Annotated in this window: 66 protein-coding genes (1 of these 66 running past the window's edge); 24 read left to right on the top strand and 42 right to left on the bottom strand. The window is 70.7% G+C overall.

The annotated features are described in order from the left end of the window. Positions 1–139 precede the first annotated feature (139 nt). Both ABZS69_RS46705 and ABZS69_RS46710 read right to left on the bottom strand, forming a co-directional pair. The gene (locus ABZS69_RS46705) at positions 140–559 is read right to left on the bottom strand and encodes a VOC family protein (protein ID WP_355384955.1); all 420 of its coding nucleotides are present in this window, start codon (positions 557–559) and stop codon (positions 140–142) included. A 5-nt stretch (positions 560–564) separates the two neighbouring features. Beyond that, positions 565–945, bottom strand: a complete 381-nt coding sequence (locus tag ABZS69_RS46710) for a helix-turn-helix transcriptional regulator (RefSeq protein WP_355385418.1) — start codon at positions 943–945, stop codon at positions 565–567. Positions 946–1,159: 214 nt separating this feature from the next. Between ABZS69_RS46710 and ABZS69_RS46715 the strand changes: the two genes are divergently transcribed. The 5 genes from ABZS69_RS46715 to ABZS69_RS46735 all read left to right on the top strand — a co-directional run bounded on the left by ABZS69_RS46715 (position 1,160) and on the right by ABZS69_RS46735 (position 7,449). Then, complete coding sequence (locus ABZS69_RS46715; protein WP_355384958.1) at positions 1,160–1,516, top strand: VOC family protein; 357 nt, start codon at positions 1,160–1,162, stop codon at positions 1,514–1,516. A 150-nt stretch (positions 1,517–1,666) separates the two neighbouring features. Then, positions 1,667–4,057 (top strand): excinuclease ABC subunit UvrA, encoded by a 2,391-nt coding sequence (locus tag ABZS69_RS46720; protein WP_355384961.1) that lies wholly within the window; start codon positions 1,667–1,669, stop codon positions 4,055–4,057. A 66-nt stretch (positions 4,058–4,123) separates the two neighbouring features. Next, entirely contained in the window at positions 4,124–5,554 is a 1,431-nt protein-coding gene (purB, locus tag ABZS69_RS46725; protein ID WP_355384964.1) for an adenylosuccinate lyase, read from the top strand. Between the two features lie 6 nt (positions 5,555–5,560). Then, positions 5,561–6,295 carry a GNAT family N-acetyltransferase gene (locus tag ABZS69_RS46730; RefSeq protein WP_355384967.1) on the top strand — a complete coding sequence of 245 codons (735 nt, stop codon included), beginning with the start codon at positions 5,561–5,563 and terminating at the stop codon, positions 6,293–6,295. Between the two features lie 86 nt (positions 6,296–6,381). Further along, positions 6,382–7,449: a DUF4037 domain-containing protein gene (locus tag ABZS69_RS46735; RefSeq protein WP_355384970.1), complete on the top strand. Its 1,068-nt coding sequence runs from the start codon at positions 6,382–6,384 to the stop codon at positions 7,447–7,449. Between the two features lie 52 nt (positions 7,450–7,501). On the opposite strand, the gene ABZS69_RS46740 is transcribed toward ABZS69_RS46735, so the two are convergent. After that, positions 7,502–8,302, bottom strand: a complete 801-nt coding sequence (locus ABZS69_RS46740; protein ID WP_355384973.1) for an SRPBCC domain-containing protein — start codon at positions 8,300–8,302, stop codon at positions 7,502–7,504. Next, on the bottom strand, positions 8,299–8,610 hold the full coding sequence (locus tag ABZS69_RS46745; protein WP_355384976.1) for a metalloregulator ArsR/SmtB family transcription factor: 312 nt from the start codon (positions 8,608–8,610) through the stop codon (positions 8,299–8,301). Before ABZS69_RS46745 ends, ABZS69_RS46740 begins: the two co-directional genes overlap by 4 nt. Before the next feature lie 79 nt (positions 8,611–8,689). Here ABZS69_RS46745 and ABZS69_RS46750 point away from each other — a divergent pair, with 79 nt between their 5' ends. The 5 genes from ABZS69_RS46750 to ABZS69_RS46770 all read left to right on the top strand — a co-directional run bounded on the left by ABZS69_RS46750 (position 8,690) and on the right by ABZS69_RS46770 (position 11,892). Continuing rightward, complete coding sequence (locus tag ABZS69_RS46750; RefSeq protein WP_355384979.1) at positions 8,690–9,481, top strand: MerR family transcriptional regulator; 792 nt, start codon at positions 8,690–8,692, stop codon at positions 9,479–9,481. After that, on the top strand, positions 9,478–10,008 hold the full coding sequence (locus ABZS69_RS46755; protein ID WP_355384982.1) for a hypothetical protein: 531 nt from the start codon (positions 9,478–9,480) through the stop codon (positions 10,006–10,008). Before ABZS69_RS46750 ends, ABZS69_RS46755 begins: the two co-directional genes overlap by 4 nt. Positions 10,009–10,085: 77 nt before the next feature. After that, complete coding sequence (locus ABZS69_RS46760) at positions 10,086–11,189, top strand: hypothetical protein (protein ID WP_355384985.1); 1,104 nt, start codon at positions 10,086–10,088, stop codon at positions 11,187–11,189. 128 nt (positions 11,190–11,317) lie between these two features. Then, entirely contained in the window at positions 11,318–11,503 is a 186-nt protein-coding gene (locus tag ABZS69_RS46765; RefSeq protein ID WP_355384988.1) for a DUF5999 family protein, read from the top strand. Beyond that, the gene (locus tag ABZS69_RS46770) at positions 11,500–11,892 is read left to right on the top strand and encodes an ATP-binding protein (protein WP_355384990.1); all 393 of its coding nucleotides are present in this window, start codon (positions 11,500–11,502) and stop codon (positions 11,890–11,892) included. Before ABZS69_RS46765 ends, ABZS69_RS46770 begins: the two co-directional genes overlap by 4 nt. A gap of 16 nt (positions 11,893–11,908) precedes the next feature. Here ABZS69_RS46770 and ABZS69_RS46775 read toward each other — a convergent pair whose 3' ends face one another. Next, complete coding sequence (locus tag ABZS69_RS46775) at positions 11,909–12,475, bottom strand: hypothetical protein (RefSeq protein WP_355384993.1); 567 nt, start codon at positions 12,473–12,475, stop codon at positions 11,909–11,911. Positions 12,476–12,680: 205 nt separating this feature from the next. On the opposite strand from ABZS69_RS46775, the gene ABZS69_RS46780 reads away from it, so the two are divergent. Beyond that, positions 12,681–15,008, top strand: coding sequence for a LuxR C-terminal-related transcriptional regulator (locus ABZS69_RS46780; RefSeq protein ID WP_355384996.1), 2,328 nt, complete (start codon positions 12,681–12,683; stop codon positions 15,006–15,008). A gap of 282 nt (positions 15,009–15,290) precedes the next feature. Here ABZS69_RS46780 and ABZS69_RS46785 read toward each other — a convergent pair whose 3' ends face one another. The 3 genes from ABZS69_RS46785 to ABZS69_RS46795 all read right to left on the bottom strand — a co-directional run bounded on the left by ABZS69_RS46785 (position 15,291) and on the right by ABZS69_RS46795 (position 16,559). Beyond that, positions 15,291–15,806, bottom strand: coding sequence for a hypothetical protein (locus ABZS69_RS46785; RefSeq protein ID WP_355384999.1), 516 nt, complete (start codon positions 15,804–15,806; stop codon positions 15,291–15,293). Positions 15,807–15,962: 156 nt separating this feature from the next. Then, the gene (locus ABZS69_RS46790; RefSeq protein WP_355385002.1) at positions 15,963–16,295 is read right to left on the bottom strand and encodes a YnfA family protein; all 333 of its coding nucleotides are present in this window, start codon (positions 16,293–16,295) and stop codon (positions 15,963–15,965) included. A 48-nt stretch (positions 16,296–16,343) separates the two neighbouring features. Further along, positions 16,344–16,559 (bottom strand): hypothetical protein, encoded by a 216-nt coding sequence (locus ABZS69_RS46795; RefSeq protein ID WP_355385005.1) that lies wholly within the window; start codon positions 16,557–16,559, stop codon positions 16,344–16,346. 56 nt (positions 16,560–16,615) lie between these two features. Between ABZS69_RS46795 and ABZS69_RS46800 the strand changes: the two genes are divergently transcribed. Further along, on the top strand, positions 16,616–17,266 hold the full coding sequence (locus ABZS69_RS46800) for a DUF402 domain-containing protein (protein WP_355385008.1): 651 nt from the start codon (positions 16,616–16,618) through the stop codon (positions 17,264–17,266). Here ABZS69_RS46800 and ABZS69_RS46805 read toward each other — a convergent pair. After that, entirely contained in the window at positions 17,263–17,568 is a 306-nt protein-coding gene (locus ABZS69_RS46805; RefSeq protein WP_355385012.1) for a metalloregulator ArsR/SmtB family transcription factor, read from the bottom strand. The two genes, ABZS69_RS46800 and ABZS69_RS46805, sit on opposite strands and share 4 nt — an antisense overlap. A gap of 101 nt (positions 17,569–17,669) precedes the next feature. Between ABZS69_RS46805 and ABZS69_RS46810 the strand changes: the two genes are divergently transcribed. From ABZS69_RS46810 to ABZS69_RS46820, 3 genes are all read left to right on the top strand, one after another. Beyond that, positions 17,670–18,449, top strand: coding sequence for an SDR family oxidoreductase (locus ABZS69_RS46810; protein WP_355385015.1), 780 nt, complete (start codon positions 17,670–17,672; stop codon positions 18,447–18,449). 100 nt (positions 18,450–18,549) lie between these two features. Continuing rightward, positions 18,550–18,855 carry a hypothetical protein gene (locus ABZS69_RS46815; RefSeq protein WP_355385018.1) on the top strand — a complete coding sequence of 102 codons (306 nt, stop codon included), beginning with the start codon at positions 18,550–18,552 and terminating at the stop codon, positions 18,853–18,855. Further along, positions 18,852–19,991: an NlpC/P60 family protein gene (locus tag ABZS69_RS46820; RefSeq protein ID WP_355385021.1), complete on the top strand. Its 1,140-nt coding sequence runs from the start codon at positions 18,852–18,854 to the stop codon at positions 19,989–19,991. Before ABZS69_RS46815 ends, ABZS69_RS46820 begins: the two co-directional genes overlap by 4 nt. A gap of 186 nt (positions 19,992–20,177) precedes the next feature. Here ABZS69_RS46820 and ABZS69_RS46825 read toward each other — a convergent pair whose 3' ends face one another. From ABZS69_RS46825 to ABZS69_RS46835, 3 genes are all read right to left on the bottom strand, one after another. Beyond that, the gene (locus tag ABZS69_RS46825; RefSeq protein WP_355385024.1) at positions 20,178–20,663 is read right to left on the bottom strand and encodes a carboxymuconolactone decarboxylase family protein; all 486 of its coding nucleotides are present in this window, start codon (positions 20,661–20,663) and stop codon (positions 20,178–20,180) included. Positions 20,664–20,971: 308 nt separating this feature from the next. Continuing rightward, positions 20,972–21,559: an HD domain-containing protein gene (locus tag ABZS69_RS46830; RefSeq protein ID WP_355385027.1), complete on the bottom strand. Its 588-nt coding sequence runs from the start codon at positions 21,557–21,559 to the stop codon at positions 20,972–20,974. A gap of 340 nt (positions 21,560–21,899) precedes the next feature. Beyond that, positions 21,900–22,814 carry a helix-turn-helix domain-containing protein gene (locus ABZS69_RS46835; protein WP_355385030.1) on the bottom strand — a complete coding sequence of 305 codons (915 nt, stop codon included), beginning with the start codon at positions 22,812–22,814 and terminating at the stop codon, positions 21,900–21,902. Between the two features lie 144 nt (positions 22,815–22,958). Between ABZS69_RS46835 and ABZS69_RS46840 the strand changes: the two genes are divergently transcribed. Both ABZS69_RS46840 and ABZS69_RS46845 read left to right on the top strand, forming a co-directional pair. Beyond that, a complete protein-coding gene (locus ABZS69_RS46840; protein ID WP_355385033.1) occupies positions 22,959–23,231 on the top strand; it encodes a hypothetical protein in 273 nt (90 codons plus the stop codon). A 45-nt stretch (positions 23,232–23,276) separates the two neighbouring features. Further along, positions 23,277–23,927: an NAD(P)H-binding protein gene (locus tag ABZS69_RS46845; protein ID WP_355385036.1), complete on the top strand. Its 651-nt coding sequence runs from the start codon at positions 23,277–23,279 to the stop codon at positions 23,925–23,927. Between the two features lie 169 nt (positions 23,928–24,096). Here ABZS69_RS46845 and ABZS69_RS46850 read toward each other — a convergent pair whose 3' ends face one another. From ABZS69_RS46850 to ABZS69_RS46865, 4 genes are all read right to left on the bottom strand, one after another. After that, a complete protein-coding gene (locus tag ABZS69_RS46850) occupies positions 24,097–24,345 on the bottom strand; it encodes a hypothetical protein (RefSeq protein ID WP_355385039.1) in 249 nt (82 codons plus the stop codon). Between the two features lie 5 nt (positions 24,346–24,350). Next, positions 24,351–24,521, bottom strand: a complete 171-nt coding sequence (locus ABZS69_RS46855) for a hypothetical protein (protein ID WP_355385042.1) — start codon at positions 24,519–24,521, stop codon at positions 24,351–24,353. 37 nt (positions 24,522–24,558) lie between these two features. Then, on the bottom strand, positions 24,559–25,416 hold the full coding sequence (locus ABZS69_RS46860) for an NmrA family NAD(P)-binding protein (RefSeq protein ID WP_355385045.1): 858 nt from the start codon (positions 25,414–25,416) through the stop codon (positions 24,559–24,561). Positions 25,417–25,503: 87 nt separating this feature from the next. Further along, positions 25,504–25,719, bottom strand: a complete 216-nt coding sequence (locus ABZS69_RS46865; protein ID WP_355385048.1) for a hypothetical protein — start codon at positions 25,717–25,719, stop codon at positions 25,504–25,506. A gap of 25 nt (positions 25,720–25,744) precedes the next feature. On the opposite strand from ABZS69_RS46865, the gene ABZS69_RS46870 reads away from it, so the two are divergent. From ABZS69_RS46870 to ABZS69_RS46885, 4 genes are all read left to right on the top strand, one after another. Next, entirely contained in the window at positions 25,745–26,014 is a 270-nt protein-coding gene (locus tag ABZS69_RS46870; RefSeq protein WP_355385051.1) for a hypothetical protein, read from the top strand. Positions 26,015–26,106: 92 nt separating this feature from the next. Continuing rightward, positions 26,107–27,138 carry a helix-turn-helix domain-containing protein gene (locus ABZS69_RS46875; protein WP_355385054.1) on the top strand — a complete coding sequence of 344 codons (1,032 nt, stop codon included), beginning with the start codon at positions 26,107–26,109 and terminating at the stop codon, positions 27,136–27,138. Positions 27,139–27,214: 76 nt separating this feature from the next. Continuing rightward, complete coding sequence (locus ABZS69_RS46880; protein ID WP_355385057.1) at positions 27,215–27,421, top strand: hypothetical protein; 207 nt, start codon at positions 27,215–27,217, stop codon at positions 27,419–27,421. Positions 27,422–27,477: 56 nt separating this feature from the next. Next, positions 27,478–27,669, top strand: coding sequence for a hypothetical protein (locus tag ABZS69_RS46885; RefSeq protein ID WP_355385060.1), 192 nt, complete (start codon positions 27,478–27,480; stop codon positions 27,667–27,669). 17 nt (positions 27,670–27,686) lie between these two features. Here ABZS69_RS46885 and ABZS69_RS46890 read toward each other — a convergent pair whose 3' ends face one another. The 5 genes from ABZS69_RS46890 to ABZS69_RS46910 all read right to left on the bottom strand — a co-directional run bounded on the left by ABZS69_RS46890 (position 27,687) and on the right by ABZS69_RS46910 (position 33,066). Further along, positions 27,687–27,938 carry a helix-turn-helix transcriptional regulator gene (locus ABZS69_RS46890; RefSeq protein WP_355385063.1) on the bottom strand — a complete coding sequence of 84 codons (252 nt, stop codon included), beginning with the start codon at positions 27,936–27,938 and terminating at the stop codon, positions 27,687–27,689. Between the two features lie 66 nt (positions 27,939–28,004). Next, the gene (locus ABZS69_RS46895; RefSeq protein WP_355385066.1) at positions 28,005–29,009 is read right to left on the bottom strand and encodes a tyrosine-type recombinase/integrase; all 1,005 of its coding nucleotides are present in this window, start codon (positions 29,007–29,009) and stop codon (positions 28,005–28,007) included. 113 nt (positions 29,010–29,122) lie between these two features. Continuing rightward, positions 29,123–30,652 (bottom strand): UDP-N-acetylglucosamine 1-carboxyvinyltransferase, encoded by a 1,530-nt coding sequence (locus ABZS69_RS46900; protein ID WP_355385069.1) that lies wholly within the window; start codon positions 30,650–30,652, stop codon positions 29,123–29,125. 16 nt (positions 30,653–30,668) lie between these two features. After that, a complete protein-coding gene (locus tag ABZS69_RS46905) occupies positions 30,669–32,372 on the bottom strand; it encodes an enoyl-CoA hydratase-related protein (protein WP_355385072.1) in 1,704 nt (567 codons plus the stop codon). Between the two features lie 487 nt (positions 32,373–32,859). After that, on the bottom strand, positions 32,860–33,066 hold the full coding sequence (locus ABZS69_RS46910) for a hypothetical protein (RefSeq protein ID WP_355385075.1): 207 nt from the start codon (positions 33,064–33,066) through the stop codon (positions 32,860–32,862). 429 nt (positions 33,067–33,495) lie between these two features. Here ABZS69_RS46910 and ABZS69_RS46915 point away from each other — a divergent pair, with 429 nt between their 5' ends. Continuing rightward, positions 33,496–33,708, top strand: coding sequence for a hypothetical protein (locus ABZS69_RS46915; RefSeq protein ID WP_355385078.1), 213 nt, complete (start codon positions 33,496–33,498; stop codon positions 33,706–33,708). 78 nt (positions 33,709–33,786) lie between these two features. Here the strand turns inward: ABZS69_RS46915 and ABZS69_RS46920 are convergent, their stop codons facing one another. The 5 genes from ABZS69_RS46920 to ABZS69_RS46940 form a co-directional block, all read right to left on the bottom strand. Continuing rightward, complete coding sequence (locus tag ABZS69_RS46920; RefSeq protein WP_355385081.1) at positions 33,787–34,161, bottom strand: nuclear transport factor 2 family protein; 375 nt, start codon at positions 34,159–34,161, stop codon at positions 33,787–33,789. Positions 34,162–34,295: 134 nt separating this feature from the next. Continuing rightward, the gene (locus ABZS69_RS46925) at positions 34,296–34,592 is read right to left on the bottom strand and encodes a DUF952 domain-containing protein (RefSeq protein WP_355385084.1); all 297 of its coding nucleotides are present in this window, start codon (positions 34,590–34,592) and stop codon (positions 34,296–34,298) included. Further along, the gene (locus ABZS69_RS46930) at positions 34,589–35,143 is read right to left on the bottom strand and encodes a GNAT family N-acetyltransferase (protein WP_355385087.1); all 555 of its coding nucleotides are present in this window, start codon (positions 35,141–35,143) and stop codon (positions 34,589–34,591) included. Before ABZS69_RS46930 ends, ABZS69_RS46925 begins: the two co-directional genes overlap by 4 nt. 20 nt (positions 35,144–35,163) lie before the next feature. Beyond that, a complete protein-coding gene (locus tag ABZS69_RS46935) occupies positions 35,164–35,796 on the bottom strand; it encodes a TetR family transcriptional regulator (RefSeq protein ID WP_355385090.1) in 633 nt (210 codons plus the stop codon). Next, entirely contained in the window at positions 35,793–36,116 is a 324-nt protein-coding gene (locus ABZS69_RS46940; RefSeq protein ID WP_355385093.1) for a multidrug efflux SMR transporter, read from the bottom strand. The genes ABZS69_RS46935 and ABZS69_RS46940 overlap by 4 nt, the downstream gene beginning before the upstream one ends. 107 nt (positions 36,117–36,223) lie before the next feature. On the opposite strand from ABZS69_RS46940, the gene ABZS69_RS46945 reads away from it, so the two are divergent. Together ABZS69_RS46945 and ABZS69_RS46950 are read left to right on the top strand one after the other, a co-directional pair. Continuing rightward, positions 36,224–37,201: a radical SAM protein gene (locus tag ABZS69_RS46945; protein WP_355385096.1), complete on the top strand. Its 978-nt coding sequence runs from the start codon at positions 36,224–36,226 to the stop codon at positions 37,199–37,201. Positions 37,202–37,246: 45 nt separating this feature from the next. After that, the gene (locus ABZS69_RS46950; protein WP_355385099.1) at positions 37,247–37,624 is read left to right on the top strand and encodes a DUF1801 domain-containing protein; all 378 of its coding nucleotides are present in this window, start codon (positions 37,247–37,249) and stop codon (positions 37,622–37,624) included. A 4-nt stretch (positions 37,625–37,628) separates the two neighbouring features. On the opposite strand, the gene ABZS69_RS46955 is transcribed toward ABZS69_RS46950, so the two are convergent. The 16 genes from ABZS69_RS46955 to ABZS69_RS47030 all read right to left on the bottom strand — a co-directional run. Beyond that, entirely contained in the window at positions 37,629–38,150 is a 522-nt protein-coding gene (locus tag ABZS69_RS46955; RefSeq protein WP_355385101.1) for a GNAT family N-acetyltransferase, read from the bottom strand. 2 nt (positions 38,151–38,152) lie between these two features. After that, positions 38,153–39,358 (bottom strand): Ig-like domain-containing protein, encoded by a 1,206-nt coding sequence (locus ABZS69_RS46960; RefSeq protein ID WP_355385104.1) that lies wholly within the window; start codon positions 39,356–39,358, stop codon positions 38,153–38,155. A 124-nt stretch (positions 39,359–39,482) separates the two neighbouring features. Next, positions 39,483–41,687 carry an ATP-dependent RecD-like DNA helicase gene (locus tag ABZS69_RS46965; protein WP_355385107.1) on the bottom strand — a complete coding sequence of 735 codons (2,205 nt, stop codon included), beginning with the start codon at positions 41,685–41,687 and terminating at the stop codon, positions 39,483–39,485. Positions 41,688–41,898: 211 nt separating this feature from the next. Next, the gene (locus ABZS69_RS46970; RefSeq protein ID WP_355385110.1) at positions 41,899–43,353 is read right to left on the bottom strand and encodes an MFS transporter; all 1,455 of its coding nucleotides are present in this window, start codon (positions 43,351–43,353) and stop codon (positions 41,899–41,901) included. 106 nt (positions 43,354–43,459) lie between these two features. After that, on the bottom strand, positions 43,460–44,446 hold the full coding sequence (locus ABZS69_RS46975) for an NAD-dependent epimerase/dehydratase family protein (RefSeq protein ID WP_355385113.1): 987 nt from the start codon (positions 44,444–44,446) through the stop codon (positions 43,460–43,462). Positions 44,447–44,583: 137 nt separating this feature from the next. Then, a complete protein-coding gene (locus tag ABZS69_RS46980) occupies positions 44,584–45,093 on the bottom strand; it encodes an N-acetyltransferase (RefSeq protein WP_355385421.1) in 510 nt (169 codons plus the stop codon). Between the two features lie 59 nt (positions 45,094–45,152). Then, the gene (rsgA, locus tag ABZS69_RS46985; protein WP_355385116.1) at positions 45,153–46,235 is read right to left on the bottom strand and encodes a ribosome small subunit-dependent GTPase A; all 1,083 of its coding nucleotides are present in this window, start codon (positions 46,233–46,235) and stop codon (positions 45,153–45,155) included. A 232-nt stretch (positions 46,236–46,467) separates the two neighbouring features. Beyond that, positions 46,468–47,025, bottom strand: a complete 558-nt coding sequence (locus ABZS69_RS46990) for a helix-turn-helix domain-containing protein (protein WP_355385119.1) — start codon at positions 47,023–47,025, stop codon at positions 46,468–46,470. Positions 47,026–47,073: 48 nt separating this feature from the next. Then, a complete protein-coding gene (locus tag ABZS69_RS46995) occupies positions 47,074–47,583 on the bottom strand; it encodes an Ohr family peroxiredoxin (protein WP_355385122.1) in 510 nt (169 codons plus the stop codon). 31 nt (positions 47,584–47,614) lie between these two features. Continuing rightward, positions 47,615–48,313, bottom strand: coding sequence for a nuclear transport factor 2 family protein (locus tag ABZS69_RS47000; protein ID WP_355385125.1), 699 nt, complete (start codon positions 48,311–48,313; stop codon positions 47,615–47,617). 201 nt (positions 48,314–48,514) lie between these two features. Further along, a complete protein-coding gene (locus ABZS69_RS47005; RefSeq protein WP_355385128.1) occupies positions 48,515–49,399 on the bottom strand; it encodes an RNA polymerase sigma-70 factor in 885 nt (294 codons plus the stop codon). Between the two features lie 124 nt (positions 49,400–49,523). Then, positions 49,524–51,278 carry a ferritin-like domain-containing protein gene (locus ABZS69_RS47010; protein ID WP_355385131.1) on the bottom strand — a complete coding sequence of 585 codons (1,755 nt, stop codon included), beginning with the start codon at positions 51,276–51,278 and terminating at the stop codon, positions 49,524–49,526. 12 nt (positions 51,279–51,290) lie between these two features. Continuing rightward, positions 51,291–51,539 (bottom strand): hypothetical protein, encoded by a 249-nt coding sequence (locus tag ABZS69_RS47015; RefSeq protein WP_355385134.1) that lies wholly within the window; start codon positions 51,537–51,539, stop codon positions 51,291–51,293. After that, the gene (locus ABZS69_RS47020) at positions 51,536–52,327 is read right to left on the bottom strand and encodes a methyltransferase domain-containing protein (RefSeq protein ID WP_355385137.1); all 792 of its coding nucleotides are present in this window, start codon (positions 52,325–52,327) and stop codon (positions 51,536–51,538) included. The genes ABZS69_RS47015 and ABZS69_RS47020 overlap by 4 nt, the downstream gene beginning before the upstream one ends. Before the next feature lie 155 nt (positions 52,328–52,482). Beyond that, positions 52,483–53,235, bottom strand: a complete 753-nt coding sequence (locus ABZS69_RS47025; protein WP_355385140.1) for an SDR family oxidoreductase — start codon at positions 53,233–53,235, stop codon at positions 52,483–52,485. A 236-nt stretch (positions 53,236–53,471) separates the two neighbouring features. After that, positions 53,472–53,747 carry the final stretch of an FAD-dependent oxidoreductase gene (locus ABZS69_RS47030; RefSeq protein WP_355385143.1) on the bottom strand. The gene runs 1,479 nt beyond the window's last position, so the window shows 276 of its 1,755 coding nt (coding positions 1,480–1,755); the start codon falls outside the window, past its right edge; the stop codon is at positions 53,472–53,474.

Below are 53,747 nucleotides of genomic sequence, written 5' to 3' on the forward strand. Positions count from 1 at the left end.
CCATGATTTCGGCGACGTCGGCGAGCGACCGAGCAGGATTTTCCCACATGTGCCACGCCCCGAAGGGGCCCGCTGAGTCTACTTTGTAAAGGGCGTGGGGCTGCTTCGCTCAACCTCCCGAGCGGAAACGATCAAACCCTCACCTGTCGAGGGGCTGGGTGAAGCGCAGCAGGTTGCCGGCCGGGTCGCGGAAGGCGCAGTCGCGAACGCCGTAGAACTGGTCCATCGGCTCCTGCAGCACGTCGCCGCCCGCGGAGCTGATGCGTTCGAAGGTGGCGTCGCAGTCGTCCGTCGTGAAGATGATGCCGCGGAGCATGCCTTTGGCCATCAGCTCGGCCATGGCCTGTTTGTCGGCCGGTGAGGCGTTCGGGTCGGCGAGGGGTGGTTCGAGGACGATGTTCACGTCCGGTTGCGAGGGTGATCCGACGGTCACCCAGCGCATTCCCTCGAATCCGACGTCGTTGCGTACCTCAAGGCCGAGTACGTCGCGGTAGAAGGCGATCGCCTTGTCGTGGTCGTCGACGGCGATGAAGCATTGGGAGAGCTTGAGGTGGTCCATGCCGTTCACATTACGGGGGGCGTGGTGGGGCTCGCTTCTCCGTTCCTGACGGGTCGCGTGTGGATCTTGGCTATGCAGGCCGGGATGGCGGCGCCGTCGTCGTGGTCGCGGGCGCGGTAGGTGCTGGGGCTCTCGCCGACGAGCTGGGTGAAGCGGGTGCTGAACGAGCCCAGTGACGTACAGCCGACCGCGAAGCAGACCTCGGTCACCGAGAGGTCGCCGCGTCGCAGCAGTGCTTTGGCCCGCTCGATGCGGCGGGTCATCAGGTAGCTGTAGGGGGTTTCGCCGAAGGCGGCGCGGAAGCTGCGGGAGAAGTGGCCCGGCGACATCAGGGCGTCACGCGCGAGGGCGGGGACGTCGAGCGGCTCGGCGTAGTCGCGGTCCATCCGGTCGCGGGCCCGCCGCAGCCGGACGAGGTCGTCGAGGTCCTGCCGTCTCACCTGACCAGTTTCGCACAGCGCCTGAAGTGGGCCGGAACGGTCAGGATCGGAGAAGCGCGGGTCGGCGGGTCGCGGCTAGCGTGGGTGTGACCGGCATCGACGTCGTGTGTGCGACGGTGACCGGCCTCGACAATCACCATTCGCGATTTCAGGAGTGATCATGAGCGGTTCTTCCACGCAGGGGATCAAGACCGTGCTGCATCCGGTGTCCGATCTGGCCGCCGCCAAGGCGGTGTACGCCGCGTTGCTCGGCGTCGAGCCGCAGGCGGACGGGCCGTACTACGTCGGCTTCGAGGCCGAGGGCCAGCACATCGGGCTGGTGCCGGGCGGCGGGCCGCAGGGCATGACCGGGCCGGTGGCGTACTGGCACGTCGCGGACATCGAGGCGAAGCTGGCCGAGGTGACCGCTGCCGGTGCGACGGTGAAGGACCCGGTGCGCGACGTGGGGGGCGGGCGCCTGGTGGCCACGGTGACCGACCCCGATGGCAACGTTCTCGGGCTGCTTCAGGACCGGTGAGGGGCGATCCCCGTCCGGTGGTGGGCGGGGATCGTGCCGGCCTTGCCGACGGCAACGGGCGGCTAAGGCGGAAAAAACCGACATAATGCACAAAACTGGTCAGATCGCGCCAGGCGGCGCAGGCGGCCCCACCCGACAGATGGAGACACGATGAGCCAGGCCACGCCGACGGACCCGCAGTCGCCGGCGCCGCACGCTGCCGACAGCCACGATCTGATCCGCGTGCACGGCGCCCGCGAGAACAACCTCAAAGACGTCAGCATCGAGATCCCCAAGCGCCGGCTGACGGTGTTCACCGGGGTCTCCGGCTCGGGCAAGAGCTCGCTGGTGTTCAACACGATCGCCGCGGAGTCGCAGCGGATGATCAACGAGACGTACAGCACGTTCGTGCAGGGCTTCATGCCGACGCTGGCGCGGCCCGAGGTGGACGTGCTCGACGGGCTGACGACCGCGATCATCGTCGACCAGCAGCGGCTGGGCGCCGATCCGCGCTCGACCGTCGGCACCGCCACCGACGCCAACGCGATGCTGCGCATCCTGTTCAGCCGGCTCGGGCAGCCGCACATCGGCTCGCCCAACGCCTACTCCTTCAACGTCCCCTCGGTCCGGGCCAGCGGGGCGATCACCGTCGAGCGCGGCGCCAAGAAGACGCAGGTGCAGACCTTCACCCGCACGGGCGGCATGTGCACGCGCTGCGAGGGCCGGGGCGCGGTCTCCGACATCGACCTCACCCAGCTCTACGACGACTCCAAGGCGCTGGCCGAGGGCGCATTCACCATCCCGGGCTGGAAGTCCGACAGCTTCTTCACCGTACGGGTCTACGCCGAGTCGGGCTTCCTCGACCCGCACAAGCCGATCCGCGACTTCACCAGGAAGGAGATGCAGGACTTCCTGTACCGGGAGCCGACCAAGGTCAAGGTCGAGGGCGTGAACCTCACCTACGAGGGGCTGATCCCCAAGTTCCAGAAGTCGTTCCTGTCCAAGGACCGGGAGGCGATGCAGCCGCACATCCGGGAGTTCGTGGACCGGGCGGTCACCTTCACCGCCTGCCCCGAGTGCGGCGGCACCCGGCTCAGCGAGGCGGCGCGCTCGTCGCGGATCAAGGGCGTCAACATCGCCGAGGCGTGCGCGATGCAGATCAGCGACCTGGCCGAATGGGTCCGCGGCCTGGACGAGCCGTCGGTGGCGCCGCTGCTGGCCACGCTGTTGCGGACGCTGGAGTCGTTCGTGGAGATCGGGCTGGGCTACCTGTCGCTGGAGCGGCCGTCGGGCACGCTGTCGGGCGGCGAGGCGCAGCGGGTCAAGATGATCCGCCATCTCGGCTCCTCGCTGACCGACACCACCTACGTCTTCGACGAGCCCACCATCGGCCTGCACCCCCATGACATCCAGCGGATGAACACCCTGCTGCGGCGGCTGCGGGACAAGGGCAACACGGTGCTGGTGGTGGAGCACAAGCCGGAGATGATCGCGATCGCCGACCACGTCGTCGACCTCGGGCCGGGGGCCGGTACGGCGGGCGGCAGCGTCTGCTTCGAGGGCACCGTCGAGGGGCTGCGGGCCAGCGGCACCGTCACCGGCCGCCATCTCGACGACCGGGCGGCACTAAAGAAGGCGGTCCGCACGCCCACCGGCAGGCTGGAGATCCGCGGCGCCACGGCGAACAACCTGTGCGACGTCGACGTCGACGTCCCCCTGGGGGTGCTGACGGTGGTCACCGGCGTCGCCGGCTCGGGCAAGAGCTCGCTGGTGCACGGGTCGATCCCCGCGGGCGCGGGGGTGGTCTCGATCGACCAGGGCGGGATCCGCGGCTCGCGCCGGAGCAACCCGGCGACCTACACCGGGCTGCTCGAGCCGATCCGCAAGGCGTTCGCGAAGGCCAACGGGGTCAAGCCGGCGCTGTTCAGCGCCAACTCCGAGGGCGCCTGCCCCACCTGCAACGGCGCCGGCGTCATCTACACCGACCTGGCGATGATGGCCGGTGTGTCCGCCCCGTGCGAGGAGTGCGACGGCAAGCGGTTCCAGGCCTCGGTGCTGGAGCACCGCTTCGGCGGCCGCGACATCAGCGAGGTGCTGGCGATGCCGGTGTCGGAGGCGGCGGAGTTCTTCGGCGCCGGCGAGGCGCGCACGCCGGCCGCGCACGCCATCCTCGGCCGGCTCGCCGACGTCGGGCTCGGCTATCTCAGCCTGGGCCAGCCGCTCACGACGCTGTCCGGCGGCGAGCGGCAGCGGCTCAAGCTGGCCACCCGCATGGCCGACAAGGGCGGCGTCTACGTCCTGGACGAGCCGACGACCGGCCTGCACCTGGCGGACGTGGAGCAGTTGCTCGGCCTGCTCGACCGGCTGGTCGACTCCGGCAAGTCGGTCATCGTGATCGAGCATCACCAGGCGGTCATGGCGCACGCCGACTGGATCATCGACCTCGGTCCCGGGGCGGGTCACGACGGCGGGCGGGTCGTCTTCGAGGGCACCCCGGCCGATCTGGTGGCCGCGCGCTCGACTCTCACCGGTGAGCATCTGGCGGGCTACGTGGGCGCCTGAGGCGGGCGGTTGAGGGGTGTGGCCTGGTGCCGTGCGGGTGCGGGCGGGTGAATAGACTTGTCCGACGTGACGTCCAAGCCGCGTATCCCGAATGTCCTGGCCTCCCGTTATGCCTCGCCGGAGCTGGCCCGCCTGTGGTCCCCCGAATACAAGATCATCGCTGAGCGGCGGTTGTGGCTGGCGGTGCTGCGGGCGCAGGCCGAGCTGGGGGTGGCGGTCCCGCAGGGCGCGGTCGACGACTATGAGAAGGTGGTCGAGCAGGTCGACGTCGACTCGATCGCGGCGCGTGAGCGGGTGACGCGTCACGACGTGAAGGCGCGCATCGAGGAGTTCAACGCGCTGGCCGGGCACGAGCAGGTGCACAAGGGGATGACCTCGCGCGACCTGACCGAGAACGTCGAGCAGCTGCAGATCCGCGACAGCCTGCTGCTGGTGCGCGACCGGGTGGTGGCGCTGCTGGCGCGTCTGGCGAGCCTGGCCGAGGAGCACGAGGCCACGGTGGTCTCCGGGCGTTCGCACAACGTGGCGGCGCAGGCGACCACGCTGGGCAAGCGGTTCGCGTCGGCGGCCGATGAGCTGCTGGTGGCCTACGGGCGGCTGGAGGAGCTGATCGGCCGTTACCCGCTGCGCGGGATCAAGGGCCCGGTGGGCACGGCGCAGGACATGCTCGACCTGCTGGGCGGCGATCGGGGCAAGCTGGCGGAGCTGGAGGAGCGGGTGGCCGGGCACCTGGGGTTCGCGCACCGCTTCACGAGCGTGGGGCAGGTCTATCCGCGTTCGCTGGACTTCGAGGTGGTGACGGCGCTGGTGCAGCTGGCGGCGGCGCCGTCGTCGCTGGCCAAGACGATCCGGCTGATGGCCGGGCACGAGCTGGTCACCGAGGGGTTCAAGGAGGGGCAGGTCGGCTCGTCGGCGATGCCGCACAAGATGAACACCCGTTCCTGCGAGCGCGTCAACGGCCTGGCCGTGGTGCTGCGCGGTTACGCCTCGATGGCGGGCGAGCTGGCGGGCGACCAGTGGAACGAGGGCGACGTGTCGTGCTCGGTGGTGCGGCGGGTGGCGCTGCCGGACGCGTTCTTCGCCTTCGACGGGCTGGTGGAGACGATGTTGACGGTGCTGGACGAGTTCGGCGCCTTCCCGGCGGTGATCGCGGCCGAGCTGGATCGCTACCTGCCGTTCCTGGCCACGACGAAGATGCTGATGGCGGCGGTGCGGGCCGGGGTGGGCCGGGAGACGGCGCATGAGGTGATCAAGGAGCACGCGGTGGGTGCGGCGCTGGCGATGCGCTCGCGTGGCGCCGGAAACGAGCTGCTCGACCTGCTGGCGGCCGACACCCGCTTCCCGCTGGATCGCGCCCACCTGGAGGCGCTGCTGGCCGACCGGGTCTCGTTCACCGGGGCGGCGGCCGAGCAGGTGGAGGCGGTCTCGCGGCGGGTGGGCGAGGTCGTGGCGGCGCATCCGGAGGCGGCGGCGTACCGGCCCGGCGCGATCCTGTAACGGGCTGTGACGATCCGGGAGTTACGCGACGACGCCGAGGTGCGTGCCGCGTGCGGGGACGACGACCTGCCGGTGTGGGCGGCGCAGGGGCTGCGCGGCGGCGCGCGGGCGTGGGCGCTGGGCGGGGCGGTGGTGGCCGCCGGTCCGGGGGTCTCGCGCCGGGACCGGCTGGGCGTGTGGGGCGAGCCCGCCGACGCCGTCGAGCTGGTCCGGTACGCGCTGGCCGAGCTGGGGCCCTCCTACCGGCCGTTCGGAGAGCGGGAGCTGATGCGCCAGGTGACGGCCAAGCTCGAGGTCCTGCGGGAGTCCGGGACGTTCTCCTGGATGAGCCTGCCGGTGCTGGACGGCCCGGCCGGCGACGGGGTGGGCTGGCTGGCTCCGGAGGCCGAGAGCGAGGTCGCGGCGCTGCTGGCGGTTGCCGCGCCCGACTCGTACGCGGTGCCCGGCCTGGCCGGGGTGCGTCGGTGGGCCGGGTTACGCGTCGGCGGCGAGCTGGCGGCGGTGGCGGCCGACGCCTGGTCGGCGCCCAGCGTGGGGCTGCTGGCCGGGGTGGCCACCAGGGCGGCCCTGCGGGGGCGGGGCCTGGCCGATCGGGTGTGCCGGTGGGCCTCGCGGGAGCTGCTGGCCGGCCACGGGCGGGCGGCGCTGATGGTGGACGACGCCAACGTGGCGGCGGTCACGGTCTACGAGCGGATCGGCTACCGGCGCCGGCGGGTGCTGGCCGCGCGCGTGGCCGGGTGAGGCGCCGGCCGAGGCGGGCACGCCATCCTGGCCGGCGGAAAATTCGGGTGAGGTTCGGGCGGCGCTGGGGCAGAGTTGACGGCGTGATGTCCGATTTTGTACCTGGTATTGAGTTGTCCCGCGCCTTCTACGGCGAGGTGGTGGCGCCTTTGGTGTCCGGGGTCGCGCACAGTGCCGCGTTGATCGGGCCGGGGTCGGAGGTGCTGGAGTTCGACACGGCCCGCTCGGCCGACCATGACTGGGGGCCGCGGGTGCTGGTGTTCGTGGCGGCCGGGACCGCGCCCGAGGTGGTGGCCGAGGTGCGGGCGAAGGTGGAGGCGGGCCTGCCGGAGCGTTTCGGCGGTTTTCCGACCGTGTTCGGCTACCACGGCAGCGTGCAGCCCGGGGTGGCGGTGACGGAGCTGGGGTCGTGGCTGGTGGGCCGGCTGGGGTTCGATCCGCGTGCGGGGGTGTCGCTGCTGGACTGGTTGTCGGCGCCGTGGCAGAGCCTGGCCGAGGTGACACGGGGCGAGGTGTTCCACGACGGGCTGGAGGCCGCCGTTCCCGGGGGCGGGCTGGAGACGGCCCGGGCGGCGTTGCGCTGGTATCCGGAGGATGTGTGGCGGTATGTGCTGGCGTGTCAGTGGCGGCGGATCGCCCAGGAGGAGCCGTTTCCTGGCCGGTGCGGCGAGGTGGGCGATGAGCTGGGCTCTGCGGTGGTGGGGGCGCGGCTGGCGCGGGAGGTGATGCGGCTGGCATTGCTGTTGCGGCGCCGCTACCCGCCGTACGCGAAATGGCTGGGCAGCGCGCTGGCGCGCATGCCGGGTTCGACGGAGCTGGGGGAGTTCCTGGGGACGGCGCTGGCGGCGCGCTCCTGGCGGGAGCGGCAGGAGGGGCTGTCGGGGGCGTACGCGCGGGTGGCGGCGCTGCAGAACCGGATGGGGCTGGCCGAACGGCTGGACGAGCGGGTGCGGGGGTTCTTCGACCGGCCGTTCGAGGTGATCGGCGGGGACCGGTTCGTGCAGGCGTTGCTGGAGTCGGTGTCGGATCCGGTGATCAAGGGGTTGCCGGTGGTGGGGTGCGTGGATCAGCTGTCGGATTCGACGGACCTGCTGATGGTGCCGGGGCGGGCGCGGGCGCTGACGGCGGCGACCCTCGGACTCGAAGCTTATTGATCTACGTTGTAAAGGGCGAGGGTGGTTACAAGATCATTTTCACACTCGACAATCACAAACCGACAAGGGAGATGACCAGCTCCTCCACGCGGATGCGCCAGGCGTCGAGGGTGGTGGTGTCGCCGGTGTGGGTGACGATGAGCCGGGCTCCTTGGCCGGTGCCCTGGGTGAGCTCCCAGCGGACGGGGCCGGTGGGTGTGTCGTATTCGAGGAGTTTGGCGGTTTCGGCGCGGGTGACCGGGCCGGGCTGGAGGCCGGGTGCGGTGAAGGGGGTGGGCGGGGGGTCGCCGATGGTGGCGTCCTGGCCGCCCAGGAGGTGCCAGGCGTCTTCGGCGGGGCGGGTGAGCTGGCGTTCGACGCGTGTGTCGCCGTTGTGGGCAGTGGCGGGGACGAGGCCGAGGATGGCGACGTAGTCCTCGTGGAGGCGGGCGAGTTCGGCGGGTTGTGTGTCGTTGGGGTGCTGGACGGGGCGTTGGTCGAGGATGTTGAGCAGGGCCATGAGGCAGATGTGCCAGCCGGAGGCGAAGCTGGCGGCGCCGTGGTGGTCGGTGAAGGTGTGGGTCAAGGTGAGGATGCTGGCGTGGGGGCCGTCGGGGTGGATTTCCCAGCGGAGTTCGTCGGCGCCCCAGGTGTGGGCGTAGAGGTGGGGTGGGTTGTTCTCGGTGATGTGGCCGTCGGGTCCGAAGCCGTAGCTGATGTGGTCGCCGTCGATGGTGATGTCGGCGGGGAACCAGTGGGCGAGGTGTTCGGGCCGGGTGATGGCGCGCCAGACTTTTTCGGGTGGGTGGGGGAGGCGGCGTTGCATGCGCAGGGTGGTGCGGCCGTCGGGGTGGATGGTGAGGTTTTCGTTCATCGCTCGTCGTCTTCCATGGTGTCGAGGTGGTGTTCGAGGCGGTCGAGGCTGTGGTTCCAGAGTTTGCGGTAGGGGGTGAGCCAGGCGTCGATTTCGGCGAGGGGGGCGGGGCGGAGTTCGTACCAGCGGCGTTGGGCGTCTTTGCGGACGGTGACGAGGCCGGCTTCGCGGAGGACTCGCAGGTGTTTGGAGGTGCCGGGTTGGGTGAGGCCGAGATGGGTGGTGAGTTCGCTGACGAGGCGGGGGCGTTGGAGGAGGAGGTCGAGGATGTGGCGGCGGGCGGGTTCTGCCAGCACGTCGAAGCGCATGGTTCGTTAACATACCCGCTCAGCTATATACCCGCAAGGGCATGTATGGGGGGTGGACTCTCCCTCGGTGGGAGGGTCCATGCTGGTGGGCGTGGACGAGGAGTTGCTGCCGATAGGGCAGTTCGCCCGGTTGGGGCGGTTGAGTGTGAAGCAGTTGCGTCACTATGACGAGCTGGGGTTGTTGCCGCCGGCGTATGTGGATGCGGTGACGGGTTATCGCTATTACCGGGCGTCGCAGGCTCGGGTGGCGTTGTCGATCGGGTTGTTGCGGTCGCTGGATGTGCCGCTGGCGGTGGTGGGTGAGGTGTTGTCGGGCGGGGCGCGGGCGCTGGAGGGGGTTCGGGAGGAGCTGGAGGCGGAGTTGGCGCGGCGGCGTCGGACGCTGGCGTCGCTGGAGCGGGTGATGGCGCAGGGGTTGCCGTCGGCGCCGGTGCGGGTGGTGGAGGAGCCGGCGGTGCGGGTGGCGGTGGTGGCCGAGCGGGCGGCGGGTTCTGAGGATGTGGGGCGGGCGACGTCGCTGGCGGTGTCGCGGCTGGTGGGGCTGGTGGGTGGTGGTCCTGTTCGGTTGATCGGGTTGTTCCCGGTGGACTTCGGTGAGGTGTTCGATGTGGAGGCCGCCGCGGTGCTGGGGGAGGGGGAGTCGGGTGGGGGTGCGCAGGTGCGGGTGCTGCCGGGGGGCAGGTTCGCGTGTGCGACGCATGTGGGGCCTTATGACCAGATTTCGCTGACGGCGCATGCGGTGCTGGCCTGGTGTGCCGAGCGGCGGTGTTCGGTGCGGGGGCCGATGCGGGAGGTGTATGTGTCGGATCCGGCGGTGACCTCGCCTGAGCTTCTTGTCACGCATCTGATGATCTGTTTGGAGGAGTCATGAATCCTGAGCTGGCTACGTACGGTCCGGTGACCTGCCTGAACGTGACGGGCATGGGCGAGCCGGGCGGCGGTGAGCACCTGTCGGCCATCGGCGCGCTGTATGCGGTGGCGGCGGGGATGGGTGGTGCGGCGGGGCCGTTGGAGGGGTTGTGGTGGGCGGAGGATGAGCGGCCGGGGTTGGAGGTGCCGCGGGAGTTGTGGCGCTGGCATCTGCTGCTGCCGTTGGCGGGGGTGCCGGAGGCGGGGCTGGTGGAGCGGGCGCGGGAGGCGGCCCGGCCGGCGGTGAGGTCGTCGGGGGCGGCGGTGGATCGGGTGCGGGTGGCGACGTTCACGGAGGGGGAGTGTGTGGAGGTGCTGCATGTGGGTCCCTACAGTGAGGAGCATCGGTCGCTGGCGGTGTTGGAGGCGTTCATGGCCGAGCGGGGGTTGGTGGCCAATGGGCCGCATCATGAGGTGTATCTGACGCCGTTCGATGATCCGCGGCCGCGTACGGTGCTGCGGCAGCCGGTGCGTCGGGGGGCTGTCTGAGCTGTGGTGGGCTGGTGGGCCGGGGTTGGCATGGCGGTGGCGGCCGTTCGGGCGCGGTTGGGGCGCGGGAGATGTTCATGACCAGGCAGGCGGATTTCAAGCGGCGGGTGCGTGCCCGGATGGCCAGGACCGGTGAGTCGTACGCGGTGGCGCGGCAGCGGCTGCTGGGTGGGCAGGGTGCCCCGGCTGAGGAGTGGATGGCGCAGGCCCTGCACATCAGCAACGGTGACAGCACCGATCTGGCGGGGACGGGGCTGGCCCGGCGGGTGGTGTATTGGCGGGACGTGCTGCATGAGGGGCCGGTGCCGGCGGTGGGGCCTGCGGAGTTGCGGCAGGTGCGGGCGGCGTTCCTGGCGGGGGCGGGTGCGGCTGAGCGTGCGGAGGGGTTGCGCATGTTCGTGGAGCGTGACGCCGCCGTGGAGGCCAACCGGGATGGGGAGTACGTGCTGTGGTTCGAGGCCGACCTGTATGACCAGTTGCAGATCGTGGAGGTTCTGGCCCGGCTGGCCGGGTTGGGGGTGCCGGCTGAGCGGGTCACGTTGATCTGTATCGGGGAGCATCCTGGGATCGCCCGGTTCGGTGGGCTGGGGCAGTTGCGTGCCGAGCAGTTGCGGGAGTTGCCGGCGACGCGGGCGTGTGCGCGGCTCACGCCGGCGGCGCTGGAGTTGGCGACGCGGGCGTGGGCGGCTTTCCGGGCGCCGACGCCGCGGGGGTTACCTGCTGTGGCGGCGGCGCGTTCGGGTGAGTTGCGTTTTGTGGGGGAGGCTTTCGAGCGGTTGTGCCGGGAGTATCCGTCGACGCGTGATGGGTTGTCGCTGACCGAGCGGCGGGTGCTGGCCGCGGTGGCGGCTGCGGGGTCGGAGGAGGAGGCGGGTGCCGGGGAGGTGTTCGTGCGGGCTTCGGCCCGTGAGGCGCGCCCGTTTCTGGGGGATACGTGGTGTTTTTCGGTGATGGAGCGGCTGGCGCGGGCGGAGTGCCCGCTGCTGGAGGTGCGGCCCGCGGATGGCCGGGTGGGGCGGGGCACGGTGCTGCGGCTGACGGGTGCGGGTGCGCGGGTGCTGGCGGGGCAGGAGGATCATGTGCGGTTGAACGGGGTCGACCGCTGGATCGGCGGGGTGCGGTTGAGCGGGCGGGATGTGCGGTGGCGGTGGGATGAGGGGCGGGAGGCTTTGACGGTCTGAGGACTACCCGCGTACCGGACATAGGTACCTATATAGGTATTTTTCACCTCTTCTTGGGGGTGTGATGTGCGGCACGTTGGAAGCGTACGGAAAAGCAGCTGGATGCCAGGAATGGAGGAACCAGCACCATGTGCACACATCAGCCTCCCTGTCCTCCTGCGGACTCCCCCGCCCACCAGGCCGCACGCCTGATCGCCTACCACCCCGAACAGGGATGGGGACTGCTGTGCAACGGGGTCGTCTTCTTCGACGACACGGGCGAACTCCTGCCCGACGGCCGCAGCGTCGTACCCGCCCTGGAACGCGCGGCATGAGCGCCGTCCTGGCGTCGTGGACGTTCACGCCCCAGGAACGCTCGGTGGGCCGGGCCCGGCGCGCGGCGCGCGCCCAGCTCGCCGAGTGGGGGCTGCAGCCCGCCTGCGACTTCGCCGAACTGCTGATCAGCGAGCTGGTCACCAACGCGGTCCGGCACGCGCGCGGCCTGGTGCGCATGAGCCTGTCGGCCGCCGACGGGCTGCTGCGCTGCGAGGTCGAGGACGACAGCCCGATGCCGCCCCGGGCGCGGGCCGCCCGCCGCGACGAGGAGGGCTCGCGCGGGCTGCTGCTGGTGGAGGTCCTGTCGTCCGGCTGGGGCAGCGTCCCCACCGGCACGGGCAAGGTCGTGTGGTTCGAGCTGCCCGTGCCGGCCCTGGTCCATGCGTGAACACCGGCCGGCGCGGCTACCGCGGCGCGTACAGCCACGGGTCGCGCAGCTCGAAGAAGTCCGGGTCCCCGGCCAACAGCTCACCGATCGCGGGCGGCCGCGCCGCCTCCGCGCTGGTGAAGTACACGGTCTCCAGGTAGCCGCCGTCCCCGTACAGCGCGGCGGTGCCGCCGATGAGGTCCGGCCGCAAGGCCGCCAGCCCATCCTGCCTGCGCCGGACGAGCTCGCGCACCCGCCCGGGCTCGCGCAGCCTGCCCTGCGTCACCTGGACGAACCCCGCCGCGTCCGACCCTCCGCCCAGGTATTCGAACACCTCGTCGCAGTCGAGGAAGCTCACCTCTCCGGCGAACAGCTTCGCGGTCTCGATCCACCACTGCCCCTGCTCGGGCCGGTCGCTGTTGCGGCGGGCCGCCGACCGGGTGGCGAAGCGGGCGACGCCGACGAACAGGCCGTCGCCGGTGACGCCTGCCGTGGTGCCCAGCCAGCCCTCGGCCCGGGGCGAAAGCTCGCGCGCCCACCACTCCAACGCCTCGCGCACGTCGCCGGCGCCGATCGCCCGGCCCTGGATGACCTGGATGAACATGGCTCGCCCCTCTCCTTCCCTCCACGCTAGGAGCGCCCGCCCGTCAAGGTCGAGACGCCGTTGCACCATGCGATGGCCAAAACTTGTTGTGGGTTCTTGACCGTGCTCGTCTGGGATAACGGCCGGGACATAACCTGGGGGCGACGACGTGGGATGCGGGCCGACGGCAGCGCCGGCCGCGTCGCGGAAGGCGCCAATGACAGCGGTGACTGCCAGCACCTACGGAGGGCGGCCCAACGGCGGGCTGCCGGCCGAGGTGACGAGTTTCGTGGGGCGTCGGCACGAGGTGGCCGAGGTCAAACGGCTGCTGTCCGCCTCCAGGGCGGTCACGTTGACCGGCATGGGCGGCGTCGGCAAGACCCGCCTGGCGATCCGGGTCGGCCAGGACGTGCGGCGGGCCTTTCGCGACGGGGTGTGGCTGGTGGAGCTGGCCGACCTGGACGGCCCCGCCCTGCTGGCCCAGACCGTGGCCGAGGCGCTGGAGATCCGCGACCACACCGGCGACACCCCGATGGGGGTGCTGACCTGCCACCTGCGCGACAAGCAGGCGCTGCTGATCCTGGACAACTGCGAGCACATGATCGCCGAGTGCGCCGTGCTGAGCGAGGCGCTGCTGCGGGCGGCGCCCGATCTGCGGGTGCTGGCCACCAGCCGGCAGGCGATGGGCATCGCCGGCGAGCAGGCGGTGCCCGTGGCGCCGCTGCCGCTGCCGGACCTGGAGGTGCCGCTGGAGACGCTGGTGCGCCAGGACGCGGTGCGGCTGTTCGCCGAACGCGCCCGCGCGGTCCTGCCGTCCTTCACCGTCGCGCAGGACAACCGGGAGGTCGTCACCCGCATCGTGCGCCTGCTGGACGGGCTGCCGCTGGCGATCGAGCTGGCGGCGGTGCGCTTGCGGGCCCTGTCGGCCGGGCAGCTGCTCGACCGGCTCGACGACCGGTTCCGCCTGCTGACCGGCGGGTCCAGGGCGGTGCTGCCCCGCCATCAGACGCTGCGGGCCCTGATCGATTGGAGTTACGCGCTATGTTCGCACGAAGAACGCCTGCTGTGGGAGCGGGCCTCGGTGTTCGCGGGGGGCCTGGACCTGGAGGCGGCCGAGGCGGTGTGCGGCCAGGACGGGATCGACCCGCAGGACGTGGTCGACCTGGTGATCGGCCTGGTGGACAAGTCCGTGCTGATTCGAGAAGACCATCCGGGCGGCGTGCGCTACCGGATGCTGGAGACGCTGCGGCAGTACGGTCGCGAACGGCTCACGGACTCCGGCTGCGAGTCCGGCCTGCAGCGACGGCACCGCAGTTATTACCGCGACCTTGCGGCGCGGGCCAGGGCGGAGCTGTTCGGGCCCGGCCAGGTGGCCTGGTTCGCCCGGCTCAAGCGCGAGCATGCCAACCTGCGGGCCGCCCTGGACAGCTGGCTGAGCACCCCGGGCGAGGCCCGCGAGGGGCTGAGCATGGCCGGCGACCTGCTGTATCACTGGATCACCAGTTATTACCTGGCTGAGGGCCGCGGCTGGCTGGAGCAGGCGCTGGCCGCCGACACCGAGCCCAGCCAGGTACGGGCCCGCGCGCTGTGGGCCGGCAGCTGGCTGGCGATCATCCAGGCCGACATCCCGGCCGCCACGGCTCTGCTGGAGGACAGCCGGCGGCTCGGCGACAAACTCGACGACGAGCCGGTCCTGGCCTACGTGGCCCTGTTCTGCGGAATGGTGGCCATGTACGAGGGGCGAACGGAAGCCGCGATCGAGCTATACAGGGACGCCCTTGCCCGCCACCGCCGTACCGGCGACCCGGTCGGGATCGCGCTGTCGCTCATCCGGCTGACGCTCGCCCACTCGTTCCTGGGTGACTCCTCGGCCGCCGTCGCGGCGGGCGAGGAGTGCCTGGCCGAGTGCGAGGCCAGCGGGGAGGGCTGGCACAAGGCGTACACGATGATGGCGCTGGGCGTGCAGGTGTGGCGGCAGGGGGACCTGGAGCGGGCCACCGAGTTGGAGAAGCAGAGCCTGGGCTTCAACCGGGCGCTGGGCGATCCGCTGGGTTCCGGCGTCAACATCGAGGTGCTGGCCTGGATCGCGGCCAGTCAGGGCCGCCACCAGCGGGCCGCGCGTCTGCTGGGCGTTCTGGAGACCATGTGGAGCTGCGCCGGGGCGCCGCTGTCGGGGTTCGGGCATCTGGCCCGCTATCACCGGGAGTGTGAGGCGGCGATGCGCGAGGCGCTGGGGGAGGCGGCGTTCGAGTCGGCCGTGCGGCGTGGGGCCCGCCTGTCGCCGGAGGAGGCTCTGGCCTACGCGCTGGAGGAGGACAAGCCCGAGCAGGCGGCCAAGCAGCGGGGGCAGGCGGCGCCGCTGACGCGCCGGGAGAGGGAGATCGCCGAGCTGGTCGCCCAGGGGATGACGAACAAGGAGATCGCGGCGTCCTTGGTGATCGCGCAGCGGACCGCAGAGGGGCACATCGAGCACATCCTGGCCAAGCTGGGGTTCAACTCGCGGGCGCAGATCGCGGTGTGGGTGGGGGAGCGGGCGCGCGCCGACGGGCACTGAGGGGGTACTGGGGGGCCGGAACCGGCTTCAGGGGCCAGGCCGGTTCGCGGCCGTCTTGTGTGGTGTCAGTACGGCAGGGGCCGCCCTGACGGGGTCCGCAGGTCCACACCCTGAGCGGGGCGGCGGGTGGGCCGCTTGGAGACGCGGATCCTTGTCTGGCGCACGATGCGTCATTCCTTTCCGTCGACGACGTACGGGCTTTGCGGTGGCCACGGCCTTTTCGGGGTGGCTGTGGCCTTGCGGCGGTGCGGTGCTGCGGCTTTCGGGCGGCGCTCGCCTCGGTCAGGCGTGCTGCTCGCAGGAGCGTTCGCCGGTGACGAGCTCGAACCACACGACCTTGCCGGCGACCCCCCAGCAGCAGGCCAGCCGGGCCAGCACCGGGTCATGCCCCGCGCGCTGCGCGGCCGCGAGGCAGCGGGCGACGGCGGCCGGCACCGGGCTGTCGTCCTCGACCTCGCAGCGCAGCAGCCCGTCCTCGACCCACAGCGAGAGCCTGATCCGGGTGCCCGCGTTCCGCAGGGCGTTGGCGACCAGTGCGCCGACCAGCAGATCGGCGGTCTCGGCCTGCTCGTGCAGCCCCCAGGCGGCCAGCCGGACGGCGGTCATGCGCCGCGCTCCCGGCACCGCCGAAGGGCGCGCCGACAGCAGCCACGACACGGCGCGGTCCTGTCCCGCCCACCCGGCGCGGACGGCCAGGCCGTCCCCCATGGCCAGGAGCCCGTTCCAGGACAGCAGCCGCAGTACGGGCTGCTGGTCGGTGGCGCCGTGCTCGGTGCGCGGCTGCAACATGGCTGGCATGTGTCTCGTCTCCTCCCGGTGTCGGCGCATGTGTTCTATGACACGTTTAGCTTCGCTCCGACCCCCCACCCAGGAAGACGGGGTAAATCCCCATATAGGTACCTATTCACCCGTATGTCCGTATCGGGAGGTACGGAAAACACGGCGACCCGGGCGTCAGCCCCGCGGCGCGTACATGATCACCAAGACGCCCACCAGGCAGACCAGCGCCCCGATGACATCCCACCGGTCCGGCCGGAACCCGTCGGCCACCACACCCCACAGCAGCGACCCGGCCACGAACACCCCGCCGTACGCGGCCAGGATCCGCCCGAAATGCGCATCGGGCTGCAACGTGGCCACGAAACCGTACAGGCCCAGCGCGATCACCCCCGCGCCCGCCCACACCAGCCCACGCTGCTCCCGAACCCCCTGCCACACCAGCCACGCCCCACCGATCTCGAACAGGGCCGCCAACGCGAACAACACCAGCGAACGCACCACAGTCATGCCCGCCATTGCACCAGCCCCCGCCGGCGCCGCGCACACCGGACCCCGCTAGCCCGCGCACTCCTGCCGCAGCAGCGAGCCCACCCACGCGTCGACCCGCTCACCCCGATGAACCAGCCGCTTACGCAGCGTGCCCTCCATGAGGTACGGGCAGGGAACCTGCACGAACCGCTGCACCGCGGGATCCTGCGACACCTCAAACACCCACGGGATGTCCTGCGGGCCGAACGGCCGCAACGTCAACCTGCCCGCATCGATGCTCACCCGCTCCACAGCCAAGATCGTGACAGATCCGGCCCATCGTTGACATGATCGACGGCATGACAGCCGGCAAACGCTTCGACGAGGGCGCCACGGCGGTGCGCCGCCACGTCTGGAACGGCAAGGTGTGGTCGGCCACGCCGTACCGGGTCCTGCAGGACACCGACGAGTACTTCGTGGTGGCCGGCTGGCCGGGGCTGCGCGGCCTGGCCTCGACCACCTGGATCACCTCCGTCCTGAACGGCGGCGGCGACCGGGACCGCACCATCGCCCGGCTGGCCTCAGGCCGCTGGGAACTCGGCTGGTGGACCTGGCGGGACACCATCACGCGCAGCTGGTACGGCATCGGCAAACACTTCACCGTCCGCCAGTTCTTCGACGCCGAGCTCCGGCCCCTGACCTGGTACGTCGACTTCGACCTGCCCAAAACGCGCACCCGCCTGGGCATCGACACCTTCGACCTGCTGCTCGACCTGATCGTCGAACCCGACCTGTCGCGCCACCACTGGAAGGACGAGGACGAATACCGGCACGGCAGGCGGCTCGGGCTCATCGACGAGCGCGTACACCGCCACGTCAGCGCCGCCCGCGAGGAGGTCGTCGCGCTCATCGAGACCCGCCAGGGCCCCTTCGCCTCCGACTGGTCACCACCCGCGCACACGCTGTGGCAGCCGCCGACCCTTCCCGGGGACGCCCTGGAGCTGCCCTAAGCGGTGGATCCGGGCCGGTCACCGGCCAGCTCGGTCAGGCTCGCGACGAGACCGGCGACCACGGGCGAGGCCAGCCGGTAACGGACGACCCGCCCTTGACGCCGGCAGGTGACCAGCCCGGCCGAACGCAGCACGCCCAGATGGTTCGACATGTTCGGCTGAGTGACGCCTGTGCGGCTGACCAGCTCGCCCACCGAAGCGTCCTCCTGCTCGGTGAGCACCTGCAGCACGGCAAGGCGGACCCGGCAGCTCAACGCCCGGCCGAGCGCGAGGAGGCGGTCTCCTTCACCGTTGCTATCCATCAGCCACCGATGATACCTTGCGCCCATATATCAGCGTTCAATGATGTATTGCCGCGAACCTCCCCCGCAACAGACCACGAGCCGGCCCCGAAAGGACCGTCATGGCTGATGGCAAGGCAAGGAACGCTGTGGTCACCGGCGCGAGCAAAGGCATCGGGCTGGCCGTGGCGAGCGCGCTGCACGACGAGGGCTACCGCGTCGTGGCCGGCGCCCGGACGATCAGCCCCGAACTCGGCAAGGTCACCGCGCTCGCCGTCCCCGTGGACCTCGGCGCCCCCGACGGCCCGCCCCGCCTCATCGACGCCGCCCTGACCGCGCTCGGCGGCATCGACGTGCTGGTCAACAACGTCGCAGGAACGACCGGCCCGCACCCGCACGGGTTCCTGTCCGTGACCGACGAGGACTGGCGGCACGCTCTCGACCTGACCCTCCTGGCCGCCGTACGGGCCACCAGGGCCGCGCTCCCCAGCATCATCGAGCGCGGCGGCCACATCATCAACATCGGCTCGATCAACGCCCGCCGTCCTGTCCCTCACCTGGTGGACATCTCGGCGGCCAAAGCCGCGCTGGCCAACCTCGGCAAGTCCCTCGCCGAGGAGTTCGGCGGCCGCGGCGTCAGGGTCAACACCATCTCACCCGGCCCGGTACGCACCGCCGTGTGGACCGAACCGGGCGGCACCGGCGACGCTCTCGCGGCCAGGGCCGGAATCCCGCGCGAGGAGTTCCTCCAGTCCCTGCCCGGCGTGCTGGGCATGTCCACCGGGCACATCACCGAACCACGGGAGATCGCCGCGCTGGTGGTGTTCCTGGCCTCCGGGAAAGCGCCCAACATCAACGGCTCCGAACTCGTCATCGACGGCGGCATGCGCAAAGAGCTCTGACCACGACACCCGGCCTCTGACGACGCGGCCGGGCAAAAGGGCCAAGGGTGTTAGATTGTCGGGCGGTTGATGTTGATCTGACAGTAGAGGCGTGACTCACGTGGCAGGGTTTGAGATCTACTTCGACACGCTCGAGGAGTGCGCCACCAAGGCCAAAGGGGTCGCGAACCAGTTCAAGAGCGCGGCCGAGGACGGTCCCACGAGCGTCAGCACCTCCTGCTTCGGCCAGCTGGCGGAGTTCTCCGGCAAGCTCACCAAGGCCGTCAACGACTTCGAGGTGAAGATCGACGCCGAGATACGCCATGCCCAGCAGAACCTGACCAAGGTCGAGGCGGCCATCCACCAGGTCGTCGACAACGTCCGCAAGGCCGACCTCCCCACCGTTCCCCGGACGGAGAAGGTATGACGGACATCTGGGACCAGTACCTCAGCCCCATCCAGCGCGTCATCGACAGCCTGAGCGGCGACCAGGCCCAGATCTCCAAGATCTCGGGGCAGTGGCGAGCGCTGGCCGGCGACATCACCACGGAGGGCGGCGTCATCAAACGCGCCGTCAACCGGGTGGACAGCGCGTGGAACGGCGTCGCCGCCGAGAACTTCGCCACGTACATGGGCAGATATCCCGAGTCCGGTACGGCCCTGAGCGAGGCCCTGACCAGCTGCGCCGGCAAGCTGGACGCCGCGGGCACCGCGCTGGAGACGGCCAAGGGCGAGGTCCAGGCCCTCTACCGGGAGAAACGCGCCTGGCTGGACGAGCAGCGCAACGACCCCGACAGCACGACGATCTCGATGACGAGCATCAGGTCCCAGGTGTCGGACGCCCTCGAACGGGCCAAGGTGCACACGGACAAGGCCGGCGAGGCCCTCGGCCAGGCCACAAAGGAGATCGACAAGCACCTGGGCGAGGCGCGGTTCTTCACCGCCATCCCCGCTCCCGGCGACCAGGACTTCGTCCCGGGCAACAAGTCCGGGACGCTCTGGATCCCCGACCCGGACTTCCGGCCCCACACCCCGAAGACACAACTGGCGTCCTACAACGGCGACGGGAACGGCGCACCGACCACCAGCGGCGGCATCGGGACCAACGGGTCAGGCGGCAGCAGCGCAGGCGGGGGCGGTGGGGGCGCGCCCTCGCTGGCCGTCCCGCCGAACGCCCACAGCCTGGCGCCCAACCCTCGCGCCCAGTCCGTCATCGACTACGCCCTCAAGCAGCTCGGCGACCCTTACGTGTGGGGGGCGACGGGACCCGGCTCCTTCGACTGCTCCGGGCTGACCCTGCGCGCGTACGAGTCCGCGGGGACCACCATCCCCCGCGTCGCCAACGACCAGTGGCTGCGCGGGCCGCGCATCCCCGAGGGCAACGTGCAGGCCGGCGACCTCGTCTTCTTCGACAACGACGGCGACGGCACCGCTGACCATGTGGGTATCGTGCTCGACCCCGAGAAGGGCACGATGATCCACGCGCCCAGACCGGGCTCCGAGGTCAAGATCGCCCCCTACAGCCGTACCCCCATGGGCTTCACCCGCCCGGGAACGAGCTGACCAGCCATGATCGGCCCCCTGCTGAGCACCAACCCTTGAACGGCCCCGGCCGCGACGCAGTTCGCGCAGTTCGGGCTCGGCCAGGCAGCGCAAGCAGGGTCATGGCGCGGATCGCGACCCCGGCGCCACGCCAGGTGCGCGACCCCCAGCCCAGGCCAAAGAGCCGGGCCGGGGATCACCTGCCGATCAGCTCGACAGTTTCGCGAACATGCCGGGCTCGTAGGAGCCTCCCGGGTTGCGCACGATCACACCGAGCCGATTGGCCGCGTTGATCATGGCGACCAGGTAGACCAGCGCCGCCACCTGGTCGTCGTCGTAGTGCTCACGCACCCGGGCCCAGGTCTCATCCGACACGCCGGTGTGGGCGTCGGCCAGCCGGGTGCCCTCCTCGGCGAGCGCCAGCACGGCCCGCTCGGCATCGGTGAACACGGTGGACTCACGCCAGGCGGCCACCAGGTTGACGCGCACCGCGCTCTCCCCGGCGACCGCGAGCTCCTTGGTGTGGAAGTCCACGCAGAAACCGCAGCCGTTGATCTGGCTGGCGCGCAGGTTCACCAGCTCCACCGTGCTCTTGGACAGCGACGACTGCTCGATCGCCAGACTCACGCCGGCGAACCGCTTGCCGATCTTGGCGCCGAGCTCGTTGGCGAACAGGTCGAAACGGGGTCCCATGACTTCGTCCTCACTCGTGGAACAACGTGCCGCGCGCATCGTCCGCGCGGCCTCTGACGACCATGAAGATGCCGGCGGCCCGAACCCTGTGACAGCACGCGGATGTGACGTGCGCCACCCACCACAGCTGTCACAGGCGGGGGTGTCGTCACAGGCCGATCACCGAACACCGTGTCCCCGGGCCGAACGACCAAGCATCACCGAAGCGTGGCCGTGCACCACCCGACCAGCTGATCGCCGGAGACGGCGTCCGGGGAACTCGTGTGTGACGAGCGCCAGCAGACGCCGATGCGCTTTCGCCTCAGAGGTCACTGTCCGGTCTGCCGCTGGCGCAGCAACTCGGCTGCGAGGGAGTACGGCGGTGCCGCGGCCTGGGAGCGGGCGGCATGCTCGACGATCGCCTCCTGGACAGAGCGGTCGTCGGCGGGCCGGGGGTATGCGGCATATATCGCCTGGAGCATCGCGGCACCGAGGTCGGTGAAGCGGCCGGCGTCGGTGAAGACACCTTTGTGGGTCAAGTAGGTCAGCAGCCCGCGCCGCTCGGCAATGCCCAGGCAGGAGTGCAGGGCGATCGCTTCCCACACCCGGTCGACGTCCGCCGCGGCGACGCCGTGCTCGGTCAGCACGGATGCCGCCAGATCGGCGCCTTCCACTTCGAACCGGGCCTGGCCGGCCGCGAGGGTGCCCAGCCCCAGATCGTGCATCACGCAGGTGGCGAAGAGCAGGTTCTCGTCGTATGCCGCGTCGTTCAGGCAGCCTTCCTGCTCGGCCGACAGGCGGGCGAACAGGAAACTGCGGACGCTGTGGTCGGCGATCGGCGTGCTCTCCGACTTCTGTACCAGGGCGAGGCTCGCCTCAGCCAGCGACCCCGTGGGCAGGGCGAGTATGTCGTTCATTCCCCGACCGTATGAGGGCTCAGTCAGGAACGAGAAGAGGCCCGAGTGCCTTGCATCGCCAGGATCGGGTCATGACCTCGACGAATTGACCAGCACCAGGCGGCGGTCCCTCATCCTGCCCGGTGTGCAGGTCGCATAGGACGTAGACGTGGCAGGTGAGGTCGCAGCCGGCATCGGTCACGATGAGCAGGTCCGGATCCCCGACAAGTACGGCCGGCCGGGGATGAACGGCGCGGCCATCCACACGGCACGCCACCCGCTCGGCTGAGCAGGCGGCGTCCGAGCACAGCCATGGGGACGCATCCATCGCCGGCACGATCGGCGGCTTTGGCCGGCGGCTTCAGCGGGCGACCCGGGCCGGGCGGTACCGGCTGCGGAAGGTGGCCGGTGTGGCGCCGGTGCGCTGGATGAAGTATTTGACGAAGTTGCTGGCGTCGAGGAAGCCGAGGCGGGCCCCGATGCTCACGACGGGTTCGTCGCCGTGGGCGAGGAGGCGTTTGGCCTCCAGCACGACGCGACGGTCGATGAACTCCTTGGCGCCGACGCCGGCCGCGGCGTGCGCAGCCCGGGTCAAGGTGCGCGGCGAGTATCCGAGGGCGCGTGCGTAGTGTCCGACGTCGCGGGCCCGGGTGAAGTCGGCTTCGACCGCGGCGCGCAGGCGCCGGAAGGTTTCCGTGTGCTCGCCGAGCAGGGTGCCCACGGGCGAGATCACGTGGGTCAGGCGCAGCAGGAGCACGGCCAGCAGCCGCTGGAGGATGGCGGAGCGGGTGGGGGCCGGCATGGCGGTGGTGCCGTATTCGTGGGCCAGGTGGTCGAGGGCCCGGCGCAGGGCGAGGGCGTCCTGTCCGGCGATCTGCCACAGGGTGCGTCCGAAGGGGTCGTCGAGGCGGACGTCGGCAGCGGTGACGGGGTCGAGGAAGTCAGGCTGGAACAGCACCACAGTCCCGGTCGCCCCGCTGAGGTCGCCGAAGCGCTGCACCTGGCCGGGGCGGACCCACAGCCAGGTGCCGTCGGTGACGGCGTAGTCGGCGAAGTCGACCATGTGCCACAGCAGCCCCTGCTCCACCGTGAGGAGCAGGTGGAAGTCCGGGCGCTGCGCACGGCCGGCTCCCTCGGCCTCCCGCGCGCCCTGCGCCCCGCCGTGACTGTGCATGCGGCGGCGCAGCTCGGCGATCGGCATCACCTCGACACCGGCCGCGCCGGCCGCCGACGGTACGTACTGGATCTCCTGGACCACTTCGTGTCCGTTTTTCACCACCACGAGTCCTCACCGTACCTGGGCGGAACCTGTCGCGGCTCCTACGTTTGAAGTCAGCCGAGAGCGTACGCGGCGGCAAGGGGCGTCGCAGCTCCCGGCCGATCTCGATGACCGACTTCTACCAATGTCAGGAGGCCCCGAATGACAGACCGTATCCGTCTGACGTACGCGTTCGACGCCTACTGCGGCTGGTGTTACGGCTTGGGCCCGGCGCTGCGGCAGTTCGCTGACGGCAACGCGGACCGGATCGAACTGCGGGTGTTGTCCGGGGGCCTGTTCTCCGGCCCGCGCGCCCTGCCCGTGGCGGCGTACCCGCACATCCCGACCGGCGCCCACCGGCTCGGCGGACCGCTCTCCAGCGCCCTCCAGCTCACCGAGGCCCTCGACCGGCACCTGACCCCCACCTCCGCCTGACCGCCCACCGAACCACCACGACAAATCACGAAGGAAAGCACTCCCATGACGAACATCGCCGTCTTCGGCGCCAACGGCACCATCGGCTCCGCCATCGTCCGCGAGGCCCTCGAGCGCGGCCACACCGTCACCGCCGTCGTCCGCGACCGCGCCAAGGTCACCGAACGCCACGCGAACCTGAGCGTCACCACCGGCGACATCCTCGACGCCCAGTCGGTCGCCGCCGCCGCGAAGGGCCACGACGTCGTCGTCAGCGCTGTCGGCGGCGGTGACGGCCCCGGCCACATCGCCACCATCAAGCCCGCCGCCGTCGCCCTCACCGAAGGACTGCGGACCCTCGGCGGGCAGGTACCCCGCCTGATCACCGTCGGCGGCGCCGGCTCCCTGCGCACCCCCGACGGCAAGCAGGTGTGGGACGCCCCGGGCCTGCCCGACTTCCTGCTGCAGATCATGCACGCCCACGGCGACGCCCTCGACTACTACCGGACCGTCACCGACGTCGACTGGACCAACCTCAGCCCCGCGGCCGTGATCGAGCCCGGCACCCGCACCGGCGGCTACCGCACCGCCCTGGACGACCTCGTCACCGACGACGACGGCAACAGCACCATCTCCGTGGAGGACTACGCGGTCGCCCTCCTCGACGAGATCGAGCAGCCCAGCCACCGCCGGCAGCGCTTCACCGCCGGCTACTGACCGGCAGGAGCACAGGCTGTTCGGCCCGCCGCTTCCCGCAGGATGCGGCGGGCCGAACGCCGCTCCATCCTGATCCGAAAATCAGACATCAGCCGGGCACGCGGCAGCGAACCTCACGTCATGCTGCGAGCCAGGCCCCGTGCAGACGGTGATGGGTCAGGCAGCGGGTTCAAGCGTGACGCGCGGTAGCCGAGGGCTTCGAGCCAAGACGGATCTCGGTGATGATGGCATGCACGGCGGCCAGGCCGATCCCCGGCATCTCATCCATCCGCTCGACCGCCGCGGCGAACGAGGCGATCTCCTGATCGAGGGCGGCGATGTCAGCGTTGATCGCACCGAGGCGAGCGAGCATCGCGGTGAGCAGGAACGCATGGTGGTCGCACAAGCGGCCGGAGACGCCGAAGATGTCCAAGGCCACCACACTCAGTTCAATCTGCGCGCCTGCGCCAGGTCCACCCGGTAGCCGGTCAGGTCGCGCGGCAGCCTGATCGCGGGCGGCGGCACGAAACCGGGGCGCAGCATCTGCCGTTCGGCGACCTTGACCGGCCAGACCACGACAAGCCGGCCGATCCATTCGCGGCCAGCGGACGGCACCGGTCGCATCAGAAGTTCTGCTGATGGTCCTGAGGGTTCAGGCGGTGTGCAGGTCGAAGGCCGCCCGGTTCTGGGCGACGAAGCTCTCGACATCGAGGGGGTCTGTGCCGCCGATCTTCTTCACGAGGTCGTTCGTGCCGGCGAAGACGCCGTTGCGGTAGTCGACCGCGACGGCGAGAAGGTGCTGGATCAGGTGCTCCGGCGCTCCGCGCTTTTCGAGGATGGTCCTGAACTCGTCGAGACCGATGGGCACGTAGGTGACCTGACGACCGAGCGCCTTCGACATCTTCTCGGCGATCTCGTAGTGGTCGAGCTCCACCGGCCCATACAGCGGGTAGATCTTGCCGGCGTGCGGGGCAGGGTCCTCCAGGATGGCCGCGATCACCCTTGCCTGGTCGCTTTCAGCGATCGGGGCATGGCGTCCGTCGGCGAAGGGCAGCCGCAGCTCGCCGGTCCCGTCGGCCCAGGTATTGATCAGCCACTGCGCGAAGAAGGTCGGACGGAGGTGGGTGACGGCCACCGGGAAGCGGTCCAGCACACGCTCGGCGACCCAGTGCTGGCGTGCCGCGTTGCTGGCGGATTCACGGCGAGCGGAGACTTGCGACATGTTCACGATCGCCTGCACCCCGTTCTCCTCCGCCGCCACGGCCACGTTCGCCGTGGCGTCCACCAGGCCGGGAAGGATCGGGTAGGTGAAGTACAGGGCGTCGATCCCCTTCGTCGCCTCCGCCAGGGAGTTGAGGTCCTGGACATCGCCTTGCACGATCTGCGCCCCGAGGCCGGCAAGCCGCTCGGAGCGCTCATCGACTCGGTGGACGAGCGCGCGGACGTGGCAGCCGCGCTGAAGCAGCAGTTCGGCCGTGCGGCCACCGGTCTTGCCGGTCGCCCCGATCACCAGAAGATTGCGTTCCATGATGATTTTTCCGTTTCTACAGAAGTGCCGGTGCGGGGGAGTGAGTCCTTTGAGGGGCGCCGCACAGGCTCAGCGAGAGGTCGTGCGATGTCCGTCGGGCAGGCGCAACAGTTCGAAGAACAGCCGGGCGGTGTCGGGCTCGCCGTCCACGACGAGTCGCCCCGCGGCCACCGCGTCATCCACGGCCACCTGCCCCTTCGCGAGGGCGTAGAACGTTTCCTTGCCGCAGATCAGGCGCCACCGGCACCGGGCCGGGCCCCATCCGTACTCGCCGGGGGTCGTCAAGGCCGAACCTTCCCGCCGCGACACGGTGACCGACGGCTTCGAACGGTGGCAGGAACTGTTCGGGTCCCGCCGGGGAAAGATGCGCGAGCGGCGGCCGGAGGCGGACCCGGTCGCGCTCACCCACCTGCTCGCGGCTGCCTTCCAGGGCGGCCTGCTGCCGGACCAGGCCGCCATCGACGACTCCGCGCCGAGCGTGAATGCGGCGGGGCGCTGTTTCGCCGTAAAGGGCAGCCGGTGTACGGCCACGTCCGCGAGGGCGATAGGGCCGCGCTGGATTCCGATGCTTGAGGCTTGAGACCGTCGGCAAGGCTCGCCTCAACCAGCGGCCCGGCAGGAAGAGCGAGTACCCCGTTCCGCGGCCCTCCCGAGAGGGCAAGGGTGTCGGTCATGGCTCGACGCTACGAGACCGGCCCTCCGGTCAAAAGTGGCATGAATGCCACCAAGCGCTATAATCGTGCCACCATGACAAACAGACACCACGTTGCAGTGCTCGTACTGCCCGGTGTGCTCCCGCTCGAGTTCGGTACCGCGACACAGATCTTCGCAATGGACCCCCACTACGAGCTGACCCTGTGCGCCGACACCGAGACCCGACTGGTGCCCGGGTGCGGCTTCGCGATCACGGTCCCGGCCGGCCTCGAAGCGCTCGACGACGCCGACACCGTGATCATTCCGGGGTACGACGACATCGACACGGCCCCCTCGGCCGAGCTTCTGACGGCGCTACGGGAGGCTCACGCCCGAGGCGCCCGACTCGTCTCCATCTGCACCGCGGCCTTCACCCTCGCCGCGGCCGGGCTGCTCGACGGGCGCCCCGCGACCACACACTGGCGGCACGCCGAGCAATTGCGTCAGCGCTACCCACACGTCGACGTCCTGCCCAACCAGCTCTACGTCGACGACGGCGACATCCTCACCTCCGCCGGCGTGACCGCGGGAATCGACCTGTGCCTGCACCTGATCCGCACCGACCGCGGCGCCGCAGCAGCGAACACACACGCACGCGCTCTCGTCGCGCCACCACGGAGACGGGGAGGCCAAGCACAGTTCGTCGAACAATTCCGCCCCGAAGCGAGCGGAGACGAACTTGCTCTTCTGCGTGAGTGGATGCTCGACAACCTTGCCAAGCCCCTGACCGTCGACGACCTCGCAGAACGCGCCCACATGTCGCGGCGGACATTGATCCGCCGCTTCCGCAAGGAGACCGGCACCCCGCCGATGACCTGGCTGACCGACGCGCGCATCGACCGGGCACGCGAACTGCTGGAGGCGACCACCGTGCCCATCGAGCAGATCGGCCGCCTCACCGGGCTCGGCGCTCCCGCTTCCTTGCGGGCCACATTCCATCGGCACCTTGGCACCTCCCCTCAGGAGTACCGGAGCCTGTTCCGCCACAAGGACGAGCTGGCGGACGCATGATGACCGCCACAGCTTCGCCGAAAGACGGGCATGCATCACTGCGGCCTTCACGCGATTCATCGCAGATTCGCCGAAGGTGACGGCCGCCCCCGAGTGGAAGGCCCCCGACGTGGCCGAGGACGTCGAGCCGGCCGACAGCGTCTCCATGGCGATGCCGCTGGCGCTCGAGACGCTCCCGCCGACCGAGCCCGTAACAGATCCGGGCGGGACAGCCGCGGCGAAGAGCCCGGGCCACCGTCGGGACGGGGTGATCTGCGACCCCTGCCCGACGTCGTCTTCCTGAGCGGCGGCGGGGGAGTCGTGCAGGCCCCGCTCGCGCCTATCGTGGGAGCCGACCGGGTGGCACCTCTGGCCACCGTGCTGAGCAGGTTCGGCGCGGCGGCACAGGTCAATGGGTGCCCGGCGCTGATCTTCCGGCTAGAGGGCGAGATCGACACCGTCATCGCCGCACGCATCGACGGCGACCTGCTCACCGTACGCGGCCCCGGGAAGCTGCCGCGCACGGAGCGGGGGAGCGCCCTGCGTCGCTGAACCCCGCAGGGCACCCCTCAGGTGGCGGCGGGGGTGGAGCGTGTGGCCAGGTGGTCGAGCGGGATGCCGAGCACGTCGGCCAGGGCGGCGATCGTGAAGAACGCCGGCGTGGCGATCCTGCCGGTCTCGATCTTGCGCAGGGTCTCGGCCGACATCCCCGCCGCGGCGGCGACCTCGACGATGCTGCGCTCGCCACGGGCCCGGCGCAGCACCAAGCCGAGCTGCTCGCCACGCAGCCGCTCCTCGGGGGTCAGCGGAGGTCTCACCATGACACCCACTCTATACCCAGGGATACAAATACCGGTATTGTTATCCCATCAAAGGGGCGGGCGCCCTCACCGGCCGCGCAACAGCGGATGAGCACGCATCGCCACCTCCAGCTCACCCGGCAGCTCATCGCGATAACGCCCCAGCGTCGACAGATCACTGTGCCCCAGCACCCGCCGCACCGCATCCATGTCCACCGCGTCGGCCAGCAGATGCGTCGCCGTCGTATGCCGCAACCCGTGCGGCGTCACCGAACGCCGCTGATCGGGATCCACCCGCTGCTGCACCCGATCGATCACCGCCTGCACATCCCCCCGCGCCAGCCGCCGCCCCCGCCACGACAACAGCAACGCCTTGTCGGCCACCGCCGGCCGCCCCTGCGCCAGATACTCCTGCAACACCCTGGCCACGTCATCCGGCAACGGCACATCCCGCGTCCGCCCGCCCTTGCCGAAGATCCGCCAGTAGCGCACCCCGTCGTTGGTGAAGAAATCCTCCACATTCGCCCGCACCAGCTCCGACACCCGCGGCCCCACCGTCGACAACAACAGCACGATCACCGCATCGCGCAACTCCGTACGCTGATCACGCCGCTTACCCTCCGGCGGGGGAGCATCCCCCAACGTACGCGCCGCCCCGATCAACCCCTGCGCCTGCTCCCGCGTCAACGCCCGCCGCTGCGGACGCAACCCCCCACGCTCCTTCGACGTCACCGTCGAAGCCGTCATCGGATTGAGCTGCACCCACCCCGCCAGCGTCGCATGCTTGAACAACGCCGAGATCGACCGCCGAAACCGCGCCTGCGACGACGGCGACTGCCCCCCGCTCGGAGCACGCAGCCGCCCATCGGGCCGGCGGGCGAACGCCAGCAGCAGCGCATCCACATCAGCGCCCGTCAGATCGTCCAGCACCACATCCGCGCCGGCCAGCTCCACCAGCGTCGCCACATCCCGCGCATACACCTCGGCCGTCGACGGCGACAACGCCCCCGTCACCGTCCTGGCCCGCACCAGCTCCACATAGCGGTCACCCGCCTCCGCCACCGTCAACCGGTCGAGCTCCGCAGGCCGCACCGGCCACCCCTTCCCTCGCGCCACGAACACCCAAGCACGACGGTAGCGGCCCGCACCGACAGAAACACCTGCCGCACAAGACAGGGCCCGGGATACCCCCGGGCCCTGAAGGTCTAGATGTCGCGGAAGGTCTCGATGCGCGCCCCCAACGCGTTCAACCGCTCGGCCAGATCCTCATACCCGCGGTTGATCACGTACACGTTCCGCAGCACCGACGTGCCCTCCGCCGCCATCATCGCCAGCAGCACCACCACCGCCGGCCGCAACGCCGGCGGGCACATCATCTCCGCGCTGCGCCACCGCGTCGGCCCCTCCACCAGCACCCGATGCGGATCCAGCAGCTTCACCGACGCCCCCAGCCGCGTCAGCTCCGTCAGATAGATCGCCCGGTTGTCGTAGACCCAGTCATGGATCAACGTCGAACCCTGCGCCGAGGCCGCGATCGCCGCGAAGAACGGCACATTGTCGATGTTCAGCCCAGGGAACGGCATCGGATGGATCTTGTCGATGGGGGAGACCAGCTTCGAGGGCCGCACCGTCAGATCCACCAGCCGCGTACGACCGTTGGCCGCCGCGTACTCCCCGCCCCGATCACAGTCGAGGCCCATCTCCTCCAGCACCGCCAGCTCGATCTCCAGGAACTCCACCGGCACCCGGCAGATCGTCAGCTCCGACGACGTCACCACCGCCGCCGCCAGCAGGCTCATCGCCTCCACCGGATCCTCAGAGGGGGAGTAGTCGACGTCCCGCTCGATCTCCGGCAGGCCGTGCACCGTCAACGTCGTCGTCCCCACCCCCTCCACCCGCACCCCGAGCTGCTCCAGGAAGAAGCACAGATCCTGCACCATGTAGTTGGAGGAGGCGTTACGGATCACCGTCACCCCGTCGTGCCGCGCCGCCGCCAGCAGCGCGTTCTCCGTCACCGTGTCACCCCGCTCGGTCAGCACGATCGGCCGCGACGGCGCCGCCCCCCGATCCACCCGCGCGTGATAGAACCCGCCCGTCGCCGTGATGTCCAGCCCGAAATGCTTCAGCGCCGACATGTGCGGCTGCACCGTACGCGTCCCCAGATCACAACCCCCCGCATAGGGGATCTGGAACTGCTCCGTACGATGCATCAACGGCCCCAGGAACATGATCACGCTCCTGGTACGGCGCGCCGCCTCCGTGTCCATCGCCTCCAGCTCCAGCCGGGCCGGAGGAACGATCTCCAGATCGCTGCCCTCGTTGATCCACCGCGCCCGCACCCCGATCGAGGCCAGCACCTCCAGGATCCGGTAGACCTCCTCGATCCGCGCCACCTTGCGCAGGATCGTCCGCCCCGAGTTCAGCAACGACGCGCACAACAACGCCACACACGCGTTCTTCGAGGTCTTGACATCGATGCTGCCCGACAGCCGGCGACCGCCCACCACCCGCAGATGCATCGGCCCCGCATACCCCAGCGAGACGATCTCACTGTCGAGCGCCTCACCGATCCGGGCGATCATCTCAAGACTGATGTTCTGGTTGCCGCGCTCGATCCGGTTGACCGCGCTCTGCGACGTCGCCAGAGCGTCCGCCAGCTGCAGCTGCGTCCAACCACGATGCTGGCGCGCATCCCGGATCAACCGGCCGATCCGTACAAGGTAATCATCTGACACAACACGAGACCATATCTCACATATGAGATGCACCAGCCCCAGCAGGCTCCGACACACCGGACAACTCACCAAGACGCACCAAATGCTCCGGAGTCGCCTCCGCCCGCACCTTGTGCACGAACGCCCGCCGCGCCACCCGGAACTCATGCCGATCGTCGAACATGTCCCGGCTCATCTCGGCCAACTCCTCCGCCCGGAACGCATCCAGCGGCTTACGCCGCTCATCCACCTCCCGAGCCTGCCGCCGACCCGCAAGCAGCCGATCATAACCCGGATCCACCGCCAACCGCTCCGCGTACTCCAGCACCCGACGCTCGAAGTCCAGCCGCGAACCCCCCAACATCCGATCCGCCAACCCCAACTCCACCGCCTCGGCAGCACCCACCGGCAACGCCTGCCGCGTCAACCGCCGCGCCGTCTCCGCCCCCACCCGCCGCGGCAGCACATACGTCCAGTACTCACTCCCGAACAACCCCATCGTCCGATAATGCGGATTCAACACCACCGAATCCCGGATGATCACCCGATCCGCCCCCAAACCCATCATCACCCCACCGGCACCCGCATTCCCCCCGATCGACGTCACCACCAACTGACCCGTACACCCCACGATCTCCCGGCACACCGCGTTGATCGCATTGATGTTCGCCCACGCCTCCAACTCCGGATGCCGCGACGCCTCGATCACATTCAGATGAATGCCATTGGAGAACGCCTCCCCACCCCGCACCACCAACACCTTCGTGTCCTGCGCCACCGCATACCGCAACGCCGACGACAACCGCCGACACTGATCCGTCGACATCGCCCCGTTGTAGAAGTCGAAACTCACCACCCCCACACCATCACTACGGTCATAAGTGATCTCGCTGTACCCCGGACGCTCCGGCGCCGAAGCCACCCGATCACCCAACGCCAACGTCGCCGGAAGCTTCACCGCCCCCTCCTGCTCCAACCGCACATGCCCCACCCACACCGAACCATCACCGGTGTTCACCAACACCGCACCCTCACGCCGCGCCGCCACCTCACCCGGCCGCCCCCCAAGCTCCGGACCCCGATACACGTCGAACACCCGCACCCCCACATCACCCAACCGCGACCGCCCACCAGGCGCACCATCAGCCGCCCGCACCCGCCGCACGATCTCCTCCGTGGACTCCTCCCACGAAAACTCCCGATCCCCATGCCGCATCGCCCGCCGCAACCGCCCCCGCACCTCCGGCGAACGGTAATCCAACGGCACCGGCGAGAACGACGCGTCCGCCGCATTCACCGCAACCTCCGCCACCAACTCCACCGCCGCATCCGCCACCGGCCCGTTGTACAACGCCGACTTACGCGGAGCCTCCGACGGCATCGCGAACGTCCGATACCCCCAGATCGGACCCGCGTCCATCTCCTCCACCGCCTGCAACGCCGTCACCCCCCACTCCGGCGCGCCCTCCAAAATCGCCCAGTCCAGCGACGACGGCCCCCGGTCCCCAGGCGGACCCGGATGAATGATCACCGTACGATGCGTCCGCCACAGCTGCTCAGGCACCCGCTCCTTCAAAAACGGGCAGATCACCAGATCCGGCTTGGCCAGCTCGGCCGCCTCCACCATCGCCTGCTCCGAGACGGCCAGCTCGACGGCGACGTCATGACCGGCCCGGCGCAGCTCCAGCCAGCAACGCTGGGTCAGGCCGTTGAACGAGGAGCACAGCAGCAAGATACGCAACGGGGGACTTCTTTCCAGACAACGAGAACGACACGGAGTTCAGGGGCGAAAGGGGACCGCTCGGCGGGAGGGGCGTTCCCTCCGGCCCCGCGCATTTAAGACCGTCCCATATGGCCCATACATACCTTTGATGCTGACACGGATTGTCCACTGCTGGTGACGATTCCTGACAAAAACCCGCCGTGACCAGCCCCAATTGACCTGCTTTGCCCGAAACATCCGCTGTGATGGGCGCATGACCGCGCGTCACAGCGGATCCGAAACCCCCCATCCGGGAGCTCCAACCCGGGGGAGTGGGTGACTCCGCGTTCGCCGGCGACCCGCGAACGCGCCGCCCCCGACGTGACCGTCCAAACGGCGTGGGGCGCGGCGGTGTCCGGTGGCTCGCGTCCCTTTAGGTGCTGTTTGTAACTTCATGTCCCATACCAAACAGAATTCAGCTTCTGTTCGGTATGGGATGATTTTTCGGATTCGGGGCGGGGAGGGGTCACAGACGGCTGACGAAGCGCGCGGCGGCGCGCTGGCTCATGCCGGTCTCACCGCGTACCAGGAAGACGGCTTCCTGCAACTGGCCGAGCGCTTTGAGCTCGCGGGCCTGATCGACGAGGCCGATGCTGACGCCGGGCCGGTTGCGCGGGTGCCGGGTCAGCCGGGCGGCCAGGATGATCATCCAGATGGCCAGGGCGGTGATCACGGCTGTGAGTGAGACGAGACCGGGGGTTGTGATCTCCAGGGCGGGCATGGTGTGGCGTCTGCCCGCGCACGGACGGTTCATGCCAGTTGCTTGATAATGGACATTATGTCAAGTAGCCGCTTTCGGGAGGGGTGCGGCGCTCCCCTCGGCGGGTGGGGCCGGTGGGTTTGATGGGATTTTTTTCCCGGTGACGCGGCGTGGTCCCCGGGTGGTGCGGCGGGGCCGGTTCCGGTGGTTGAGCGGGGGTTTTGGGGTGTGGTGCGCGGGTTGGGCGTGCTCCCCTGGGCGCTGACGGAGAGTTTGACGTTCTGTGGATTCGCTGTCCTTGACGCGAGATGTGGTTTTAAGCTGGAAGTCCTGCTATTCGCGCCGCGAGAGGAGCAGCACGTGGGGACCCAGTCGGTGTTATGCCCGGTGTGTCAGGGCGTCGTGCCCGCGACGGGTAAGGAGGCGTACACGTCGCTGCGGGCGCGTCTCGTTCTGACGAATGGTTATTGCGCGGGCGGGTGCGCCGAGCGGCGTGCCGAGGAGCAGGCCCAGCAGCAGACGCAGCAGGTGGCCCAGCAGGTGCCGAGGCCGCAGCCGGCCGCGGAGCAGGTGCCGGTGCGGCAGGTTGTGACGCCGTTGCGGGTGGTGCGCTGATCGCTGTGGCGTGATCGGTTTGGCGGGGGTTCGTGGCGGGTGGCCGGTTGTGGGGGCCGGTGGCCTGGTGGGTCGGGGTTATGGGTGGCCGTCGGCGGTGTGCCAGTAGTCGCGGGTCTCGATGGCGAGGCCGTCGGGGTCGAAGCGGGCGAAGACGCAGCCGGCGAGGGTGATGGGGCGGCCGTTGTCGTGGGCGTGGACCCGGAATTCGATGGCGGCCGTGTCGCCGTCGACGACGGGGGTGGCGAAGGTGACGTGCGGGTCGGTTTCGCCGGTGAACGACCATTGGATGTAGTCGGCGATGGCCTGTTTGCCCTGGTGTGGGGGGCGGAAGGGCATGCTGGTGTGGACGGCGTCGTCGCGGTAGAGGGTGAGGATCGCGGCGGTGTCGTGGTGGGTCCAGCCGCGTTGCCAGGTGTCGGCGAAGCGTTGGGCGGCCGTTCGGGTGTCCATGGGGACCATTGTGCGGGTGGCCGGGTCGTGCGGGCGGGGGTTTGCGCGGTCTGGGTGTGAGGCCGGTTTTGTGCGGGTGGTGGCCGGGTTGAGGCGGTGGGCCGCTCCCCCGTGGTGTGCCGCTCCCCTGCCGGTTACCAGGGGTGTACGGCGGTGACGGCGGTGATGGGCAGGGGCCCGTACAGGTGGGGGAAGCCGTCCTCGAGGCGGATGTCGAGGCCGGTGGGGTCGATGTCGAGGATGAGCAGGGGTTCGGTGAGGTGGGCGTAGAAGGCGCTGTGGACGCCGCGTAGCTGGGCCAGGTCGCGGCTGCAGTGGATGAAGCCGATCTCCTCAAGGGTGTGGCCGAGGGTGGAGATGCGGTACTCCCCCGCTTTGCGGGCGTCGTCCCAGTCGGCGCGCAGGGCGAGGTGGTGGATCAGGGCGGTCATGGGGTCCATTCGGTGCGCAGGATGGCGTAGACGGCTTCGGTGGCCCATTCGCCTTTGACGTATTCGTTGTCGACGAGGGTGGCTTCGCGGCGCATGTGGAGTTTTTCCAGGACGCGGGCGGAGGCGGTGTTGCGGGCGTCGAGGCGGCCGACGATGCGGTGCAGGTCGAGGTCGCGGAAGCCGAGGCGGAGCATCTCGCGGGCGGCTTCGGGGGCGTAGCCGTGGCCGTGGTGGTCGGGGTGGAAGATGTAGCCGATCTCGCCCTGGCGGTGTTGTCTGCTGGTCCAGATGAGCAGGGCCTGGCCGATGAGGTCGCCGGTGTCGCGCAGGGTGACGGCCAGGTCGAGGGCGTCGCCTTCGTCGGTGAGGGTGGTGCGGGTGGCCCTCTTGTCGAGGAAGGCGCGGCTGGTGTCGCGGTCGCGGGCCTCCCAGTAGAGGTAGCGGGCGACGTCGGCGCGGGATTCGTAGGCGTGGACGGCGTCGAGGTCGTCGAGGGTGAAGGGGCGCAGCAGGAGGCGGCCGGTGGTGATCGGGTAGAGGGGTGTGAGCACGGGGGAAGTGTAGGGAGCGGTCAAGGGGGCGGCAACGCGTTTTTCGCGGTGGTGACGGCGAGGGTGAGCAGGGTGCGGGCTTCGTCGAGGGGGCGTTGTTCCACGACCTGTTCGAGCCAGAGGGCGCTGAGGGTGGTGTAGAGGAGGCGGACGCGGGTGTCGGTCTCGGGCAGGTGGAGGGTTTCGGCGACGATGCGGACGCAGCCGTCGGCCCAGCGGCGGGCGATCTGCTGCAGGACGGGGTCGCGGCCGGCGTGGACGTACAGCTCCCAGAGGCCGAGTTGGCGGGTGCGGTCGGCGGCGGCGATCTGGTCGGTGAGGGCGCTCAGGCCGTGGTCGGTGATCCAGGTGCGGGTGGTGGTGAGTTCGGTTTCGACGAGTTGGGCGAAGGCTTCGGCGAGGAGTTGGTCGCGGGAGGTGAAGTAGTAGGTGGTGGCGGCCAGGGGGAGGTTGGCGCGGTGGGCGACGGCTCGGTGGGTGACGGCGGCGAAGCCGCCTTCGGTGAGCAGGTCGACGGCGGCGGCGAGGAGGGTGGCGCGGCGGCGGCGGCCGCGGGCCTGGGTGGGGCCGTGTGGGGCGGGCGGGACGGCGGCCGGTAGGTGGTGTCGCTCCCCCGCGGGCGGGTCCGGGGTGTGGTCCTGGTGCGGGTTCAATGGCCACCTGCGAGGTTGAGGACTACGACGCCGCCGATGATGAGGAGGATACCGCCGATCTTGAGTGGGGTGAGGGTCTCCCCCATGAAGGCGGCGCCGATGAGGGCGATGGCGGCGGTGCCGGCGCCGGCCCAGACGGCGTAGGCGGTGCCCATGTCGAGGTGTTGTTTGAGTGCTTGGGACAGCAGGGCGAAGGAGGTGATGTAGCCGGCGGCGACGGCGATGGTCCAGCCGAGGTGGGTCAGGCCGTTGCTGAGTTTGAGTGCGGTGGTGGCCAGGACTTCGGTGGCGATGGCGAGGGCGAGCAGGAGCCAGGGCATGGGGGTCCCCCAGACGAAAGTGGTACGGGTGTGCCATTTTATCTGGTGGGGCGGATCCGCTGATGTGGCGGGTGCGGTTGTGCGGAACTGCTTGAAAAGGCTGTCGAATGCGTGTTCCATTGGTGGGTGTGGGTTGGGACGCGCTTTCGCTTGTCGACGAGGCCGCCGATGAGCGTCCGCTGATCGAGCGGCGTGCGGTGGTGCGTGAGGGTTTCTACGAGTTGCAGGCCCGCACGGTGATCGAGCGGGTGCCGCAGACCGCGGGCATCGCCCAGCGGTGGGCTGTGTCTCCCTACCGTGGTTGCGCCCATGCCTGCCGCGGTTGCGGTGCCCGCGCGGGTCATGGGCGGCTGGGGCTGGATGCCGGGCGTGATTTCGACACGCGGATCGTGGTCAAGCCGAACGCGGTGGCCAAATTGCGGGCGGAGCTGGTGCGCTGGGACGGCCAGGAGCTGGCGGTGGGGCTCAGCGGTGACTGTTATCAGGCGGCAGAGGAGACCTACCGGCTGATGCCGGGGGTGATCGGGGCGCTGTCGCAGGCGGCGGTGCCGTTCACCGTTTACACCAAGAGCTCGCTGGTGCTGCGGGATGCGGAGTTGCTGGCGCGGGCCGGGGCGCGGGTGGCGGTGTCGATCGCGTTCGTGGACGAGCGGATCCGGCGGGCGGTGGAGCCGGGCGCGCCGACGGCGCAGGCGCGGCTGGAGCTGGTCTCGGCGCTGGTGGAGGCGGGGGTGGACTGCCGGGTGCTGATGGCGCCGGTGCTGCCGTTGCTCAGTGACGCGGCCGATCAGCTGGGGGCGACGGTGCGGCGGATCGCGGCGGCGGGGGCTCGGGCGGTGGAGCCGGTGGTGTTGCGGCTGCCGCCGGGGACGCGGGCGTGGTATCTGGAGTGGCTGGGGCAGGCGCATCCGCAGCTGGTGGAGCGCTATGAGGAGCTGTACGACCGGGCGGGGTTGCCGTCGCCGGATTACGAGGGGCGCATCACGGGGCAGATCGCGCAGTTGTGCCAGGTGTATGGGATGGGGTGCGGGGCGCCGGAGGTGGGGCCGCGGCCGCCGCAGGCGGCGCAGCTGGCGCTGGTGTGAGGCGGGCGCCCGGGCGCAGGCGGGGCCGGGGGTTAGGGTGCCGCTATGGACGAGCAGGTCGAACGGGTGCTGGCGGGGTGCGCTCCGGGGGTGCGGGAGCTGGCGGTGGCGGCGCGGGCGGTGATCGAGGAGGTCGTGCCGGACGCGGTGGTGGAGGTGGATCCGGCGGCGCGGTTGATCGCGTACACGTTTCAGCCTGGCACCTACCGGGGGGTGGTCGCGGCGATCGCGTTGCACGGGGCGTATGTGAACCTCATGTTCGGGCGGGGTGTGGAGCTGGTGGCGCTCGACGATGAGGGGTTGCTGGAGGGGACGGGCAGGACGGCGCGGCACATCAAGGTGCGGCGGGTGGAGGATGTGGCGCGGGCCGGGGTGCGGCGGTTGATCGCGGCGTCGGCGGCGTTGACGCCGCGATCGGCTTAGGGGGTTATCCGATGCGGCGGTGCAGGAGCATGCCGGGCCACTCCCCCACGGTGAACGGGGCGGTGCGGGTGAAGCCGCAGTTTTCGTAGTAGGCGACCAGGCGGCCGTCGTCGCCGGCGTAGCAGTCGACGCGCAGGAGGCCGACGCCGCGTTCGGCGGCTTCGGTGGCGGCCCAGTCGAGCAGGGCGCGGCCGATGCCGTGGCCGTGGTGGCGGCGGTCGGTGACCAGGGCCTGGACGTAGAGTTCGGGTTCGGTGGCGGGGGTGACGTAGTCGTGGGCGCCGCCGACGACGATGCAGCCGGCGGGCTGGTCGTCGAGTTCGGCGATGCGCATGCCGCCGAGTTCGAGCCAGCCGGTGACCTGGCGGGTGCGGCGGTCGTTGCCGGTGAAGGGGTCGCTGCCCCATTGGCCGGTGCGGCCTTGGGCGGTGAGCCAGGCGACGGCGCTGTCGAACATGCCCAAGACGATGGGGACGTCGCCGTGGCGGCCTTGGCGGATGCGCGGGAGGGTGCGGGGGTGGGTCATGTTCAGGCCTTGGTGTTGTTCAGGGCGCTGCCCTTTTTCCACTCTTTGAACGACAGCTGCCAAAAGCCCCAGCCGTTGTTCCATTCGAGTTGGCGGGTGGTGCCGGTGATGTCGACGACGTCGCCGCGCTGGAAGTTGTCGTAGAACCATCTGGCCTGGTCGGGGCGGGCGTTGAGGCAGCCGTGGCTGACGTTGCGGACGCCTTGGGCCCAGACGTTGTCCTTGGCGTGGACGTATTCGCCGGAGTTGGAGATGCGGACGGCGTGGTCGATCATGACGTCGTAGTAGCCGGGGTCGCCTTTTTTGCGGCCTGGGGAGATCATGCGGACGGGGTTGCCGCGTTCCATGGTGAGGTGGACGCCGGAGGTGGTGGTGTATTCGCGGGTGGTGGCCATGCCGGCACTGATTCGCATGGTTTGGACGCGTTTGCCGTCTTTGTAGACGTACATCATGTGCTTTTTGGTGTCGACCTTGCTGATCTGCTTGGCGCCGATCTTGAGGGTCGCGGTGTAGTCCTTGACCCCGTACAGGCCGTTGCCGCCCTTGATGCCGGTGATGCGGGCGTTAAGGGTGATTTTCTGGTGGGCGGGCCAGTATTTGGCGGTGCGGTAGATGGCGACGGTGTCGTTGATCCAGCGCCAGGCTCCGGTGACGGGCTTTTCCGCTTCGACTTCCAGCGCGCGTTCGATGGTGGCCTTGCTGGTGACGGGCTGGTTGAAGGTCACGATGATGGGGGCGCCGACGCCGACGGTCTCGCCCTTGGCGTGGGGGGTCACGTCGGCGATCTGCAGGGCGCGTTCGGGCTTGGCGGTGGTGAACGTGCTGGTGGCGGTGGTGGCGCCGGCGGTGGCGTTGACCGTGTAGTCGGTGGAGGGCTTGAGCGCGGTCTTGGAGACCCACTTGGTCTTGTCGGCGTTGTACTTGCCCTCGACCTGCTCGCCCGAGGCCTCGACGGTGACGTTGTCGAGGGCGCCGCCGTCTGCGGTGACGACGACCTTCTTCTCGGGGCTGACCTTGCCGCTGCCCTCGGCGGGGCTGATCTTGACGGTGGGGGCCTGGGGGGTGGCGGTCGTGGTGGCTTCGGGCGCGCCCGCTCCCCCGCTGCCGCCGCCGGGGGTGGTGCCCGATGAGCATGAGGCCGTCAGTGTGGCTGCGGTGAGCAGCGCGACTGCGGTGGCGGGCTTCCTCCAAGCGGGCGTAACGTTCAACACTGTCCTTTCCCCCACGGCACCAAACGCACCTCAAAAACCTTAATGCTGATGCATGTAAGACGAGGAATCATTTGGGAGAGTTCGGTCACATTTCAATCACTTGTGCCTGGGAAAGGGTCCGTCAGAGGCGGTGGGTGAGGCCGGTGTGCCGGCGTCCGGCTCCCTTGGTGCGTACGGCCTGGGCCAGGGCGCGCCGGGAGCCGACGATGACGACGAGTTTCTTGGCCCGGGTGATGGCGGTGTAGAGCAGGTTGCGCTGGAGCATCATCCAGGCGCTGGTGGCCAGGGGGACGACGACGGCGGGGTATTCGCTGCCCTGGGAGCGGTGGATGGAGACGGCGTAGGCGTGGGCGAGCTCGTCGAGTTCGTCGAAGGCGTAGTCGACGGCTTCGTCCTCGTCGGTGACGACGGTGAGCTTGTGCTCGTCGGGCCGGATGTCGGTGACGATGCCGACGGTGCCGTTGAACACCCCGGCGGCGCCTTTGTCGTAGTTGTTGCGCAGCTGGGTGATCTTGTCGCCGATGCGGAAGACGCGCCCGCCGTAGCGGCGCTCGGGCATGCCGTCGCGGGCGGGGGTGAGGGCTTCCTGCAGGGCGGTGTTGAGGGCGCCGGCGCCGGCGGCGCCGCGGTGCATGGGCGCCAGGACCTGGATGTCGCGGCGGGGGTCGAGGCCGAAGCGGCGCGGGATGCGGCGGGCGACGACGTCGACGGTCAGGGCGGCGATCTCCTCGGGCTCCTCGCAGGGGAACAGGAAGAAGTCGCTCATCCCCTCGAGGATGGGGTGGTGGCCGGTGTTGACCCGGTGGGCGTTGACGACGACGCCGGACTCCTGCGCCTGGCGGAAGATCTGCGTCAGCCGTACGCGGGGGATGTCGTCGGCGGCGAGCAGGTCTTTGAGGACCTCCCCGGCCCCGACGGAGGGCAACTGGTCGACGTCGCCGACGAACAGCAGGTGGGCGCCCGGCGCGACCGCCTTGACGAGTTTGTTGGCCAGCAGCAGGTCGAGCATGGAGGCCTCGTCGACGACGACGAGGTCGGCGTCCAGAGGGTTGTCGCGGTCGAAGGTGGCATCCCCGCCGGGGCGCAGCTGCAGCAGGCGGTGGACGGTGGTGGCCTCGTGGCCGGTCAGCTCGGCCAGGCGTTTGGCGGCGCGGCCGGTGGGGGCGGCCAGGATGACCTTGGCGCGCTTGGCGCGGGCCAGCAGGACGATGGAGCGTACGGTGAAGCTCTTGCCGCAGCCGGGCCCGCCGGTCAGGACGGCGGCCTTCTCCGTCAGGGCCAGGCGGACGGCCTGGCGCTGCTCGGCGGCCAGTTCGGCGCCGGTCTGGGCGTGCAGCCAGGTCTCGGCGCGTTCCCAGTCGACGTCGGCGAAGGCTTTGAGCCGGTCGTGGCCGGAGTGCAGGAGGGACTTCAGGCCGGAGGCCAGGGAGTTCTCGGCGCGGTGGAAGGGCGGCAGGTAGACGGCCGGTACGACGTTGTCGCCGGCCGGGATGGGCTCGCGGACGGCGCCTTCGGCTTCGATGAGCTCTTCCAGGCAGGTGGTGACGAGGTCGGCGGGCACCTCGAGGATCTTGACGGCGTCGGCGGCGAGGTTGGGGGCGGGCAGGTAGCAGTGGCCGTCGTCGGCGGCCTGCGACAGGGTGTAGCGCAGGCCGGCTTTGACGCGTTCGGGGCTGTCGTGGGGGATGCCGACGGCTTGGGCGATGGTGTCGGCGGTCTTGAAGCCGATCCCCCACACGTCGTCGGCCAGCTGGTACGGGCGGGTCTTGACGACGGAGATGGACGATTCGCCGTACTGCTTGAAGATGCGCACGGCGATGGAGGTGGACACGCCGACGCCCTGCAGGAAGATCATCACCTCTTTGATGATCTTCTGTTCCTCCCAGGCGGCGGCGATCATCTTGGTCCGTTTGGGTCCCAGGCCCGGCACTTCGACCAGGCGCTGGGGCTGCTGTTCGATGACGTCGAGGGTGTCGGTGCCGAAGTGGTCGACGATGCGTTCGGCCATCTTGGGGCCGATGCCCTTGATCAGGCCGGAGCCGAGGTAGCGGCGGATGCCCTGGACGGTGGCGGGCAGGACGGTGGTGTAGGAGTGCACCTCGAACTGGCGGCCGTAGCGGGGGTGGGAGCCCCAGCGGCCGAGCAGCCGCAGCGACTCGCCGACCTGCGCGCCGAGCAGCGGGCCGACGACGGTGAGCAGTTCGGTGCCGGAGCGGTCGGTGGCGACGCGGGCGATGGTGTAGCCGGTCTCCTCGTTGGCGTAGGTGATGCGTTCGAGAACGGCATCCAAGGATGTGACGGGGGGACCATCCGCGCCAGGCTTCACCCAAACCCCTTTCCGGCCTGCTTTTGGGTGCCAGATTAGAGCAGCGGATGGATTTGGGCCGAGTTGTGGGCGGCGCTCATCGGGAGTGCCGCCATTGTTTCGAACTGGTGGCGATACCTCATGCCATGAGGCGTCCCTGGCGGGTCCCAGGTCGAGCAGCCGGTCGGGGAGGTGGCTTGGTGTGCCGCTCCCCCGCCGGGCGGGGAGCCGGTTACGGGTGGGTGGCGGGTTCGCGGGGGTGGGCCGTCGCGGGCGGGCGGTCCGTACGGTTGGCCGCGTGCGCGGTCAGGGCGCCGATCGCGCAGAAGATCGCGAGCCCGAACAGCACGTACCGCGCCGAGTCGAGCATCGAAGCGCCGCCCAGGTTGACCAGGACCCCCGCCACCGCCGTGCCGAACGCGATCGACAGGCTCGTCACCGTGGCGATCCCCGCGGCCGCCCGCCTGCCCTCTTCGGGGTCGCGCGTGCTGGACATCGCGGCCACCGACAGGTGCGGGTAGGCCAGCCCGATGCCCGCCCCCGCAGCGAGCAGCACCGGGACCCACACCGCCACCAGCCACATCGGCGGGTCCTGGCGCTGCAGCAGCCCCTGCACGAGCAGGCCGGCGGCCAGCAGCAGCGGACCGAGCACGCGCAACCGGCGCACCGCACGCCCGCCCGTCACCGAAGCGCCGGCGATCTGGGTGAGCGACCAGCCCAGCGAGACGGCCGCGGCGAAGAACCCCGCCACGATCGGCGCCAGCCCGGCCAGCCGCTGGGCGAACAGCGGCAGGAACGACTCGGCCGCCACCCCGAAGGCCAGCAGCCCGAGCGTCAGGTAGACCCACTTCAGCGACGACCCCCGCCGGTAGGTCGCCTGCGGGAAGACCCGCAGCTCGCTGCGGGCCTCGTGGACGGCGAAGGCGGCCATGAGCAGCGCCGCCGCGCCGATGCCGGCCGCCTTCGCGGGCGTGCCCGGCAGCACGGCCGCCACGCTCACGGCCGCGGCGGCCGCGGTGACCAGCAGCAGCGACACGGCCGGGACCGGCGGGCGGACGCCGCCGGTCCCGGCACGCCCGGCGCGGGGCAGCACGCGGGGCACGAGCGCGCCGCACCCCGCGGCCAGCGCCGCCATCACCGCGAACGCCAGCCGCCACGAGCCCAGCTGGGCGAACAGGCCGCCGAGCGCGGGCCCGGCGAAGTTGCCGACACCGTACATCGCCGACATCAGCGCGGTGCCGCGCGTCCACAGCCGGGGCGGCAGCGCCGAGCGGATGACGGCGAACCCCAGCCCGGACAGCAGGCCCGCGCCCAGCCCCTGCAGGCCGCGCGCGGCCAGCAGCACCGCCATCGCCGGGCTGGCCGCGCACGCCAGCGAGCCCGCCGTGAAGGTGGCGAAGCCCAGCAGGTACGCGCCGACGTTGCCCCAGCGCGACAGGAACCGGCCGGTGAGCGTCGTGGCGACCACCATGGCCACGAGGTAGATCGTCATGTTCCAGGCGTAGAAGCCGGCGCCGCCGAGCTCGGCCACGGCGCTCGGCAGCAGGCTGGCCGCCAGGTAGATGTTGATCGCGCCGACCAGCACCCCGCCGGCCAGCACGATCGCCGGGCCCAGCGGCCCCCTGTCGGGTGTCGTCCGGTGGGAGCCGTCGTGGGCTCGGCTGGGTTCGTACTCCTCAGCAGTCATGGCTTCAAGGCTGTCGTTGAACCGGCTCCGGAGAGTTCGCGCCGCCGGCCGTCCGGCGGTGCTGCGCCGCGGGGCGCGACAGCCTCAACCCGCGGTGCAAGCCGCTCTACGCAAGAGCCTTGAGCAGGTCGCGCTCGCGCTCGGCGCTGAGGCCGGAGCGGCGCGTCCGATCCAGCCCCTGCTCGCGCTCCCAGCGCAGGGTGTCGGCCAGCATGTCGGCCCGGGGCCGGTGGCGCAGCCCCGCGGCGCGCGCCGCGGCCCCGGTCCGGGCCGAGAACCCCTCCCAGCCCGGTTCGGCCAGCCACATCGGCAACGACTCGGGCCCCATGAACTCGGCCACGCCGTTGGCCAGCAGCCACGCCGGGTCGGCGGTGACCACCGGGCCGGTGTGCCCGCCGGCGGCACGGGACAGCTCGACCCACTCCCCGAACGGCACCACCGGCCCGACGGCGTCGTAGCTGCCGGTCACGCCCGCCTTTGCGGCGTCCAGCAGCCACGCGGCCAGGTCGCGTGCGTCGATCGCCTGGGTCGCCAGGGCCGGCGCGTCGGGCACCAGCATCGGCCCCTGCCGGTCGCGGGCGGCGCGGGCCACCCAGTAGCCGGTGCGTCCGCTGTGATCGCCGGGGCCGCCGATGAGGCCGGCGCGGGCGATGAGCAGGCGCTCGCCCACGGCCGCGGTGGACGCCTGCTCGCAGGCGGACTTGGCCTCGCCGTACAGCTCGCGGTCGGCCTCGCCGAGGTCGGTTGCGGCGAGCAGGGGTGTGGACTCGTCCGCGTCCGGTGCGGCGTGGGAGGCGTAGGCGCTGACGGAGGAGACGTAGGCCCAGTGGCGGGCCCTGCCGGCCAGCGCCTGCAGCGCCTCGCGGACGAAGCCCGGCTGCCAGGACACCTCGATGACGGCGTCCCAGTCACGATCCAGCAGTGGCTCGTAGGCCGAGCGGTCGCGCCGGTCGGCGGCCACCAGCCTGGCTCCGTCCGCGACCTGCCCGCTTTCGCCGCGCGCCAGGCACGTCACCTGGTGGCCGCGCTCGATCGCCTGCCGCGACAGCTCCCGGCCCAGCCACGCCGTTCCCCCCAAAACCAAGATTTCCATCCCGCCACCCAACCATCGCGGGCGGCGGGCACCCAGCGGGGTTCACTGACAGCGGACCGGATTCGCCGACAGCGGATCCGGCCAAGGGCCTGGTCAGGGCGGAGCCGGAGCTCATCCCTGACCAGGCCCGGTACGCATCAGACGCCGAAGGGCGCCGGGTAGACGATGGTGCCGGCGGGCACCGGGAGGGTGGCGTCGAAGACGAGGGCCATCATCGCCTCGTCGGGGACGTCGAAGGAGGGGCGGATCCCGTACGCCGAGGCCGGGGTGAAGCCGAAGCGCGGGTAGTACTCGGGGTGGCCGAGCACCAGGACGAGGTTCTCGCCCTGGTCGCGGGCGGCCTGGAGGCCGGCGCGGATGGCGGCCGAGCCGGCTCCCTGCCGCTGGTAACGCGGCAGGACGGCGCACGGGCCCAGGGCCAGGGCCGCAGCGGTGCCGACGTGGCAGCGGGTCAGCAGCGCGTACCCGGCCACGGCGCCGTCAGGGGCCTGGGCGAGGACGGACAGCTCCGGCGACCAGGCCTCATCGACGCGCAGCGCCTCGATGAGGTCGGCCTCCAGCGGCGTGGGGAACGCGCCGAGGGCGACCTGGCGGATCGCGGGGATGTCCTGCGGGGTCTCGGGGCGGGTGATCCAGGTGTTGGGCATCATGGTGTGCTCGTCTTTCTTGGTGGTCTTGGGGTGGGTGGTGGCGGGACGCGCCGGGGTCACGAGCGGCGCTGCCGGTCCCGGAAGGCGTAGGTCTCGCGCAGCGAGCGCGTGATCGCCTTCTTGCGGTCGTCGTGCTGGGCGCGCAGGCGCGCGTCGCTGCGGGAGCTGGCCCAGGCGTTCTCCCGCTGGAGCTTGCGGTAGCTGTCCAGGCGGCGCTCGCTCAGGTCGCCCGAGGCGAGGGCGGCCTGGACCGCGCAGCCGGGCTCGGAGTCGTGGCCGCAGTCGGCGAAGCGGCACTGGCGGGCGAGTTCCTCGATGTCGGCGAAGACCTGTTGCAGGCCCTCGTCGGCGTCCTGGAGGCCGACCCCGCGCAGGCCGGGGGTGTCGATCAGGACGCCGCCGCCGGGCAGCGGGACCAGGCTGCGGCGGACCGTGGTGTGGCGGCCCTTGCCGTCCTGGGCGCGTACGGCGCCGGTCTCCAGGACCTCGGTGCCCAGCAGCGCGTTGCCGAGCGTGGACTTGCCCGCCCCGGAGGGGCCGAGCAGGACCACGGTGCCGGTGATCGCGGCGGTGAGCGTGTCCAGGCCCTGGCCGGTGGCGGAGCTGGTGGTGATGATCTCCACGCCTGGGGCGAGCTCGGCGACGGCGGCCACGGCCTGGCCGGGATCGGCCGACTGGTCGGCCTTGGTCAGCACGATCACGGGCAGGGCGCCGCTCTCCCATGCCAGCGCGAGCAGCCGTTCGACGCGGCTCGGGTTCAGCGGGCCGCCGAGGGAGACGGCCAGGACCGCCGTGTCGACGTTGGCGGCCAGGGCCTGGCCGTGGGAGGAACGCGAGGCCGACGACCGCACGATGACGCTGCGCCGCGCCAGCAGCTCGACCAGTTCGGGTGTGCGGCCGTGGCGCAGCGCCGCCCAGTCGCCCGTGCACGGGGACGAGAGCGGGTCCGGGGTGTGCGGGAGCGCGAGGCCGGCCCGGAGCGGGCCGGTCTCGGTGATGACGTCGCAGGCGCCGCGATCGACGCCGACCACGCGGGCGGGAACGAGCCCGGCGGCGCGGTGGGAGGCGAAGGACTGTTCGAGCCCCGCGTCCCAACCGTACGCGGACAGGCCATCAGCTGGGGAATGCTGGAAAGACAACGGAATGGAACCCTTTACAGGAAAGGGGGCCTTGGCGGATGGGACATGCCGCATCCGCGCCAGGGACGGCGCCTGGAAAGGTCAGCCAAGGCCCGGGAACGTGAGGATGGACCGAGTGCCGCAGATGGCGGCCATCACCACGACGGTCATTAATCCTCACCTCCCTCAGAGTCCCTGTTACCACGTGTCTTTCGCGGGACAACATAGCAGCAAGAGCGGCCCGCCGCAAAGATCACCTTTGTTCGGCCGCGGGCGGCTGTTCGATCGGGAAGAAGATCGGGCTGAGCAGGTATTGGGTGCGCTCCGGCGCCGGCTGGTTGGCCAGCAGCGGGAGGATGACGCGCCGCAGGCCGTCGATCATGTTCTCCAGTTCCTCGCGGCTGAGCCAGATGGCGTGCTGGCGGTAGCCGACGAGGTCGGCGGCCGGGTCGGGGGCGTCGCGGTCGAGGTAGGCGTTGAACTCGGCGGCCAGCACGGCCATCGAGGTGGCGAACACGCGCCGGTGGTCGTCGGGCGACAGCGCCGCGACCGCGTCGGCGTCGACGACGACCCGGTCCAGGCGTAGCCGGAAGCGGCGCTCCACCGCGCCGCGCACGCGCCGCTCGTCGGCCACCTCCAGGATTCCGTTGGTCGCCAGCAGGTCGACGTGCCGGTAGATCATGGCCTTGGAGGTGTCGGGGATGCGGGCGCACAGCTGCGCCGTGGTGAGCTCGCGCCCGCCGCGCATCGCGTGCACGATCCGCAGCCGCACGGGGTGCGCCAGCAGTTCCAGCAGTTCCAGGGTGTCCACCCCGGAACGGTCTCACATCGTGCTACCGTTCTACAAACATGAGAACGCTCAGGGGGCGAGGTTGATGGTGGCGGGGATGCCCTGGCGGGTCATCTTGGCGTACGGGCACAGCGCGGTCGCCTGCGACAGCAGCGTGGCGGCCGTGCCGGGGTCGACTCCCGGCCAGGTCACCACGAGGTCGGCGCTCAGCTGGTAGCCGCCGTCGGCGGGGTCGCGGCCGAAGGCGACGCTCGCCTCCACGGTGATCGTCCCGGGGTCGAGCAGATGCCGGCGGGCCAGCAGGCTGAGCGCGCCGTGGAAGCAGGCGGCGTACCCGGCGGCGAACAGCTGCTCGGGGTTCGGGCCGGGGTTGTCGCCGCCCAGCTCCTCGGGCATCCGCAGCTGCAGGTCGAGGACGCCGTCGGCGGAGACGGCCCGGCCGGTGGCCCGGCCGTGGGCGGAGCTGCCGCCGCTCACGGCGACGCGCGTGACATAGAGCGGTTTGAAGGTGGAGCCGCTGTAGTCGTGCTCCGTGGACAGTTCCGTGGACAGTTCCGTGGACAGTGTCGGTTCGTTCACCGGTGAGCCTTTCAGGGGGAAGGTCGGCTGGTCACAGGCGGTGCCAGCTGTGCAACTTGTCGGGGTTCAGCACGATCCACACGGCGGTGACCTCGGGTCCGGCGACGCTCACGCCGACCACCGCCACGGCCCGGCCCGTCTGGCGCAGCACCAGGCCCGTGCGGCCGTTCACGGACTCGACGGCCACCTCGGTGCCCGGCGGCTGGCCGGCCAGCAGGGCCGTGACGAACCGGGCGACCGCCTGCGCGCCGTGGGTGGGGTGTACCGGGGCGCGCAGCTTGCCGCCGCCGTCGCTGACGACGATCGCGTCCGCGGCCAGAACCGCCCGCAGCGCCGCCGCGTCCCCCGTGTCGCAGGCCGCGGCGAACCGGCGCGCGACGCGGTCGTGCCTGGCGAGCATCGCCCCCGCCGACGGGGTCTGCCGTCGTGGGGGGCCGGTGACGGGCCAGGGCGCCGAGGCGGCGGGCGTGCCGGGCGCCGGGAGGCTGCCGAGGGCGTGGCCCGCGGCGAGCAGCTCCAGGCAGATGCCTCCGGCGACCCGCGTCAGCCAGGCCCGGGGCACCGCGATGGCGGCGCGTTCGCCGTCGTCGAGGGCGTACCAGCGGCGGTAGGTCTCCTGGACGATCCGGTCGGCCGTCGTTTCCGAGCCGAACATCCACAGGGCGATCTCGAGCAGGTGGCGGCGCTCGTCGAGCATCTCCGCCAGCGTCCCGGCGCTCACGTCGGTCATGTCCGGGCCCCCTCCCTAGTAGCCGCCAGGGCCCGGGAGCGAGGTGGCCGCTCCTGCGTCCACGCAGGGGAAGGGGCGGCGGGGCTCGTCCGCACGATGTCCTCCGTTCTTTCGGTGTCGGTGGCAGTAAAGACCGGGCAGCCGGTCCTGATGTGACACCGCAGGCCGAGCGCGAGGCGACCGTCGCGGAGGCCGCGGACTCTAGCGCGCGCGGGAGGGTGTGAACGCGCCGAGTTTGGCCGGGTTGACGATCCACATGAGGTGGTGGATGCCCTGCGGCGAGGCCTCGATGGTGAGCAGGGTGACCTCGGTGCGGTTGCGCGGCACGAGCACGGCGGCGCGGCCGTTCACCTCGACCCACCGCATCGTGGCGCCGGGCCAGAAGCGCGGCGCGTAGGCGGCGAGGAACTTCGTCACGCGCTCGCTGCCCAGCAGGGGGAATCGCGCCGCCCCCCGCAGGCCGCCGCCGTCGGAGGAGCTGACCACGTCGGCGGCGAAGAGGTCTTCGAGGGCGGCGATGTTCCCCGTCTGGGCGGCGTCGATGAAGGCCGACAGCAGGCGCCGATGCTCGATCTTGTCGATGGGCTCGTGGCGTTCGGCGGTCAGGCGCTTGCGGGCGCGGCTGACCAGCTGGCGGGCGTTGACCGGGCTGAGCTGGAGGATGTCGGCGATCTGCTGGTAGGGGTAGACGAACGCCTCGCGCAGCACGTACGCGGCCCGCTCGGTCGGGGTGAGCCTTTCGAGCAGCAGCAGGAAGGCGAGTTCGAGCGCCTCGCCCCGTTCGGCGCCCAGCGTGGGGTCCATGCTGGTGTCGACGGGCTCGGGCAGCCAGGGCCCGATGTAGGTCTCGCGCCGCGAACGGGCGGACTGGGCGACGTTGATGGCCAGGCGCGTGGTGACCAACGACAGGAAGGCCGAGGGGCTCTCGACGGCCGAGCGGTCGGTGTTCTGCCAGCGCAACCAGACTTCCTGAAGGATGTCCTCGGCCTCCGTCACGCTGCCGAGCATCCGATAGGCGATGCCGAACAGGCGCGGGCGCAGCTCGACGAAGGCGGAGGCGGCCTGTTCCAGGGGTTTGGTGTGCATGGTTACCGGTGCCTTCGCTCTCGATTCCCGGCCGGCCGGCGATCCGTCGCGTGGGCCGGGACGACGACGGGCTGCGCCGCGGTGTTCATGCGGGCGCCTTCGCGGTGTTCAGGGCCTCGTGCGGTCATGGTGTTGGTCCGGGCTGTGGCGGTTCCTCGCGGAAGCCGATCTCCCGGTGGGTGCCGTCGCACAGCGGTTTGTTGCCGGAGTGGCCGCAGCGGCACAGCGTCATCCTGTTGCGGGTCTCCAGCGGCAGGCCGTCCGAGCGCAGGACCGGCACCTTGCCGGTCACCCACAGCGCGCCGGCCAGCCCGTCCTCCTCCTCCAGGACGGAGACGGCCTGCGGGAGGTCGGCCTCGATGCTCTCGCCGCCGCGTTCGAGGGCGTAGCTGTAGGAGCCGGAGGGGCAGTGGTCGATGCGGCCCATGATGTCGGCGCGTACGTCGCTGTCGCCGGTGTCGGCGAGCATGGCGGCGATCGGCCGGGTGCGCCCGATGCAGAAGGCGGCGTGGACGCACAGCTCCCCCACCCGCTGCGCCGAGATGCCCACCCCGTCGTGCACGTGCTGCAGCTCCTTGTACGGCTGGAGGCCGGCGCTCTCGGTGCCGTCGAACCCGATCACGGCGTGGGTCCCGTCGCAGAACGGCTTGGACGCCGAGTGGCCGCAGCGGCACAGCGCGTAGGTGTCCTCGGTCTCCAGCGGCTGGCCGGTCTTCCAGGTCAGCGCGTGCTTCTCCGCGGAGACGATCTTGCGTTTGCGTCTGAGGGGGACGCCGCCGTACACGAGGTACGGGCCGTCGCGCAGCACGACGATCCGCTGCCGGTCGCCGACGCTCCACCGGCGCTGCTCGGGGGCCACGTATTCGAAGGTGGGCCCGGCCATGGCGCTGTCCTGCTCGGGCATCCGCATCAGGGCTTGGGCCTGGGCCTTGAGCGCGTACATGGTGCCGGTGGCGACCCCGAGCAGCTTGGGGCTGCCGTTGAAGGCCCGCTCCAGCAGGTGCAGGACCGCGCAGTAGGTGTGGTTGAACTCCTCCTGCGCGGTCCTGATCGCGCTGCCCGCAGGGTGGTCGGACAGGCGCGGGTTGTGGCGCATCGGGTGTACGCCTGCCGGGTCCACCGAGATCTTCTCGCCGGTGGGACCGGACTGCGGGGTGTCGCCCCGCTGATACCGCCGGCCGAGCTTGAGCTCCTGGAACCGGTAGTAGTGCCCGACCTCTTCGCGTTCGGGGTGGAAGACGTCCTGGTCGCCGTCCCAGACTCCGCCGCGGGCGGTGCCCTCGCCCTGCTCGACGATCTCCTCCAGCGCCGCCAGCGCCGAAGCCAGGTCGACGACCTGGACCAGGCGGCCGGCGGTGTGCCGGAAGTGCTCGGCGCCCACCTGGCGGGCCGGGTCGCCGCAGAAGACCGTCTGCTCGCCGAGCCGCTCGCACAGCCGGCGCAGCCCGTCTGCGATGGCGGCGTAGAACTGCCCGATGGTCTCGTAGGCGTCGCCCTCCGCCGGCGCGCCGGGCGGCGCCGGCCGCTCCAGGCGCAGGAACATCTCAAGGGCCTGCGGCCCGAAGGGAACTAGCGACAACTCCAGCGAGCGGTCCCCGTGCGGCAGCGGCCGGGGATGCGGCGGGAGCAGCTGCGGCGCGTCCAGCAGGGGGCGGCCGCCGACGGCGTTGAGCAGGTTCGCCGCCAGCGCCAGGTGCAGCATCTCCTCGACGAAGACGCTGCCCACGACCTCGACGGCTTCGGGGTTGCGCTGCGGGTCGAGTGAGTACAGCGCGCACAGGTACGGCGGCAAGGTCGCGTGTTCCAGCTCGATCGCCCACTGCAGATGCTCGCGCAGGCTGTCGAGGGTGTCGATCCGTGCCGTGGAGCCGTGTGTCATGAATGTCGGGCCTTAACTGTCGGAAACGGGGGTCTCAGCGGCATCGCCGGGCTGGTGCTCCTCTTGCAGGACCTCGACCGCGTCCAGCAGGCCGCGCAGGCCGATCTCCTCGCGCTCGGCCTCCGCCGGGTCGAACAGCCAGTCGGTGACCGGCAGCTCGGCGACCTCCTCCGGATGGCTCGACTCGACCAGGGTCACCTCGGCCTCCACCTCGACCTGGAGCTCGTACAGGAATGCGTCGTCACCGTCGGGAGCGCTCATCGTTCCTCCGCGGGGGGTTTGAAGGGGTTTGCGGCAGGGCGGCTGACCGCGTGGATCAGCCGTGCGTCGATCTGGCCGGAGGCGAACAGGCGGGTGAAGCGCTCACCCTGGTGCGCCGCCAGCGCGTAGGCGGGCTCGGCCCGGTGGCGGGTGGCGACGACCGCGGCGACCTGCTCGGCCCGGCGCGACCATGACCGCGGCGCCTGGCTCGGCCGGGCGATCTCCTCGACGATGTCGAACCCGGCGCCGGTGAGCAGCGCGCGCAGTTCGCGCCGGGTGGGAAAGTGGTTGCCGTCCGGGATCGGAAGACGCTGCGGGCCCCGGGCGACGACCACCAGCAGCCCCAGGCGGGCGCCGGGCTTCAGCACCCGGTGGATCTCGCCGAGCACCGCGGCCTTGTCCTGTACGGTGCACAGCACTCCCAGGCACCAGGCGGCGTCGGCCGAGCCCGTACGCAGCGGAAGGCGCCGCCCGTCGGCCGTGATGACCGGCAGCCCGAACAGCCGGACGGCGGCCCGGCAGGCGGCCGGCATCGGCTCCACCAGGATCGGCCGGACGCCGAACCGCTCCGCGGCCCAGGCGGCGGGGCCGCCGGCGCCGGCGCCCACGTCCAGCAGCCTGACGCCGGGCGCCAGCTCGCACGCCTCGGCCAGCCAGGCCAGGGCGGCCGGGCTCGCGCTGCCACGGCAGGCGGCCGGGATGGCGTGCCGCTCCCCGAGCTGTTCGACGGCGTCGGCGGTCCAGCCGGCCACGTCATCGAACTCGGCGACCATCGCCAAAGGGGTCAAAACAGCACTCCTGTCGTTTCCGTCGTGGGGTTTGTGGTCGTGCGCGCTCAGGCTGGGCGCGCCACGCGGCGGTACTCGCGCCGGGCCGGTTCCTCCTCCTCGACCAGGGCGGGCATGGGTTTGCCGGGTTGGCACGGCATGGTGCCGGTGCGGGGCTACCTGGCCGCGTTCTGCGCGAGCCAGTCGCGGTAGCGGATCGTGCCGAGCCTGGCGTCCTCGCCGGGCACGAGCGTGCGCTCGCTCGGTACGGCGCCGAAGTAGGTCGCCTGCGGGTCGGTGACCACCGTGCGCGAATCGCCCCAGGCGGCCAGCGCGTCGCGGAAGAACTCGTCCATCCGGGTCTGCTCGGGCCCGGCCACCTCGACCCGGCCGTTGAGCGGCTGCCCGGCGGCCACCCGGCCCACCGCCTGGGCGACGTCCTCGCCCGCCATGGGCTGGAACAGCACGGGCGCGATGCGCACGGTGGCGCCGTCGGTGGCGTCGTCGGCGATGCCGCGGATGAACTCGAAGAACTGCGTGGCGTGCACCAGCGAGAACGGGATCCCCGACTTCTCGATCAGCTGCTCCTGGGCGATCTTCGCCGCGAAGTACCCGTTGTCCGGCATCCGCTCGGTGCCCACCACCGACAGCGCGACGTGATGGCCGACCCCCGCCTCGGCCTCGGCGGCCAGCAGGTTACGCGTGGAGGTCTCGAAGAACTCCATCACCGCCGCGGGCTCGAACGACGGCGAGTTCGACACGTCCACCACCACCTGCGCCCCCGCCAGCACCTCGGCCAGGCCCTCACCGGTGAGGGTGTTCACCCCGGATCTCGGCGAGGCCGCCACCGCCTCGTGACCGTGCTCCCCCAGCTTGGCCACCAGCTTCGACCCGATCAGGCCGCTCCCCCCGATCACCACAATCTTCACGACAAATCCCCCTGCTTTCTGTCCGCCGGCGTACTCGGCCGGTCGCCAGCTAAGACAGGGCAGCCTCCGCGCTTGTGACAGGCCCGGCGGAATTTCTTTTCCAAGGCTGCGGGTGACATCGTCGGCAACGATCAAGAGCCGCGGCCGGAACGGCGCCGGCATCGGGCTTGCGGCCAAGCCGGGGCGGCGCGAAGAGCTCGTTACGGCCGCCGGACCTGGATGATCGCCGCCGGGCCCTACTCGACGAGCTTTCCGGCGGTGGAGACCTCGCGCATGAGCGCCGCGATCTCGGCGGGGATCGGCGCGATGGGCTCCCGCTCCACCGATCCGGGGCCGGACCACACGAAGTTGACCTGCAGCGCGGGGTCGAGATCGGGGTAGTCGGAACGGTTGTGGCAGCCGCGGGTCTCGCGACGCTCGAGCGCCGTCTCCACCGTCGCGCGGGCGGCCAGCGCCGCGGACTTCAGGTCGAAGGCGTGGGCCAGGTCCTGGAAGCCGGCGAGGTCCGGATG

Origin of the sequence: Nonomuraea sp. NPDC005650 (genome assembly GCF_040605375.1) — a bacterium.
Classification (GTDB): Bacteria; Actinomycetota; Actinomycetes; order Streptosporangiales; family Streptosporangiaceae; genus Nonomuraea.

What these genes read in the sequence shown, in the direction of transcription:
- ABZS69_RS46705 (WP_355384955.1), bottom strand. Translation starts at nt 559, where the DNA reads ATGGACCACCTCAAGCTCTCCCAATGCTTCATCGCCGTCGACGACCAC.
- ABZS69_RS46710 (WP_355385418.1), bottom strand. Translation starts at nt 945, where the DNA reads ATGGACCGCGACTACGCCGAGCCGCTCGACGTCCCCGCCCTCGCGCGT.
- ABZS69_RS46715 (WP_355384958.1), top strand. Translation starts at nt 1,160, where the DNA reads ATGAGCGGTTCTTCCACGCAGGGGATCAAGACCGTGCTGCATCCGGTG.
- ABZS69_RS46720 (WP_355384961.1), top strand. Translation starts at nt 1,667, where the DNA reads ATGAGCCAGGCCACGCCGACGGACCCGCAGTCGCCGGCGCCGCACGCT.
- ABZS69_RS46735 (WP_355384970.1), top strand. Translation starts at nt 6,382, where the DNA reads ATGTCCGATTTTGTACCTGGTATTGAGTTGTCCCGCGCCTTCTACGGC.
- ABZS69_RS46740 (WP_355384973.1), bottom strand. Translation starts at nt 8,302, where the DNA reads ATGAACGAAAACCTCACCATCCACCCCGACGGCCGCACCACCCTGCGC.
- ABZS69_RS46745 (WP_355384976.1), bottom strand. Translation starts at nt 8,610, where the DNA reads ATGCGCTTCGACGTGCTGGCAGAACCCGCCCGCCGCCACATCCTCGAC.
- ABZS69_RS46750 (WP_355384979.1), top strand. Translation starts at nt 8,690, where the DNA reads ATGCTGGTGGGCGTGGACGAGGAGTTGCTGCCGATAGGGCAGTTCGCC.
- ABZS69_RS46755 (WP_355384982.1), top strand. Translation starts at nt 9,478, where the DNA reads ATGAATCCTGAGCTGGCTACGTACGGTCCGGTGACCTGCCTGAACGTG.
- ABZS69_RS46760 (WP_355384985.1), top strand. Translation starts at nt 10,086, where the DNA reads ATGACCAGGCAGGCGGATTTCAAGCGGCGGGTGCGTGCCCGGATGGCC.
- ABZS69_RS46765 (WP_355384988.1), top strand. Translation starts at nt 11,318, where the DNA reads ATGTGCACACATCAGCCTCCCTGTCCTCCTGCGGACTCCCCCGCCCAC.
- ABZS69_RS46770 (WP_355384990.1), top strand. Translation starts at nt 11,500, where the DNA reads ATGAGCGCCGTCCTGGCGTCGTGGACGTTCACGCCCCAGGAACGCTCG.
- ABZS69_RS46775 (WP_355384993.1), bottom strand. Translation starts at nt 12,475, where the DNA reads ATGTTCATCCAGGTCATCCAGGGCCGGGCGATCGGCGCCGGCGACGTG.
- ABZS69_RS46785 (WP_355384999.1), bottom strand. Translation starts at nt 15,806, where the DNA reads ATGCCAGCCATGTTGCAGCCGCGCACCGAGCACGGCGCCACCGACCAG.
- ABZS69_RS46790 (WP_355385002.1), bottom strand. Translation starts at nt 16,295, where the DNA reads ATGACTGTGGTGCGTTCGCTGGTGTTGTTCGCGTTGGCGGCCCTGTTC.
- ABZS69_RS46800 (WP_355385008.1), top strand. Translation starts at nt 16,616, where the DNA reads ATGACAGCCGGCAAACGCTTCGACGAGGGCGCCACGGCGGTGCGCCGC.
- ABZS69_RS46805 (WP_355385012.1), bottom strand. Translation starts at nt 17,568, where the DNA reads ATGGATAGCAACGGTGAAGGAGACCGCCTCCTCGCGCTCGGCCGGGCG.
- ABZS69_RS46810 (WP_355385015.1), top strand. Translation starts at nt 17,670, where the DNA reads ATGGCTGATGGCAAGGCAAGGAACGCTGTGGTCACCGGCGCGAGCAAA.
- ABZS69_RS46820 (WP_355385021.1), top strand. Translation starts at nt 18,852, where the DNA reads ATGACGGACATCTGGGACCAGTACCTCAGCCCCATCCAGCGCGTCATC.
- ABZS69_RS46825 (WP_355385024.1), bottom strand. Translation starts at nt 20,663, where the DNA reads ATGGGACCCCGTTTCGACCTGTTCGCCAACGAGCTCGGCGCCAAGATC.
- ABZS69_RS46830 (WP_355385027.1), bottom strand. Translation starts at nt 21,559, where the DNA reads ATGAACGACATACTCGCCCTGCCCACGGGGTCGCTGGCTGAGGCGAGC.
- ABZS69_RS46840 (WP_355385033.1), top strand. Translation starts at nt 22,959, where the DNA reads ATGACAGACCGTATCCGTCTGACGTACGCGTTCGACGCCTACTGCGGC.
- ABZS69_RS46845 (WP_355385036.1), top strand. Translation starts at nt 23,277, where the DNA reads ATGACGAACATCGCCGTCTTCGGCGCCAACGGCACCATCGGCTCCGCC.
- ABZS69_RS46875 (WP_355385054.1), top strand. Translation starts at nt 26,107, where the DNA reads ATGGCTCGACGCTACGAGACCGGCCCTCCGGTCAAAAGTGGCATGAAT.
- ABZS69_RS46890 (WP_355385063.1), bottom strand. Translation starts at nt 27,938, where the DNA reads ATGGTGAGACCTCCGCTGACCCCCGAGGAGCGGCTGCGTGGCGAGCAG.
- ABZS69_RS46920 (WP_355385081.1), bottom strand. Translation starts at nt 34,161, where the DNA reads ATGGACACCCGAACGGCCGCCCAACGCTTCGCCGACACCTGGCAACGC.
- ABZS69_RS46925 (WP_355385084.1), bottom strand. Translation starts at nt 34,592, where the DNA reads ATGACCGCCCTGATCCACCACCTCGCCCTGCGCGCCGACTGGGACGAC.
- ABZS69_RS46940 (WP_355385093.1), bottom strand. Translation starts at nt 36,116, where the DNA reads ATGCCCTGGCTCCTGCTCGCCCTCGCCATCGCCACCGAAGTCCTGGCC.
- ABZS69_RS46945 (WP_355385096.1), top strand. Translation starts at nt 36,224, where the DNA reads ATGCGTGTTCCATTGGTGGGTGTGGGTTGGGACGCGCTTTCGCTTGTC.
- ABZS69_RS46950 (WP_355385099.1), top strand. Translation starts at nt 37,247, where the DNA reads ATGGACGAGCAGGTCGAACGGGTGCTGGCGGGGTGCGCTCCGGGGGTG.
- ABZS69_RS46955 (WP_355385101.1), bottom strand. Translation starts at nt 38,150, where the DNA reads ATGACCCACCCCCGCACCCTCCCGCGCATCCGCCAAGGCCGCCACGGC.
- ABZS69_RS46970 (WP_355385110.1), bottom strand. Translation starts at nt 43,353, where the DNA reads ATGACTGCTGAGGAGTACGAACCCAGCCGAGCCCACGACGGCTCCCAC.
- ABZS69_RS46975 (WP_355385113.1), bottom strand. Translation starts at nt 44,446, where the DNA reads ATGGAAATCTTGGTTTTGGGGGGAACGGCGTGGCTGGGCCGGGAGCTG.
- ABZS69_RS46980 (WP_355385421.1), bottom strand. Translation starts at nt 45,093, where the DNA reads ATGCCCAACACCTGGATCACCCGCCCCGAGACCCCGCAGGACATCCCC.
- ABZS69_RS47000 (WP_355385125.1), bottom strand. Translation starts at nt 48,313, where the DNA reads ATGACCGACGTGAGCGCCGGGACGCTGGCGGAGATGCTCGACGAGCGC.
- ABZS69_RS47005 (WP_355385128.1), bottom strand. Translation starts at nt 49,399, where the DNA reads ATGCACACCAAACCCCTGGAACAGGCCGCCTCCGCCTTCGTCGAGCTG.
- ABZS69_RS47010 (WP_355385131.1), bottom strand. Translation starts at nt 51,278, where the DNA reads ATGACACACGGCTCCACGGCACGGATCGACACCCTCGACAGCCTGCGC.
- ABZS69_RS47015 (WP_355385134.1), bottom strand. Translation starts at nt 51,539, where the DNA reads ATGAGCGCTCCCGACGGTGACGACGCATTCCTGTACGAGCTCCAGGTC.